Genomic DNA, 56758 nt, shown 5'->3' on the forward strand with positions numbered 1-56758 from the left:
ACCCTGACCGTCAACGGCGGGCGGCATATCAAGTAAGCCGTTTGTGAGGATGTTGTATGACTTTATCCCTGCCCCACCATTACCGTGAGATTCTCAAGGGCTTGGGTGAAGACCCGGAGCGCGAAGGTCTGCTCGATACCCCCAAACGCGCCGCCAAGGCCATGCAATACCTGTGTCATGGCTACGAGCAAAACCTGGAAACCATCGTCAACGGCGCACTGTTCGCTTCCGACAATGACGAGATGGTGATTCTCAAGGACATCGAGTTGTACTCGCTGTGCGAACACCACCTGCTGCCCTTTATCGGCAAAGCCCACGTGGCCTATATTCCGACCGGCAAGGTGCTGGGACTGTCGAAGCTGGCGCGCATCGTCGACATGTTCGCCCGACGTCTGCAGATCCAGGAAAACCTTACGCGGCAAATCGCCGATGCCATCCAGGAAGTGACCCAGGCCGCCGGTGTAGCGGTGGTGATCGAGGCCAGGCACATGTGCATGATGATGCGCGGTGTGGAAAAACAGAATTCAACCATGAACACCTCGGTGATGCTCGGCGCCTTCCGCGAGTCGAACACCACGCGCATGGAGTTCCTGCAACTGATTGGACGGAGCAAGTAGCAATGCCACAACTTCAACCAGGCATGGCGCGCATCCGGGTCAAGGACCTGTGCCTGCGCACCTATATCGGCATCAACGAGGACGAGATCCTCAACAAGCAGGATGTGCTGATCAACCTGACCATCCTGTATGCCGCCCAGGAAGCCGTGCGCGACAATGACATCGACCATGCCCTGAACTACCGCACCATCACCAAGGCAATCATCGCCCACGTGGAAGGCAACCGTTTTGCCTTGCTCGAACGGCTGACCCAGGAACTGCTGGACCTGGTGATGTGCAATGAATCGGTGCTGTACGCCGAAGTCGAAGTGGACAAGCCCCATGCGCTGCGTTTTGCCGAGTCGGTTTCGATAACGCTCGCGGCGAGCCGCTCAGCTTCAAGCGACAAGTCACAAGCTACAAGCTGACCCCATTCCAACTTGCAGCTTGAAGCTTACCGCTTGAAGCTGTCTCGAAGAGACCCCCTATGACCGACCAACAACGCCTCGAACTCGAAGCCGCCGCCTTCCGTCGCCTGGTGGCGCACCTGGACAGCCGCAAGGATGTACAGAACATCGACCTGATGAACCTCGCCGGTTTCTGCCGCAACTGTCTGTCCAAGTGGTACAAGGCCGAGGCCGATGAGCGCCAGATCGATGTCAGCCTCGATGACGCCCGTGAGGTGGTGTACGGCATGCCGTACGCCGAGTGGAAAGCCCAATACCAGAAAGAAGCCAGCGCCGACCAACAGGCCGCGTTTGCCAAAGGAAACACGCAGGGTTAGGCACTTGCCCAGTATCAGCAACAGGCTAGCGTTGCAAACAAGGCGTTATATTGCGTCAGAGCCTATGGCTTAAGCCCCTGACGCTAAGCCCTCACGACTTGGGACCAGCCCGCGGGAAAAACCAGGAAAGCAAAAGCATGCAGATTCAAACCTTTGATACTGCAGATGTGGATCAGCAACTGGCGATTTCCGGCTGGCAGGAGCACTACCAGCAAATGTCCCCAGGGTATTTTCGGGGCAAAGTTGTCTACATGCAGTTGAATGGCATCGAGGTGTATGAAGAGCAGATGAACACGCGGGTGGAGCAGCATTTCCATGCGCCCGCCGGTTCATTGGTCTTCAGTTTCGACACGGGTGACGGGTCGCTGTACCTGCTCAACGAAGACAGTCAGAACACCTGGATCACCCCGGAAAACTATAAAGAAGTCGCGGTGGTGATTGGCCCTCAGTACCTCGATCAACTTGATTGCCTGAATTTGAGCAGCCTGGATGGCATGTTCCTCACACCGCTGGTTTCCCGGCAGAGCCAGGTTTTTGGCCATTGGTTGAGCAGTACGCTTCAACGGTTAGCTTTGGGGCAATCCCCGGTGCCTGAAGAAGGGCTGGCACAACAACTGGTCGACGATTGCCTGTATATCCTCGATTGCCCGAGCCAGATGCCGGACCTGACAAGCCTGAAACACCGCGCCCATGATCGCCGTCTTATCCAACGGGTTTTCGATCTGGTCATGGCCAGCCCGCAAGAGCACTTCAATGTGTTGCAACTGGCCAACGGCGCTGGGGTGTCTGTTCGTCAGTTGCAGCAACGCTTTACTTCTTCTATCGGTGTATCACCCAGCCAATGGCAGCGGTTACGCCGATTGAACTTTGCCCGCCGCGACTTACTGCGCATGGTGCCCGCAGAGACTACCGTGGCGCAAATCGCCATGCGCTGGTCATTCTGGCACCTGGGCCGTTTCTCCCAGGCCTATCGCCACCTCTTTGGTGAACTTCCCAGCCGCACACTCTCGCGTCCCCGCTGAATAATCTCCCCACGCGTTGGCGCACCAAAATGAAGCTCGCAATCAGGCGCAAATTGGATAGAGGCCAGCCTTCTTGCGCCCGCATTATCTACTTCAAACAAAGAACCCTGCGTTCGCCGGCCACTGATGTGCTGCGTCGCTAAAACGTCAATAGAACAAAATCAATAAAAGGACCTTTGAATGAAGCGATTTACCCCCTGTGTTCTGGCCGCAATGTTAGCTATCCCCTCACTGCAGGCCATGGCAGCGGCCGATCTGATATTCACCAATGGCAAGGTTTTCACCGGTGTTCCAGGCCAAGCGCTGGCTCAAGCCGTGGCGGTGGAGAACGGAAAGATCCTCGAAGTCGGTAGCGACGCGCAGATCAATGCCCTCGCTGATGCCAACACTCAACGGTTCGACCTTGCCGGCAAGGTCTTGATGCCGGGCATGATTGACACTCACAGCCATCCGGTGTCTGCAGGCCTCGCGAGCCTTGGCGCCAACTTGCTGGATGAAGAAAAGCCATTGCCCGAGCTTGAGCAATGGATCATCGAGCAAGACAAAGCCGGCAGGGCGAGATCCGCAGACGTCATCGTAATTGCCGGTACCAGCTCGGCCTATTGGGATAAAAGCCGCGAACTGGGCAAGATCTTCAACCACGGCCGCTGGGCCGACCAACCGCTGGTGCTCAGTGGCATCGACGGCCATACCGGCTGGGCCAACAACGCCATGCTCAAGCGCGCGAAAATCGATGCGGCACTGGTAAAAGGCCTGCCGGCGAACGAGCGTGATTACGTTGGTCACGAAATCGACTTCACCCCTACCGGTTATTTTGCCGAGTCTCGCTGGGATCAGGTACGCAATAAAATTCCCGCACCGAGCAAAGAGATCATGCTCAAGGCCGCCCACGAAGCGGTGAAGGTCAACAATGGCTATGGCGTCACCGCTTGGATGGATGCGGCATCCAATGCCGGCAATGGCGACTCACTGTTCGACTTCACAGCAACCGAGCAGAGCTACGGCGTGCTCCCGTTCTACCGCGAATTGGCCGAGAAGGGCGAACTCAGTGCCCACGTCGCCGCCTTGATGCTGACCAACTCCAAAAGCAAGCCGGCCGACCTGGAAGTCGTGGCCAAGGTGATGAAAAAATTCGAGGGTGTGCCCAATCTGACATTCCCTGGCATCAAGATCTTTGCTGACGGCATCATGGAGTTTCCAGGGCAGACCGCAGCGGTCATCGCCCCCTACAAGAACAGTAATAAACGCGGTCAGTTGCTGATCGATCCGAAGCATTTCGGTGAGTTGGTGGTGGCTGCGGAAAAGCGCGGTTGGATCATGCACGTGCACGCGGACGGTGACCGCGCCGTACGTGAAGCCCTCAATGGCGTTGCTTATGCGCGCCGCCTTAACCCGACCCCTGTGGCCCATAGCCTCGCCCACTTGCAAGTGGTCGATCCAGAAGACTTCCCTCGCTTCAAGCAACTAGGGGTCATTGCCTCCATGCAATTGCTATGGGCCACCAGCGAGAGTTATACCGAAGAACTGGTCAAGCCTTACATCAGTACGCTTGCCTACGATCACTTGTACCCCGCCAAATCCTTGCACGACGCGGGCGCAACCATCGCTGGGGGCAGTGACTGGCCCGTATCTGGCCCCAACCCGTGGAATGCCATTGCTCAGGCCAGCACGCGTAAAGGCCCATTGGGGGTGCTGAACGCCAAGGAAAGCCTTGACCGCCAGACCATGTTCTACGCCTACACCATCAACGCCGCCAAAACCCTGCGCCTGGATCAGAAGATCGGCTCTCTGGAACCCGGCAAGCAGGCTGATCTGATCGTCCTGGATCGCGATGTGTTCAAGGTCAGCGACGACGAGCTATTCGAGACCAAGGTCCTGAACACCTTCTTCTCCGGTAAACAGGTTTACGCCCCAGGCGCCTGACTGGCTCGCTCAACATCACGCAAAACACTTGGCGCCGCTCCCAGAGCGCGCGGGGCACAGTCGCGCCTGGAATAACTCACACACTCATAACAATAAGAGACTTCTATGAACGCACTTTCCGTCTTCATGCTTGCAGTGCTCACATTGGGCCCACTGATCAACGCTCAAGCCGTCGAGCTCAACGACAGCTTCCAGCTCATCATCAACCCCGCCCTGGTCAGTGACTATCGCACCAGTGGTATCTCGCAAACCCTGGGTGACCCTGCCGCACAACTGGGGATAACCCTCAACCACGCCAGCGGTTTATATGCCGGCCTCTGGACCTCGAATGTCGACTTCGGTAATGGCACCAAAACGCGCCAGGAGATCGAATATTTCGCCGGCTATTTTTGGCAACTACATGACAACATCAGCCTGGACAGTTTCTACACGCAGTATGAATACCCGCGCGAAAGCGATTACAACCAGGGCGAAATCAAGACTGTCCTTGATGTTTACGGCGTTCTGCTCGGCGGGAAATACGTGCGCAATATGAAAGGTCCCGACTACGAGGATGAAAATGGCGAGCTTCATAAAGGTAAACAAGACGAAGACCTGTCGTCGTGGTTGATCGGTTACCACACCGTGCTGCCCGCTGAAATCGGCCTGGAAGCCCGCTATGAATACGTCGACTACAAAGACGATGTATTTTTCAGTAACAACGGCAACGGTCGTGCCGATTATCACAATTGGGAAATCAAGTTCAGCCGAGAGTTAGTCGGCGTTAACTGGTCGCTGAGCTATATCGACACCGACCTCTCGAAAGCCGAATGTACGGGCTTTACCGGCTTCGATAACCTGTGCAGCGCGACCATAGTAGCCGGCGCGAGCAAGACGTTTTAACCCCTGTAGGCTTGCATGTGGTTCGAAATAACCTCGAAAAAGTTACTATAGGTAATCTCACCTATATCCATTAAGAAAGAGCCAGATCCGATGATTGATTTGAATACCCTGCGCGCCAGCCTCAACAGCGGCGAACATGTCTTTGCCGATACCCTGGCCTTTATTGCGGTCGGTTACGATTACCAGCCGCAAGCCTTCACCAACGGCGGAGTGGAAAATGCCGCTGGGCAGAACGAAGGGTCGTGCAAAACCCTGGGTCTGGCGCTGCTGGAAGGGTTGAATGATCAGGAAGCGTTGCTGGCGTTTGGTGAGCATTACCGGTCGGTGGTGGCTACGCCTGAGGGCAGCGATCACGGCAATATTCGGGCGTTGATCGAGCATGGCCTGGCGGGTGTGAAGTTCAGCGCACAACCACTGACACGCAAACCCTAAGCCAGACGCGAATCAAAAAGTGGGAGGGGTTTGCCCCCTCCCACATTTTTTTTTGCGGCGTGGTTAGAACGAAGCGTCCTTCAACCCATCGAGGTACCGCTCGGCATCCAGGGCCGCCATGCAACCGGCGCCGGCCGAGGTGATGGCCTGGCGGTAGACGTGGTCGGCCACGTCGCCGGCAGCGAAGATACCTTCGATGTTGGTGGCAGTCGCATTGCCTTCACGGCCGCCTTGCACCACCAGGTACCCGTCTTTGGCTTCGAGCACACCTTCGAACAACGAGGTGTTCGGGGTGTGGCCGATGGCGATGAACACGCCGTCGACTTTCAGCTCGTCGAAGCTGCCGTCGTTGTTCTTCAGGCGAGCACCGGTCACGCCCATGTTGTCGCCCAGCACTTCGTCCAGAGTAGCGTTGAGCTTGAGGATGATCTTGCCTTCAGCGACACGCGCGTGCAGCTTGTCGATCAGGATCTTCTCGGCGCGGAACGTCTCGCGGCGGTGAACCAGGGTCACGGTGCTGGCGATGTTGGCCAGATACAGCGCCTCTTCCACGGCGGTGTTGCCGCCGCCGACAACAGCGACCGGCTTGTTGCGGTAGAAGAACCCGTCGCAGGTCGCGCAGGCCGAAACGCCCTTGCCCATGAACGCTTCTTCCGACGGCAGGCCCAGGTAGCGGGCGCTGGCACCGGTAGCGATGATCAGCGCATCGCAGGTGTAAACGCCGCTGTCACCGGTCAGGCTGTAAGGCTTCTTGGAGAAGTCGACTTTGTTGATGTGATCAAACACGATCTCGGTTTCAAAGCGCTCGGCGTGTTCTTTCATGCGTTCCATCAGCACCGGGCCGGTCAAGCCGTGGACGTCGCCCGGCCAGTTGTCGACTTCGGTGGTGGTGGTCAACTGACCGCCCGCCTGCATGCCGGTGATCAGCAGCGGCTTGAGGTTGGCCCGGGCAGCATAGACGGCAGCGCTGTAACCGGCAGGGCCGGAACCGAGAATAATCACTCGCGAATGACGGGTATCAGACATGACTCGCTCCTATCGACCGTCCGGACTACAAGACGGCTGGAATAAAAAAGGACCGCGAAGCACTTGGGGAAGGCTTGAACTCGCGAATCCTGAAAATAATGGGTGCAGCGTATAGAGGGGGGCAAGATTAAGGAAATACGGAATAACAATCCAGCTCATAGGTGGTCTCTATGCAGTCACCCCCGTTCAATCGATGGGTTTGTTACCGCTGATGTCGCCGCTTTCGCCTGGAATACAAAGCCGGTAAGGTCGGCGCGTTCGCCCCTTTGTTCGGAGTTCTCCATGCCCGCCCCCGCTCTTTCCGGCCCGCAATACCTGCGTGAAGGCCTCAAACTGGTATTGAGCCCTGGCTTGCGCCTGTTTGTACTGCTGCCACTGATGATCAATATCGTGCTGTTCGTCGGCTTGATTTATTTTGCCGGCCACCAATTCAGCCTGTGGGTCGACCATTTGATGCCGACCCTGCCCAGTTGGCTGAGTTTTCTGAATTACCTGCTTTGGCCTTTATTTGTGGTGCTGGTGGTGCTGATGGTGTTTTTCACCTTCACGATGCTCGCCAATATCATCGCGGCGCCGTTCAATGGATTTCTCTCGGAGAAGGTTGAAGTGGTGGTACGCGGCACCGATGACTTCCCGGCCTTCAGCTGGGGCGAGCTGATCGCCATGGTGCCGCGCACGCTGGCCCGTGAATTGCGCAAGCTGGGCTACTTCCTGCCGCGAGCCATTGGCCTGTTTATCCTGTCGTTCATTCCGGTGGTCAACCTGATCGCGGCGCCGTTGTGGCTGCTGTTCGGGGTGTGGATGATGGCAATCCAATACATCGACTACCCGGCCGACAACCACAAGCTCGGCTGGAACGAAATGCTCGCCTGGCTGCGCCAGAAGCGCTGGCAGAGCATGAGCTTCGGCGGCGTCGTCTACCTGGTGCTGCTGGTGCCGGTGGTCAACCTGCTGATGATGCCGGCGGCGGTGGCCGGGGCCACGTTGTTCTGGGTGCGCGAGCAAGGCGCCGAGGCGATGGCCGTGCCCAAAGTGACCCGGTCATAAATCCATCATCTGCATGACACAATGGCGACATGGCCCACAGCGACACTGTGGGTCATGACGACCGCTTTGCTTCACATCACCCTGATCACCGAAACCTTCCCGCCAGAGATCAACGGGGTGGCCAATACCCTTGGCCGCTTGTGCGAAGGATTACGTGCGCGTGGCCATCAAGTCGAACTGGTACGCCCACGCCAGGGCGCCGACCAGAGCCGCCCCAGCGACGACGAATTGCTGCTGTGCCGTGGCTGGCCATTGCCCGGTTACCCGGGCCTGCAATGGGGCCAGTCGTCGATGCACAAGCTGCTGCGGCGCTGGACGCGGCAGCGCCCGGACGTGCTGTATATCGCCACCGAGGGGCCGCTGGGGCTGTCGGCACTGCGCGCGGCGCGGCGCTTGGGGATCAGCGTAGTCAGCGGTTTTCACACCAATTTCCAGCAGTACTCCAACCAGTACGGTTTGAGCCTGTTAAGCCGCCTGGTCACGCATTACCTGCGCTGGTTTCATAACCGCTCCACCTTGACCTTGGTGCCCAGCGCCAGCCAGCGCCTGGAACTGGAGCGGCGGCATTTCGAACGTTTGGGGATGTTGTCGCGCGGGGTTGACAGCCAGCTGTTCCACCCGGCCAAGCGCGACAACACTCTGCGTGATAGCTGGGGCTTGGCAAACGATGATATTGGCGTGCTGCACGTTGGGCGCCTGGCCCAGGAGAAAAACCTCGCGCTACTCAAACGCTGCTTCGATGCCCTGCAGGCAACGTACCCACAACGCCGGATGAAGCTGATCATCGTCGGCGATGGCCCGCAACGCCCGCTGTTGGAGCACGACCTGCCCGACGCGGTGTTCTGCGGCGCTCAGCGCGGCGAGGAGCTGGCACGGCATTACGCCTCGGGGGATCTGTTCCTGTTTCCCAGCCTGACCGAAACCTTTGGCAATGTGGTGCTGGAAGCGATGGCTTCAGGATTGGGCGTAGTGGCTTATGACCAGGCGGCGGCCACCCAGCATATCCGCCATGGCTACAATGGCGTACTGGCGATGCCGGGGGATGAAAACGCGTTTTGCGATGCGGCCATTTGGCTGCTGGAAGAACGGGAGACGTTGCGCAGGGCGCGCCTGAATGCCCGCCAACATGCCAGCCGCCAGGGCTGGCCGGCGATTATCGAGCAGTTCGAACATCAACTCCGTGGAGCGTGTGGCGAGCAGCCTGCGATTGCAGGGGCGTCGCGCTTGATCTGAGGGCCTGATGGGCCGTCGGACCGAGCGCGGGTAGGCGCCGCTTAGACCAGGGTCGTCAACGCCTCACGACTGAACGGCAGAATGTCGCCCTCGCGACCTTCACGTACCTTCACCGCCCAATCCGGATCAACCAGCAGCGCGCGGCCCACGGCGACCAGATCGAACTCATCGTTGTTCAGGCGCTCCAGCAGCTTCTCCAGGCTGGCCGGCTGCGCGACTTTGTCGGTGTTGACCATGAACTGCAGGAATTCGCCATCCAGGCCGACACTGCCGACGGTGATGGTCGGTTTGCCGGTGAGCTGGCGTGTCCAGCCGGCCAGGTTGAGGTCGGAACCTTCGAATTCCGGCTCCCAGAAACGGCGAGTGGAGCAGTGGAAAATATCCACACCGGCGTCGGACAACGGCTTGAGGAACTCGCCCAGCGCTTGCGGGGTGTGTACCAGGCGTGCGGTGTAGTCCTGCTGTTTCCACTGGGAAAAACGCAGGATGATCGGGAAATCCGGGCCGACAGCCGCGCGCGTGGCCTGGATCAATTCAATGGCAAAACGCGAGCGGTTGGCCAGGCTGCCGCCGTACTCGTCGGTACGCTGATTGGTGCCTTCCCAGAAGAACTGGTCCACCAGATAGCCGTGGGCGCCGTGGATTTCCACGCCGTCCATGCCGATGCTCTGGGCATCCTTGGCGGCCTGGGCGAAGGCATGGATGACGTCCTGGATGTCTTGGGTGGTCATGCCGTGGACCACCACGTTGCCATCCTTGAGTTTTTCCATCGGGCCATAGGCCGGCACGCTGGCATCAGGCTCGGTGCCAATACGCCGCACGCTGCCCACATGCCACAGCTGCGGGACGATCTTGCCGCCTTCGGCGTGTACCGCATCAACCACTTTCTTCCAGCCGGCCAATGCTGCTTCACCGTAGAAATGCGGGACATTCGGGTAACCGTTGGACGCCTGGTGACCGACCACAGTGCCTTCGGTAATGATCAGGCCCACGCCGGCGGCAGCACGGCGACGGTAGTACTCGATCACTTTGGAATTGGGGATACCGCCCGGGGAAAACGAGCGGGTCATGGGCGCCATGACCACACGGGTCGGCAGTCGCAGTGCACCGAGCTGGAACGGTTTGAACAAGGCTTGGACAGGCATGGGGGCACTCCACGGAAGACAAGATTTATGACGTGGATAATATGGAGTGCACGGTGCGCTGGGTAGCACTATTGATCTGGGTGATTAAGGGGTATGAGGGCAGCTACAAGCTACAAGCTACAAGAGGGACAGCGGCGCTTCTTCTTGCGGCTTGTAACTTGTAGCTTGCAGCTGCACCAAAGCTGTTCAACTCAAGGCTTTTTCGATGGCCTGGATGACCGTCGGATCATCCGGCGCGGTGCGTGGCGAGAAACGCGCGAGCACGCGGCCGTCTTTACCGAGCAGGAATTTTTCGAAGTTCCAGGTGATATCTCCGGGGAATTCGGCACCCTCGCCCGCCAGCAAGCGGTACAGCTGGTGACGGTCAGGACCGTTGACCTCAAGTTTGCTGCCCAGGGGGAAGGTCACGCCGTAGTTCAGGCTGCAGAACTCCTGAATCTCTTGCTCGGTACCCGGCTCCTGGCCCGCAAATTGATTGCACGGCAGGCCAAGCACGGTAAACCCCTGGCCTTTGTATTGCTGATAGAGGTTTTCCAACGCCGCGTATTGCGGGGTCAAGCCACATTTGGACGCCACATTGACCACCAGCACGACTTGCCCCTTGAAGGGGGCCAGCGGCAGCTCTTGTCCGTCCAACGCTTTGAGTTTCAGGTCGTGGAAAGCACTCATGACGAACTCCAGATATTCCATGTTCTTTGCATTACGATGCTTGGAGATTACAACCCGCAAGCCTGCAATCATAGACGCCGATGACAAAACTCGCCTGCGGGTTACTGAGCGGTCGGCCACGGCAAAATCGGGATGGCGGTCACCGCGTTCTGCGGGCTGCCTTCGATCAGGCGGTCGCTGTAGACGAGGTACACCAGGGTATTGCGCTGCTTGTCGAGGAAACGCACCACCTGCATGGTCTTGAATACCAGTGAGGTGCGCTCCTTGAACACTTCGTCGCCGTCCTTGAGTTCGCCCTTGAAGCGAATCGGCCCGACCTGGCGGCAGGCAATCGATGCTTCAGCACGGTCTTCGGCCAGGCCCAGGCCGCCTTTGACGCCGCCGGTCTTGGCACGCGACAGGTAGCAGGTGACACCGTCGACCTTGGGGTCATCGAACGCTTCAACAACGATCCGGTCGTTGGGGCCGACAAACTTGAACACCGTCGACACCTGGCCGATTTCTTCGGCCGAGGCCAGCAGCGGCATGGCCAGCAGTAGGCCGAGCAATCCCTTCATCACGCGCATCGTGTACTTCCTATGGTTAAACCAGGATCAGGTTGTCGCGGTGAACCAGTTCCGGTTCGGCCATATAACCCAAGAGTCCGACAATCGCATCCGACGATTGTCCAATAATCTTCTGCGCTTCCAGGGCGCTGTAATTGGCCAGGCCACGGGCGATCTCGCGACCGTCGGGCGCGACACACACCACCATTTCGCCACGACGGAAGCTGCCCTGTACCAGCTTGACGCCCACCGGCAACAAACTCTTGTTGCCCTGGGACAGGGCCGACACGGCACCATCATCGAGTACCAGAGTGCCACGGGTCTGCAGGTGCCCGGCCAGCCACTGCTTGCGCGCTGCCAGCATGCCGCGCTCCGGCGACAGCAACGTGCCGATGCGCTCACCGGCCTTGAGACGATCCAGCACGCGCTCAATGCGCCCGCCAACGATGATGGTGTGGGCACCGGAGCGCGCGGCCAGGCGCGCAGCGCGCAGCTTGGTCTGCATGCCGCCACGGCCCAGCGCGCCGCCCACACTGCCGGCCACGGCGTCCAGCGCCGGATCATCGGCACGCGCCTCATAGATCAACTGGGCATCGGGGTTGTTGCGCGGGTCGGCGTCGAACATGCCGTCGCGGTCGGTGAGGATCACCAACAGGTCGGCTTCCACCAGGTTGGCCACCAGGGCGGCCAGGGTGTCGTTGTCGCCGAAGCGGATTTCGTCGGTGACCACTGTGTCGTTCTCGTTGATCACCGGGATCACCTTGAGCTCGACCAGGGCACGCAAAGTGCTGCGGGCGTTGAGGTAGCGCTTGCGGTCGGACAGGTCGTCGTGGGTGAGCAGGATCTGCGCGGTGTGGCGGCCGTGCTCGGCAAAGCTCGATTCCCAGGCTTGCACCAGGCCCATCTGGCCGATGGCGGCGGCGGCTTGCAGTTCGTGCATCGCGCTGGGTCGCGCGGTCCAGCCAAGGCGGCTCATCCCGGCGGCAACCGCCCCGGACGACACCAGCACCAACTCCACGCCCGCTTCATGCAGGGCCACCATCTGTTCGACCCAGACGCTCATGGCTGCGCGATCGAGCCCCTTGCCATCCGCCGTCAACAACGCACTGCCGATCTTTACGACCCAGCGCTGCGCACCTGTCACTTTGCTCCGCATCATCTTCAACCTTAGAGTGAGGGCCGCGCGACCCAGCGCCGCCCATAACGTTATACCCGGATACCAAAACGCGCTCCAGGGAGCGGCGTTCAAGTTTATCGCAACGGATCAGTCGCGCACGTAAATGATTTCCGGACCGTCTTCATCATCCACGTCTTCTTCGTCCCAATCGTCGTCGCCGATGTCGTGCACCGACTTCACGCCGCTGCGGCGCAGGGCACGCTGGTCGTCCAGGGCCTGCAACTGAGCACGGGCTTCGTCTTCGATCTGCTGGTCGAGTTCGGCGAGTTCGGCCTTGTACACCGGGTCGGCCGCCAGGCGGTCGGCGCGGTCTTCGAGGTAGCGCATGATGTCGCGGGTCAGGCGCTCGGTGCCTTCTTTAGCGATCGCCGAGATCACGTAGACCGGGCCGGTCCACTCCAGACGGTCGACGATTTCCTTGACGCGTTCCTCGTGCTCTTCTTCGAGGATCTGGTCGCATTTGTTCAGCACCAACCAACGATCACGCTCGGCCAGGGCCGGGCTGAATTTGGTCAGCTCGCTGACGATCACTTCGGCGGCATCCGCTGCGCTGGTTTCATCCAGCGGCGCCATGTCGACGAGGTGCAGCAACAAACGGGTACGCGACAAGTGCTTGAGGAAGCGAATCCCCAGGCCAGCGCCGTCGGAAGCACCTTCGATCAGGCCGGGAATGTCGGCGATGACAAAGCTTTTCCAGCGATCGACGCTGACCACGCCCAAATTGGGTACCAGGGTGGTGAACGGGTAGTCGGCGACTTTCGGCTTGGCGGCCGAGACCGAGCGAATAAAGGTACTTTTGCCGGCGTTCGGCAGGCCCAACAGGCCGACGTCCGCCAGTACTTTCATTTCCAGCTTGAGGTCACGCTGCTCGCCCGGCTTGCCCGGCGTGGTCTGGCGTGGCGCACGGTTGGTACTGGACTTGAATCGGGTGTTACCCAGACCGTGCCAGCCGCCCTGCACCACCATCAGCTTCTGGCCGGCTTGGTCAGGTCGCCGATCACTTCCTGGGTGGCGGAGTCGATGATCGTGGTGCCGACCGGTACACGCAGTACCAGGTCTTCGCCTTTTTTACCGGTGCAGTCGGTGCTGCCGCCGTTGGAGCCGCGCTCGGCATCGAAGTGCCGGGTGTAACGGTAGTCGACCAGGGTGTTGAGGTTTTCGTCGGCCATCATGTAGATGGAACCGCCGTCACCGCCGTCACCGCCGTTGGGGCCACCGTTTTCGATGAATTTTTCGCGACGGAAACTCATGCAACCGTTACCGCCGTCGCCTGCTTTTACTCGGATGGAAACTTCATCAACGAACTTCATAACAAAACGCCTCTCGCCGCATGGACGAGCTTAAAAAACCAAGACATAAGACTCTTGCAAAAATGAGCGCAGCGACCTCAAACAGCGACCGCCTATCCAGCGCCTGAGCTCATTACAAACAGCTTTGCAAGAGACTCACTCCACAAACGAAAAAGCCCCGTCGCAAGACAGGGCTTTTCCAGCGATCTCGCAATTAAGCTGCGACAACGCTCACGTAACGGCGGTTGAACGCGCCTTTTACTTCAAACTTGATCACGCCTTCGATTTTCGCGAAGAGGGTGTGATCTTTACCCATGCCAACACCGTAACCGGCGTGGAATTGGGTGCCGCGCTGACGCACGATGATGTTGCCCGGAATGATTTTCTGGCCGCCATACATCTTAACGCCAAGGCGTTTGGCTTCTGAGTCGCGACCGTTACGGGTACTACCACCAGCTTTTTTGTGTGCCATGAGTCAATTCTCCTAGTGAGGAATTAGGCTGAAATTAAGCCTGAATACCGGTGATTTTGATCTCGGTGTACCACTGGCGGTGGCCCATACGCTTCATGTGGTGCTTACGACGACGGAACTTGATGATGCGGACTTTATCGTGACGACCTTGGGAGATCACTTCAGCCACAACGGTAGCGCCAGCAACAACTGGAGCGCCGATGTTCACGTCATCGCCATTGGCGACCAACAGAACGCGATCAAAGGTAACGGATTCGCCGGTGGCGACTTCCAGTTTTTCGATCTTCAGGTATTCACCTGGGGCGACCTTGTATTGCTTGCCACCAGTAACAATTACTGCGTACGACATGGTATTTCTCCGATAATCCTGCTCACCCAGCGCTTTATAAGAAGAGGTATTGGCTGGCATGGCTGCATGGGATGGACGTCCCGAATGCAATTGCGTAAGGCAGGTGCTGCCCAGGAAGTTCAGGGTGCGCGATTGTACGCAAGCTGTGGAAGGCTTGCAAGGGGCCGTCTATCGCGCCTTGACACTGCGGGGTCAGGGTCCTAGCATGCCGCGCAACCCTTCTGGAGCGACTGTCGCTGATGCAACCCCAAGCTTTCTACCGCGCGGTCGCGGACGATTTTAGCGCCGTCGACGGCATCATCAAGCAGCAGCTGACGTCTAAAGTGCCGCTGGTCTCCAAAATTGGCGACTACATTACGTCGGCGGGCGGTAAGCGCCTGCGTCCTTTATTAGTGTTGCTGTGTGGCAAGGCCCTGGGCCGCGAAGGCGATGACCTGCGCCTGCTCGCCGCTACCATCGAGTTCCTGCACACCGCCACCCTGCTGCATGACGACGTGGTCGACATGTCCGGCATGCGCCGTGGCCGCGAGACCGCCAATGCCATGTGGGGCAACGCCCCGAGCGTGCTGGTGGGCGACTTCCTGTATTCGCGCTCATTCGAAATGATGGTCGAGCTGGGCTCAATGCCGGTGATGAAGATCCTTTCACAGGCCACCCGCATCATCGCCGAAGGCGAAGTGTTGCAACTGTCGAAGGTGCGTGACGCCAGCACCACCGAAGAAACCTATATGGAAGTGATTCGCGGCAAGACCGCGATGCTCTTCGAAGCCTCGACCCACAGCGCCGCCGCGTTGTGTGGCGCCAGCGCCGAACAGGCCGAAGCGCTGCGCACCTTTGGTGATCATCTGGGCGTGGCGTTCCAACTGGTGGACGACCTGCTGGACTACCGTGGCGACGCCGAAACCCTGGGCAAGAACGTGGGTGACGACCTGGCCGAGGGCAAACCGACCTTGCCGCTGATCTACACCATGCGCGAAGGTACGCCGGAACAGGCCGCCCTGGTGCGCAAGGCGATCCAGAAAGGCGGCATCGAGGACCTGGAAAGCATTCGCGCTGCCGTGGAAGCCTCGGGTTCACTGGACTACACCGCGCAACTGGCGCGTGACTACGTGGCCCGTGCAATCAAATGCCTGGAAGCCCTGCCGGCCAGCGAATACCGGGACGCCCTGGTTGAGCTGAGTGAGTTCGCGGTCGCGCGTACGCACTAAAATACTTGCATGTGGGAGGCGGCTTGCTCCCACATTTAGGTTGTATTGCCAATTCCAAAGCGCCCCCGAGCAAAAAACCTTATATAATGTGCGACTTTTAGCCATCCCTGACTCCCGAGGAGCTTTAGTGAGCACGTTGCCACCCTGCCCGAAATGCAATTCCGAATTCACCTACGAAGACGGCGCCCAACTGATCTGCCCGGAATGCGCCCATGAGTGGTCCGCCAGTGGCGAGGCCGAAGTGGCCGGCGATGAAACCGTGAAGAAAGACTCTGTGGGCAACGTCCTGCAGGACGGCGATACCATCACCGTGATCAAGGACCTCAAGGTCAAGGGCACTTCCCTGGTGGTAAAAGTCGGCACCAAGGTCAAGAACATCCGCCTGTGCGACGGTGACCACGATATCGATTGCAAAATCGACGGCATCGGCCCAATGAAGCTCAAGTCCGAATTCGTGCGCAAAGTCTGAACTTGCTGTTTCCATCCCGCGCCCGCCGCGGGATGGCGCTTTGCCCTCCCCGTTGACCTTTCTCAATACCCACACAGAAAAACCCGGAAACCGCCAATAGGCACTTGCTATTCCACGAATAAGAATTATTCTCATTGAAACCCATCAAGGAGAATGACCATGACTTATTTGATCGATGCCTGGCTGGACCGCCCACATCCTTACCTACGAATCCTGCATCGGGAAACCGGTGAAGTCTGTGCGGTGCTCGAAGAAGAAGCGCTGACTGAACTGCAGGACCAGGGCGACCTGGACGTCAATGGCCTGAGTTCAAGCGAACCCGGTGTGCTGAAGGAAGTGGTGCGTAATCTGTTCCTGTTCTGCTATGCGCGGGCGTTGCGCCCAGCGACGGAGCTCAATGGCAAGTTCCATCCATGAGTACACCGGCAAAACGCTGTAGGAACGAGCAAGCTCGTTCCTACAGGTAACAGCAGGTCTTACAGAACGTCGAGCAGTTCGACGTCGAATACCAGAACACTGTGCGGCGGGATGCTGCCAACGCCTTGAGCGCCGTAGGCCAATTCGCTAGGCACGTACAGGCGCCATTTGCTGCCGGCATTCATCAGTTGCAGGGCTTCGGTCCAGCCGGCGATCACGCCGCCCACCGGAAATTCTGCAGGCTGGCCACGCTCGTAGGAACTGTCGAACACAGTGCCGTCGATCAGGGTGCCGTGGTAGTGGGTGCGCACCTGGTCTTCACGGGTCGGCTTGGCGCCGTCACCGGCCGTCAGCACTTCAAACTGCAGGCCGGAAGCCAGGGTGGTGATGCCATCGCGCTTGGCGTTTTCAGCCAGGAACGCCAAGCCGGCGCCTGCAGCCGCTTCAGCCTTGGCAGCCGCTTCGGCTTGCATGATGTCGCGGATGACCTTGAAGCTGGCAGCCATTTGCTCTTGGTCAACACGGCTTGGCTTGCCTGCGAATGCGTCGGTCAGGCCAGCCAGGATCGCGTCCAGGCTCACACCTGGTGGCGGGTTGTCGCGCAGTTGGTCGCCCAACTGACGGCCGATACCGTAGCTGACGCGGGTTTCGTCGGTGGACAGATTAACTTCGGACATGAAGAGGCTCCGCTGCAGGACAACGCGATTTGCCGCGCCGTCCAAAACTAAAAGGGCCCGCAGACTAGCACACAAGGCCGGTCCATGATGAGCCCTTGCTGCGAGCTACCAGAGCGCCAGGTCGTAGGTCAGGTAGAGGCGATAGTTGTCGCGGTCACTGGCATAGGTCGAACGATAGGTCGCTTTACGCAGTTCCACCCCCAGGCCTTTGAGGGTGCTGTCCTGGATCACATAGCGCAGGTTGGTATCGGACTCCCACTCGCGCGCCTCACGGCCTCTGTAATCGCCATTTTGCCCCTTGTAGTAACGGGTCATGAAACTCAGGCCCGGCAGCACCGCAGCCAAATCATAGTCGTAACGCAGCATCCAGGTTTGCTCGCCGGCCTGGATGAACTTGCCGACACCGGCATTACTGAAGGAATACACCGTCGACACACTGGCATAGGGCAACGCCGTTTCGCCGGTGACCTTCTGGTAGCCAACGCCCAGCGCTTGCGGCCCCACGCGATAGGTAAACAGCCCGCTGAACATGTCAGCATCGACCGGACCATTGCGCGCCTCCCCCGCTTCGCCGCTGATGAAATAGCGCAAGTCGCTGGTCAGCGTGCCACTGCCCAGTGGCTGCTTGTGCACCAAACCAAAAAACTGCTGACGATAGAATTCGCGCATCTGCCCGTAGTACCAGGTACCGCTGAGTGTCGGAGTGAAGGCATAGGTGGCGCCGGCAAAATCGAAATCCGTGCCCTTTTTGCCGCTGTAGCCCTGTGGATAGATATCCACACTGTCGGTTGAGTTACGCAGCTTGAATTTATCCAAGTGCCCGGTGTGCAGGTAGAGGTTGCGAATGCCGGTGTATTCCAGCTGCGTGCCCTGGAAGGTCTGCGGCAGCAGACGCCCGTCGTTGTGCACCAGCAGCGGAATTTTCGGCAGCAATGTGCCGGTTTTTACCAAGGCATCGCCCCAGCGCATCTTCGCCGTGACACCGAGGCTTGAGAACTCACTGGCCGCGTGGCCGTCGTCATGCACCGGCAGCAAACCCGTGCCGGCATGGGTAGGGCTGGAATCGAGGCGCACACCCGCCAACCCCAAGGCATCCAGGCCAAACCCGACGGTGCCTTCGGTGTAACCCGATTGCAGGTTGAGCAGAAAGCCCTGGGCCCACTCCTTGCGGTCTTCGCCACCATCGCGATAACCGTCGTTGAAGTAGAAGTTGCGCAAGGTCAGCCGTCCATGGGAATCCTCCCAGAAACCTTCGGCCATCAATGCCGGAGACAGGCTCGCCAACAGGCCCGCCGAGACCCATTTCCCCCTTATGAAAAACTCACGCATACGTGTTTCCTCAATGCCGTATTGTCATTTTTTATGGGCAATTGCACCGCGCGACAGGCTGGACGGCACGTCGCATTGGGGCAGACACTAACGGCTCGTCGACAGCCCCACAACGTTATGCGAGAAGCGCATCAGGCTATGCGCAAAGCACTGCAGCCCTCGCATCCGACAGGAAAAACACGGTGAACCTCAAACAGCTCGAAGCCTTCAAGGCGATCATGTCCACCGGCTCGACCATCGGCGCGGCGACGCGCATGGGCCTGTCGCAATCAGCGGTCAGCCGCCTGTTGAGCCAACTGGAAGAGCATTTGGGTTTCACCTTGTTTCTGCGAAAAAAAGGTCGCTTGATGGCCACGCCAGAGGCCGAGGAGTTGCTCACCGAAGTCGCAGGACTGGTGGATGGCATGCAACGTATTCAGCGCCTGGCCGACGAGATGCGGGTAGGTCGGTCACGCAAAAGCCTGCTCAAGGTCGGGGTGCCCACCAGCATGACCCAGGAGTTGTTGCCACCGATCGTCGCAGAGTTCCTCAAGCGCCACGACGACATCGTCGTCGAGTTGCTGACCGGCGCCTACGACGTGATCGAGCGCGCGGTACTGGACCGCTCCGTCGACCTGGGTTTTGTGCGCCTGCCGACCGAAATTGCTGATTTCGACATCGAGCCCGTCCTGCAAACCGAAGGCGTGTGTGTGATGCCCGTCAACCATCCGCTGGCCCGCCATGCGTGCATCGACGTGCAGCACCTGCGCAACGTGCCACTGGTGATGCTTGGCCGGCAACGGGCGCTGCGTACAGAGCTGAACCAGATATTTCGCGCCGCCAACCTCACGCCCCAGGTGCGCGTCGAAGTGCACTCGGTGGGCGCCGCGTGCAGCTTTGTCGCCGAAGGCCTGGGTGTGTCGATCGTCAACGGGCTGCTGGCAAGCCATTTCCTGCATTTGCCGATTGTTATCCGTCCGTTTCGCCCGGCGTTGCCCTACGCCTTCGGCCTGGCTTTTCGTGCCGATGAGGCCCGATCGCCGATGGTCACCGCGTTTGCCGAACACCTCAAGCAGCGATTGAACCCACAAAACGCATAGCCCAACCCAGCGTACGCATAACGTTGTCGCCGCGAAAACTTTGCCCTAGTGTCCGCCCCACACGTGTCCCCCACACAACAATAACGGCGCACGCCGGGGCTACCAGCATGAGCGAATCGCAGAGCATCCCTACCCGAGCGGTGGCGGAAAAAACCACACAACGCAAACAAATCAACCCGGCCATCATGCTGCTGAGCATCGTCCTGCTCGCAGTGGCGTTCACCTATGCGGTGAACGCCGGCAAGTTCCAGCGCCAGAATGGCCTGGTGGTACCGGGCTCTTACCAGGTGCTGGAAAAACACAATTCCCTGAGCCAACTGTTTGCCCTGCAACCGCGCAAGGCCGGCGACAACGTGGCCCGTCCGGTATCGCTGGTGGAAGGCTTCATGGCCATTCCCCAGGGCATCGAGAAACGCGCGGCACTGATTTTCATAGTGTTGTTCATCGGCGGAATGTTCGGGGTACTGAACAAGGCCGGGGTGATTGATGCCGGGCTGGAACGTCTGCTGGGGCTGACCCGGGGCAACATCTATGTACTGATCCCCAGCCTGATGCTGGTGTTCTCCGCCGGCAGCACCTTCATGGGCCTGGCCAAGGAATTTATCCTGATCGTGCCGCTGATGGTGGCCATGGCCAATCGGTTGGGGTTGTCGAACCTGATCGGTCTGGCCATCGTGACCATCTCGGTGAAGATCGGTTACCTGGCGTCGATTTCCAACCCTGTGGCGTTGTCGGTCGCTCAACCGATGGTCGGGCTGCCGATCTTCAGCGGCTTGAGCATGCGCGTGCTGGCGTACTGCAGCTTTCTGCTGGTCGGCATTGCGTTTGTGCTCTGGAGCATTCGCAAACACGGTTTCGATGCCACCGCGCAGATCACCTTCGAAAGCACTCCGCTGCCCATGCGCCACCTGATCAACCTGGTCGTGTTGCTGGCAGGCATCGCTTTTCTGGTGTTCGCCTCCAACCGCTGGGGCTGGAAATACCATGAGCTGTCGGCGTTCTACCTGTTGCTGACGGTGGCCTTCAGCGTGATCGCCGGGCTTGGTGCGAGCGTGGCCGCCAGTGCCTTTGTCGACGGCATGAAGAAAGTGCTGATTGCCGGTGTGCTGATCGGCCTGGCCACCGCCGTGGAGATCATCCTCAGTACCGGCCAGGTGCTCGACACCATCGTCGACAGCCTGGCAACCTTGTGGGCGATCACGGCCCGATCGTGTCGGCCTATGGCATGTTCTTCGCGCAGTTGGGGCTGGATGTGCTGATCCCGTCCACCTCCGGACAGGCCGCCGTGACTATGCCGATTTTCGGCCCACTGGGGCAATTGTCCGGTGTCAGCCCGCAGACCACGGTGTTCGCATTTTTGCTGGGCAACGGCCTGACCAACATGATCACGCCAACGTCCAGCGGCTTGCTGGTATTGCTGGCCACCGCCAATGTCGGCTGGGGCCAGTGGGCGCGCTACATCCTGCCGTTGTTCCTGATCTATGCCGCACTGGCAATGGCACTGCTGGCCATTGCGGTGACGAGTGGGTACTGAGTCGATGAGTGTTTTTCCTATGCAAACCCTGCTCAACCAGATGATCCCGATGCGCGACGGCATCCACTTGGCCACCGACATCTACTTGCCGGCACACAGCGAAGGCGCTTTTGCGGTGGTGATCGAACGCACCCCTTATGACAAAAGCAAACCCTCGCGCTCGGAAAAACAACTCGACGGCCAGCACATCAGCCGGGAGCAAATGGCCGCCCGGTTCACTGAGCAGGGCTTTGTTGCGATCTTCCAGGACTGTCGCGGGCGCTATGCCTCCGAAGGGGTGTTCACCAAGTACACCGCCGAGGGCGAAGACGGTTTCGACACCCTGGCCTGGATCGTCCAACAGCCCTGGTGCAACGGCAAGGTCGGCAGCATGGGCCTGTCTTACGCCGCCCACACGCAATTGGCGATGGCGTGCCTGCATCCACCGGGCCTGAGCAGCATGGTGCTCGACAGCGGAGGCTTCGCCAGTGCCTACCAGTGCGGTATTCGCCAGGGCGGCGCGTTCGAACTCAAGCAGGCCACCTGGGCCTTTCGCCAGGCCAAGGAAAGCCCCGCCGCCCTGGCCGACCCGCAGGTACGCGACGCGCTGGAGCAGGAAGACATCCACCAGTGGTTCACGCGTATGCCATGGCAAGCCGGCCAGTCTCCCTTGCGGCATGTGCCGGAGTACGAAACCTACCTGCTGGAACAATGGGCCCAGGGCGCCTTCAGTGAGTATTGGCGCAAGACCGGGATCTATGCCGAAGGCCACTATGGGCAACTGCCTGATATACCGGTGCTGTTCATGTCCAGTTGGTATGACGCCTACGTCAGTTCGACATTGGCCAACTACAGCGCCTTCAAGCAAAACGGCACAAAACAGCAGCGCCTGATCATGGGCCCGTGGCTGCATGGCGACCGCAATATCAGCCACAGCGGCGACGTGGAGTTCGGCCCTGACGCGACGTTTGACGGTCAGGTCGACAGGGACTGGCTGACCTGCCGCCTGGCGTGGTTCGAGCAAACCCTCAAGCCTTCGCCGCCGACCTCGGCGGCACCTGTGCAGGTGTTTTTGATGGGCGGCGGCAGCGGCAAGCGCGATCACAACGGTCGCCTGCAACACGGCGGGCGCTGGCTGCAGTCCGAGCGCTGGCCGCTGCCGGGCAGCCATACCCTGACCCTTTACCTGAATGAGCAAAAACAGCTGACGCCAACCCTGCCCTCCACGCTCGACGGTGCCTTGAGTTACACCACCGACCCGGCCCACTCGGTCCCGACCATCGGTGGCGCGCTGACCTCCGGTGCGCCGATATTCGTGGGCGCGCTTTTGACCAGCGCGAGCGCGCCGACTTCTTCGGCACGCGAGGCGACAATCGCCCGCTGAGCGAACGGGATGACGTGCTCAGCTTCCAGACAGAACCGCTCGCCGCCGACCTGATCGTCGCCGGAGACGTGCAGATCGAACTGTGGATCGACAGCGACGCGCCCGACACCGACTTCACCGCCAAACTGGTGGACGTGTACCCGCCCAGCGCCGATTACCCGGACGGCTTTGCGATGAACATTACCGACGGCATACGCCGCTGTCGTTATCGCGATTCCTGGGAACAGCCCACCCTGCTCACGCCAGGCGAACGGGTGAAGGTGTTGATCGAACCGTTCGCCACCTGCAACCTGTTCAAGCGCGGCCATCGGTTACGCCTGGACATCGCCAGCAGCAATTTCCCGCGTTTTGACGTCAACCCCAACAGTGGTGAAGCCCCAGGTCAGGCCCGCCATCCAAGAATCGCGCGCAATAGCGTGCACATGAGCAGCGCAGCCGCTTCATGCCTGCGGCTCACGATAGCGCCCGCCCCGGCGACGCCGTAATCCACCTGGGTCGCCATCGCCGCACCACGAGGATGACCCTTCGTCGCAGCCCAAAATTAAGCCCTTCAGATTCACACCCAGCCGCCGATAACGGCCTACACCTTGGCTGGCTCAAAAAACAATACCGCCCAGCAAACAGACATCATTCTTGTGGAGCATTAGATGAACAGCTGGTTCGGTAACATCAGCGTCAACCTCAAACTGGGCCTGGGCTTTGGCCTGGTACTTGTCCTCACCTCGATCCTGGCCCTCACCGGCTGGACCAGCCTGGGCGGTCTGATCGACCGCAGCAACTGGATGAGCGACATCACCCAGCTCAACGCCTCGCTGACCAAACTGCGCATCGTGCGCCTGCAATACATGCTGGCCAATGGCGACGAAGCCGTAGCGCAGAACGTACAGACCAGCCTGGACGCCTTCGCGGCCCAACAACAGAAACTGCTCGACAGTTTCAAGAGTCCGGAAAACGTCAAGCTGCTCAATGAGCAGAAAGCGGTCATCACCGCTTACCAGCAATCGCTGAACAAAATGCGCGAGGCTTACCGTAACGGCAACGCCTCGCGCCAGGTGATGGGCGACAAGGCCGACATCGCCAACGCGCAGATCAACGCGCTGGATGCGACGGTGCAACAGATGCCCGAGAGCCCGGAGCGCTTCGCTCAGTTCCAGGCCGTGACCAATGCCAAGTTCGAGTTCCTGTCGGCCCGCTACGAAGTGCGCGGCTACACCGGTAACGTCAACCCGGATACCGAAGCCCGCGCCGCCGCGCAAATTGAAAAAACCATCAGTGGCTTGAAAGACCTCAGTGTCGCCTTCGGCGCCAGCCAGCAAAGCGCGTTGAGCGCGCTGGAAACCGCCCTGAACGCGTACCGCACCGCCGTGCAGAACTACAAGGTGGCCAACGCCAACATCGTCGCCGCCCGTGCGGAAATGACCACCCAGGGCGCGGATATCGTCACCATCAGCGACAAGCTCTACGAGATCCAGCTCAACCGCCGCGACGCCGAAAGCGCCCAGGCCCGTAGCCTGCAATTGATCAGCACCTTGCTGGCACTGCTGGTCGGCATCATCGCCGCGCTGGTGATCACTCGCCAGATCACCCGTCCATTGCAAGACACCCTGGCCGTGGTCGAGCGTATTGCCTCGGGCGACCTGAGCCACAACATCCAAATCACCCGCCGTGATGAACTGGGCGTGCTGCAACAAGGCATCCAGCGCATGGGCAGCACCTTGCGCGAACTGATCAGTGGGATTCGTGACGGCGTGACCCAGATCGCCAGCGCCGCCGAAGAACTGTCGGCCGTAACCGAGCAAACCAGCGCCGGGGTGAACAGCCAGAAGATCGAGACCGATCAAGTCGCCACCGCAATGCATGAAATGACCGCCACCGTACAAGAAGTGGCGCGCAACGCCGAACAGGCTTCGCTGGCGGCGGCGGATGCCGATGGCCAGGCCCGCGCAGGCGACAAAGTGGTGGCTGAAGCCATCGCGCAGATCGAACGCCTGGCCGCTGAAGTGGCGCGTTCCACCGACGCCATGAGCCATCTGCAACAAGAGAGCAACAAGATCGGCAGCGTGATGGACGTGATCAAGGCCGTGGCCGAACAGACCAACCTGCTGGCGCTCAACGCGGCGATTGAAGCGGCGCGTGCCGGTGAAGCCGGCCGCGGGTTTGCCGTGGTGGCCGACGAAGTGCGTGGCCTGGCCCAGCGCACGCAGAAATCCACCGAAGAAATCGAAGGCCTGGTCGCCGGCTTGCAGAACGGCACCCAGCAAGTGGCCAACGTGATGAACAACAGCCGCAGCCTCACCGACAGCAGCGTCGAGCTGACACGCAAGGCCGGCGTATCCCTGGAAAACATCACCCGTACGGTGTCGAACATCCAGTCGATGAACCAGCAGATCGCCGCCGCGGCCGAACAGCAAAGCGCGGTGGCTGAAGAGATCAGCCGCAGCATTGTGAATGTGCGTGACGTATCGGAACAGACCGCCACCGCCAGTGACGAGACGGCCAAATCGAGCGTGGAACTGGCGCGGTTGGGTAGCCAGTTGCAGCAGATGGTTAGTCATTTCCGCGTTTAAAAACCGGCAAAATTACCGTGGCGAGGGAGATTGCTCCCGTGGGGTCGCGAAGCGGCCCTGCGCTGGCGCTTGGGGGCTGCTACGCAGCCCAACGGGAGCAAGCTTCCTCACCACAGGTGCAAACTTAGACATACTCGGCCCTCCGTAAGTTGGGCCTTACCTCCAGCGCACTTACTGGAACATGTGAGCCTTTGGATGCGGGTCAGCGCTTCCAGTGAGGCGGCCGGGCTAATGGGCCTCCCGCATTAATCCGGCACGGATTACGAAAATCCAGCCCGCAAATCCCCACTGCGTTGCAGAAACCGCCCCGCCCGCTCGCCGTTTGCCTGCCCGTCGCTGTAGCTCAACACGCCATTGACCCACACCCCATCGATGCCTTCTGCCGCGCGCTGCGGCGTTTTGAAATCCGCCACGTCCCGCACCCGCAAAGGATCGAACAACACTAGGTCCGCCCAGTGCCCTTCACGAATTTCTCCGCGTTGCGACAGACCGAAACGCGCCGCCGACAAGCCGGTCATCTTGTGCACTGCCGTGTGCAGCGGGAACAACCCGACATCCCGGCTGAAATGCCCCAATACGCGTGGAAACGCGCCCCACAACCGTGGGTGCGGAAACGGATCTTCCGGTAAGCCATCGGAGCCCACCATCGACAATGGATGCGCCAGGATGCGTCGCACATCCGCCTCGTCCATGCCGTAATACACCGCGCCCGCCGGTTGCAGGCGACGCGCGGCGTCCATCAGCGAAACATCCCACTCGGCAGCGATAGCCTGCAGATCGCGCCCGCCCATGTCAGGGTGCGGTGTGGACCAGGTGATGGTGATGCGAAACGCATCGGTCACTTGCTTGAGGTCCAGAGTCGATGAGCTGGCCGCATAGGGATAACAATCGCAGCCCACAGGATGGGTTTTCGCGGCATTTTCCAACGCCGCCAGCAGTTGCGGACTACGTCCCCAGTTCCCCGCACCGGCACACTTGAGGTGGGAAATAATCACCGGCGCCCTGGCATGCCGGCCGATCAGAAACGCCTCGTCCATTGCCTCCAGCACCGGTTCGAATTCGCTGCGCAGATGGGTGGTGTACACCGCGCCGTATGCGGTCAGCGCCTCACTGAGTTGCAGCACTTCATCGGTCTCGGCATTAAACGCACTGGCATAAGCCAGGCCTGTGGATAAACCGAGCGCGCCGGCTTCAAGGCTCTCTTGCAACTGCACACGCATGGCCGCGATTTCATTCGGCGTGGCCGTACGATGCAGGTCGTCCATTTGGTTGCTGCGCAGCGCCGTGTGGCCGATCAGCGCCGCGACATTGACGGCCGGGTGGGCGTGTTCGACGGCGATGCGGTAATCGCTGAAACGCGGATACGTAAACGCCTCGCGCGTGCCCAGCAGGTTCATCGGGTCCGGCGGATCGTTGCGCAGGCTGATCGGCGACGCGCTGATGCCGCAATTGCCGACGATCACCGTAGTCACACCCTGGCTGAGCTTGGGCAGCATCTGCGGATAACGGATCACCACAGTATCATCGTGGGTGTGCACGTCGATAAAGCCCGGCGCCAACACGCGGCCCCGGGCATCGATGACCTGCTCGGCCACAGCTGTGGACAAGTCGCCAATCGCCTCGATACGCCCCTCGCGCAGTCCCACATCGGCGACGTACCCCGGCGTGTTGCTGCCATCAATCACCAGCGCCTGGCGAATCAGCGTGTCGTACTTCATATCAGTCTCCAAGCGGCAGGCTATCGGGGCCACCGCGATAATCGTCCAGGGCCAGCTTGATCCGGCGCAGGCGTTCCTGGTTGTCGTCCGGCAGGGCCAACGCCAGCTCGGTGGCGAGCAGGTCAATGGCCAGCAGCATGCCGTAGCGCGCCGCCGTGGGCTTGTAGATAAAACTGGTTTCGGCCGGTTGCAGCGGCAGCAGCACATCGGCCAATTGCGCCAGAGGCGAATCGGTCAGGGTGATGGCGATGATGCGCGTGTCGTAGTTGCGCGCCAGCTCCGTCACCGCCAGCAACTCCGGGGTGAGGCCACTGAGCGAGCATACGATCAACGCATGGTCCGGGCCCAAAGTGGCGGCGGTGACGCGCATCATCACCGGGTCATGGCAGGCGGCAATCGGGTAGCCCAGGCGCACCAGGCGCACCTGCAACTCATCGCTGCACAGGCTCGATGGGCCGCCCATGCCGAAGGCATGGATCATCCGCGCCTTGCCCAACAGGCTGACCGCATCGACAAAACTCGCCTGGCTGAACCCCGACAAATGCTGACGCAACGTCGCCTCGATATCACCGAGAATCTGCCGGTGAAAGGCCGACTGCTCGGGTAACCCGGCAGGGTCGAGGAAGCGGCTGCCGACACCACTGGCCTGGGCCAGTTGCAGGCGCAAATCACGCAGGTCGCGGCAACCGACGCTGCGGGCAAAGCGCGACAAGGTCGCCGTGCTGACTTCGGCCCGTTGGGACAATTCCTCCAGGCTGGCCGATGCGGCAAAGCCCACATCATCGAGCATAAGCTGGGCGATACGCCCTTCGCCGGCGCTGAAGGACGCCTGGCGGGCGCGGATCTGGTAGAGGATGTCCATGGGGGCTCCGGGTTACAGAAGGCAGGACAGACCGTAGGTCAGAGCGAAGGCCACCACCGAAATCAGGGTCTCCAATACGGTCCAGGTCTTGAAGGTCTGGATCACCGTCATATTGAAGTATTCCTTGATCAGCCAGAAGCCGCCGTCATTGACGTGGGAAAAAATCACCGAACCCGCGCCAGTAGCCAACACCAGCAATTCCGGATGTGGATAACCCAGGCCCAGGGCGACCGGGGCTACCACGCCCGAAGCCGTAGTCATGGCTACCGTGGCTGAGCCCGTCGCAATCCGCATCAACGCCGCGAACAGCCAGCCCATCACCAGCGGCGACAAGTGGAAGGCATGGGCTAGGCCGAGAATTTCATTGGTAACGCCAGCGTCCACCAATATCCGGTTCAAACCGCCACCCGCGCCCACCAGCAAGGTGATGCTCGCGGTCGGCGCCAGGCATTCATTGGTGAACCTGAGGATCGACTCGCGGTTGAAGCCCTGCGCCAGGCCCAGGGTCCAGAAACTCACCAGGGTCGCCACCAGCAGCGCGATCACCGAGTTGCCGATAAACAGCAGGAACTGGTTGAAGCCCGTACCCGGGGTGGAAATCACGTTGGCCCAACCGCCGATCATCATCAGCACCACCGGCAACAGGATGGTGCCCATGGTCAGTGCAAAGCTCGGCAAACGCTCACGGGGTTCGCGCTCGATGAACTGGCGTTCCAGCGGGTTTTCCGCCGGCAGGTGAATACGCGGCACAATGAATTTGGCGTACACCGGGCCGGCGATGATCGCCGTCGGGATACCGATGAGGATCGCATAGAGCACGGTCTGCCCCACTGACGCGTTATACGCCAGCACCGCCATCATCGCCGCCGGGTGCGGCGGCACCAGCGCATGCACCACCGACAGGCCGGCGACCATCGGCAAGCCGACCATCAGGATCGACACCCCTACCCGCCGTGCCACGGTAAAGGCGATCGGCACCAGCAACACAAATCCCACTTCGAAAAACAGCGGCAGCCCCACCAGGAATGCGATGCACACCATGGCCCAATGGGCATTGCGCTCGCCAAACCGGTTGATCAACGTGCGCGCCACCTGCTCGGCCCCGCCAGATTCGGCCATCATCTTGCCGAGCATGGTGCCCAGCGCCACCACCAGTGCGATATGCCCCAGGGTCTTGCCGACGCCGGCTTCATAGGACCCCATGATGGTGTCCGCCGGCATCCCGGCCATCAGCGCCAGGCCGATGGACACCAGGGTGATGACGATAAACGGGTTGAGCCGGTAACGTGCGATCAGCACGATCAAAGCAATGATGGCGATGGCAGCGTATGCCAATAGCCCGAAGCCCGGTGATGCGGCCATGCGGTACTCCTCGGAAAAGGGTCACGTCGAATGGGTTGTGAAACTCATAAATCATTACCAAGGAGCGTTTTCAATTTCTATGAAAGTTATTTTCGCCCACGGATAAGGGTTGTCGCGTCGGGATATGCCCAACACCTGTGTATGAAAATTCGAGGGGGGTTCTTACATGAAGATCAGAAAGGTCGGAAACTCAACGGACGCGCTTGAGTCTTAACATTCACATCCCTTGATTGCCCAGGAAAAACGGACATGATTCGTACGACATTCGCCGTCAGCGTCTTGCTGCTCGCCCTGTGCGGCACCGCTGCCGCCACCGAGAACCCGGCGTTGAAAAAGTGCATGGATGGCGCCGACACCACCGCCGACATGGTCACTTGCAACATCAAGGAAACCAAGGTGCAGGACACGCGCCTGAACAAGGCCTACCAGACGGCCCTCGCGGCTCAGGAAGGCAATCGCAAGCAGCAGCTGCAAGACGTGCAGCGCCTGTGGATAAAGTACCGCGATGCCAATTGCCAATTTATCGGCTCGGCCACCGGCGGCACCATCGACCAGGTCAATGGCACCGGCTGCGTACTTGATATGACCCAGGCACGAGCCCGGGAACTGGAAGACCTGGTCGGGCCTTGATCACTTACTCGTGATGCACACGAGCGCGCTTGAGCAGCTTCCTGCAGCGCTCCGACAAATGCAGCACGCGCAGGTGCTTGCCGGCCTTGGTGTAACGCTCGCGCAGGGTCATCAGCGCGGCAATGGCGGAGTAGTCGACGAAGCTCAGATGGCGGCAATCCAGTGTCACCTCGGCCGGGTCGTTGGCGGGGTCGAACTGGTTCAAAAACGGCGTGGTCGAGGCAAAGAACAAGGTGCCGTGCAGGCGATAGAGCTTGCTGCCGTCGGCCTCCAGGTGTTCATCGGCATACAACTCACGGGCCTGCTGCCAGGCAAAATTCAGCGCTGCGATCACGATCCCACACAGCACCGCGGTGGCCAGGTCAGTGAACACCGTGATCACCGTCACCGCGATAATCACCAGCACGTCATTGACCGGCACCTTGTTGATCACCCGCAATGAAGCCCAAGCAAAGGTCTGCTGGGACACCACGAACATCACCCCCACCAGCGCCGCCAGCGGAATGCGCTCGATCAGCGGCGATAGAAACAGGATGAACAGCAGGATCATCACCCCGGCAAACACCCCGGAGAAACGCCCGCGCCCGCCGGAACTGAGGTTGATCACGGTTTGCCCGATCATCGCGCAACCGCCCATGCCGCCGAACAGGCCGGAGACTATATTCGCCGCGCCCAGGGCCACGCTTTCGCGGTCGGGGTAGCCACGGGTCTCGGTGATTTCGTCGGTGAGGTTGAGGGTCAGCAGGGTTTCCAGCAGGCCGACCATCGCCATCAGGAACGCATAAGGCGCAATGATGCCCAGGGTTTCCAGGGTCCAAGGGATCTGCGGCAACGCGAAGCTAGGCAGGCCGCCGGCAATGTGCGCCATGTCGCCGAGGGTGCGGGTGGGCAAGCCTAGCAGGTACACCGCCAGGCCCACGCCGAGGATCGCCACCAGGGCCGGCGGCACCGCGCGGGTGATGCGCGGCAACAGGTAGACGATGGCCATGGTCGCCACGACCAACCCGCTCATTACATACAACGGCGTGCCGCTGAGCCACTGTTCAGCGTTCTTGAAATGCTCCAGCTGCGCCAACGCGATGATGATCGCCAGGCCGTTGACGAACCCCAGCATCACCGGGTGCGGCACCATGCGCACCAGCTTGCCAAGGCGCAACAGGCCGAACGTCATCATGATCAGCCCGCCCAACAACACCGTTGCCAGCAGGTACTCCACGCCGTGCTGCACCACCAGCGCGACGATCACCACCGCCATCGATCCCGCCGCCCCCGAGACCATGCCCGGACGACCACCGAACAACGCAGTGAGGGTGCAGATGATAAAGGCGCCATACAGGCCCATCAGCGGGTTGAGATGGGCGACCAAGGCAAAGGCGATGCACTCGGGCAGCAGCGCGAAAGACGTAGTAAGGCCGGCCAGGGCATCGGCGCGCAGACGGGAGAGGTTCATGAGGTACCAGGGCATTGCGGGGGATTAGGCGGGGAATGGTACGAAATTGCGCTCGGTGGGGCCAGTAATGTGTCACGAGAGTTAAATTGGATAGCACTCTTCGGGAGCCCCATTCAGCACGCATATCGCGCCAGCTTGGCCTGGATAAAATCCAGGAAACACTGGATGCGCAACGCCAACTGCGAATTGCGGTAGAACACCGCGTGGATCGGCTGGCGATAACCACTGTTGAACGTTTCCAGCACCGGCACCAGGCGCCCGGCGTCGATATCGGCGCTGGTCATGAAGTTCGACAGACAACAAATACCCTGCCCTTGCAGTGCCAACTGGCGCAGGGTTTCGCCGCTGGACGCGGCAATACCCGGCTCGATCAGCCAACGATCGCCTTCCACATGGCGCAGCGGCCAGTGGTTGAGGGTTTCGGTCTGGGTGAAGCCAAGCAAGGTGTGCTTCGCCAGGTCGGCGACGGTCTGCGGCGCACCGTACTGCTTGAGGTAATCGGGGCTGGCGAGGATATGCAGCGGGGTGCAGCCGAGTGAACGCGCGTGCAGGGTGGAATCCGCCAGGGCACCGATACGGATCGCGATGTCGGTGCTCTGCTCCAGCAAGTCGATGATCAGGTCATCGCTATTGAGCTCCAACTGGATATCCGGATAGAGGCTGCGAAACTCCGCGATGTACGGCACGATCCCATGCAGCATGAACGGCACCGCAGCGTTGATGCGCAACCGCCCGGCGGGGTTCCTCTGGCGCGATGACAAGCGCTCTTCCAGCTCATCCATCTGCGCCAGGATCAGCTTGGCCTGCTCGAAGAAGTACTTGCCCTCCTCGGTCAGGTCCATGCGCCGCGTGGTGCGGTTGATCAGCGTGGTGTCGAGCTTGGCCTCCAGGCGCGACAAGGTGCGGCTGACCGCCGACGGCGTCTGCCCGACCTGCTCCGCCGCCGCCGAAATCGAGCCGCACTCGATGACGCTGACGAAGATCTGTAACTCATCGGATCGGGCTTTCACAGGCGGTCCTCGCAATCGGTTCCGCGCAGCTTACACCGAGAGGTTGAAGACCTGCGCCAGATGCTGCTCGTAACGCGCCACGTCAGCCTCGATCGCCGGGCTTTTCATCACGTCCACACAGAGGAAGGTCGCAGGCCGGTCATGCCGAGGAACTGATTGGCCTTGTGGAACGGAAAGTACACCGCGTCCACCCCCTTGGCCTCGAAGAAATCGCTCGGGTCGTCGAAGGCTTGCCGTGGCGCGTTCCAGGTCAGCGACAGCATGTACTGCTTGCCCTGGATCAGGCCGCCGCTGCCGTATTTCTGCGAGGCATCGGAGCGAGTGCGACCGTCACTGGCGTACAGGCTGCCATGACCTTCGGTGAAGACTTCGTCGATGTACTTCTTGACGATCCACGGCGCGCCCATCCACCAGCCGGGCATCTGGTAGATGATCACGTCGGCCCAGAGGAATTTGGCGACCTCTTCGGCCACGTCGTAGCCCTGGTCGATATGCGTGACCTTGACGTCGATGCCGCCACGGTCCAGCACGGCCAAAGCGGTGTCATGCAGGGTGTTGTTGTAGCGGCCATCGGAGTGGGCGAATTTTTTACCGCCGTTGAGCAGGAGTACTTTTTTCATAAGAGGGCATCCAGAAGGTTGAAATGTCTGGATGCAGACTATCGACCTCAGCCCCTCGGAATAAGCATCCACGCAGCAAAATACCTTTGATCAAAAGGCACGAATACCGAGCACATTGTTAACCACTGATCAGCAGATGCGCGCCCAACAGCGCCATGCCGATGAAAAATATCCGCTTGAACAGCACGGCACTGATGCGCTGGCGCAGCGCCTGGCCGAGCCACATACCCAGCAACGCCGGCACCAGCGCCAGCAATGAAGCACTGACTTCACCACCGCCCAACGTACCCCGCCAGGCCAATCCGGCGGCCAAGGCGAGCGTCGACACCGTGAACGACAACCCCAGCGCCTGTACCAGTTGATCGCGATTCAAACCCAGCGCTTGCAGGTACGGCACCGCGGGAATCACGAACACGCCAGTGGCTGAGGTGATCAGGCCGGTGATCAGCCCACACACCGGTCCAAGCCAGCGTTCAGTCGAGGCTTTTACCTTGAAGGTGGGCATGAACAATCCACTCAACGCGTACACCAGCAACGCCCCGCCCAAGGCGCACACCACCCAACGCCCGCCATCCATGCCCAGCCACACCGTGCCAAGCCCGGTGCCGAGGAAAATCAGCAACAACATCGGCCGCAGGCGCTTAAGCAAGGCACTCAGGTGGCCGCCGAACGCCAGTTGCCACAGGTTGGTGACCGTTGAAGGAATGATCAGCAACGCCGCAGCCTGCGCCGGCAACATAGCCAGGCCGAGCAGGCCCATCGCGACAGTAGGCAAGCCCAGGCCGATGACACCCTTGACGGTGCCGGCCAAGAGGAAGGTGGCGATCACCAGCAGGGTCAGGGTCGGGCCGAGGTTCTGGTAGAAGGTTAGGAGGGTATTCATGGGGGGATTGTGAGGCCTTGAAGTGAAGCTGCAAATTCGCCATATACTGAGGCAGCCTCTTGTTTTGTGTGAGGCTGAGGGCCCCATCGGGAGCCAGTGAAGCCACTCGAGAACTCCAGCCATGCACTTTGACCTGATCGACCTGCGCCTCTACCTGCACACCCTCGACACCGGCAACATCACCGCCGGCGCCGGCCGCAGCCATTTATCCCTGGCCGCCGCGAGTGCGCGCATTCGTGCCATGGAAGCCTCGCTGGGCATCGAGCTGCTTGAGCGCGGCGTCGTGGCGTCACCCCAACCCCCGCCGGTAAGGCACTGGCCCGCCACGCACGCCTGCTGCTGCAACAGGCCGACCATCTGCAACAGGACTTGGCCGAGTACGCCAAGGGCATCAAAGGCCAGGTGCGCCTGCTGTGCAACAGCACAGCGTTGAGTGAATACCTGCCGGAACCACTGGCGGATTTTCTGCGCGAACAGCCCAACCTTGAGATCGACCTGCAGGAGTGGCCCAGTCTGCGCATCACCCAGGCGTTGCGCCAGGGCACGGCGGATCTCGGGATTATTTCCGACGCCGTCGACACCCACGGCTTGCAGACCCTGCCCTTTCGCGACGACCCGCTGGTGCTGATCCTGCCGCTGGAGCACCCGCTGGCGAATGAAACGGTAAGTTTTATCGACAGCCTGCAACACGATTACGTCGGCCTGGCGGCTCATAGCGCGCTGGCGGTGTACCTCGAGGAGCAGGCATTACACGCAGGCTTTCGCTTGCAGACGCGCATCCGCGCCGACAACTTTGATGGTGTGATTCGCATGGTCGCCCGAGGGGCCGGCCTGGGCATCGTGCCCCAGGCGGCGCTGGAGCGCTGGGCGTTGCCGCGCGACTTCAAGGCCCAGCCTCTGCGAGAAGACTGGGCCTGCCGCCAATTGTTGCTGTGCGCGCGCTCGTTCGAGCAGTTGCCGGGTTACGCCAAAGCCTTGTTCGAGGCCTTGGCCCTGCCCTTGCGGAAAAACCCGTAGTACACCGAGCTCAGAAACAGCAGGAACGGCACGCCGAAGACCAATGTCATCTTGAACGCCTCGGTGAAGTAGGTGGTGATCATCACCGCGCCCATCAGCACCAGGCCCAGCAGCGTGCTGTAGGGAAACAAGCGCAGTTGGAACGACAATTTCGGCCCGCCATGGCGCTTGCGATAACGGCGGAAAAACAAGTGCGTCAGAAAGATCATGAACCAAGTGAAGATCGCGCCGAACATCGAGATCGCCATCATCAGCGTGAACGAACTTTCCGGGTACACCACGTTGAGCAAGGTCGCCAGCGCGATGCCCGAGCTGGACAACAGTAACGCGTTCAGCGGGATGCCGCTCTTGCTCAGGGCGCCCATGGACTTGGGCGCAAAGCCCGCACGGGACAGGCTGAACATCATGCGCGTGGTGATGTAGAGCTGGCTGTTCATCGCCGACAACGCGGCGATCAGGATCACGAAGTTCATCACCCCGGTAGCGCCCGGAATGCCGATGGTCTGCATCACCGTGACGAACGGGCTCTGGGTCTGCCCGGCCTGGTTCCACGGCACGATGGCCAGCATCAGCGCCAGGGTCAGCAGGTAAAACACCACCAGGCGCACGATGGTCGCGCGAAAGGCTTTTTTCACCGCCTGCTCCGGGTCGGCGGCCTCACCGGCGGCCACGGCGATCATTTCCACGCTCAGGTAGCTGAAGATCGACACGATCACCGCGATCCACATGCCGCTCAACCCGTGCGGGAAAAAGCGTCGTGGGCCGTGTAGTTATGCACGCCGTAATCCGGGTTGCCGGAACCGAACACCACATACACCGCCAGGATGATGAAACCGACGATGGCACTGATCTTGATCGTGGAAAACCAGTATTCGAAGTTGCCGAAGGTCTTCACGCTGATGGCGTTGAGCACAACCAGCACACTGGAAAACGACACGATCCACACCCACTCCGGCACGTTGGCGAACCAGTACTTCATGTACATCGCCACCGCCGTGACCTCGGCGCCCACCGCCAGCACAATCGCCGCCCAATACGCATAACGCACCAGAAACCCGGCCAGCGGGCTGATGTAGAACTCGGCGTAGGCGCCAAACGACCCCGAGGTGGAATGCGCCACCGTCATCTCCGCCAGGCAGCCCATCAACAGCAAGGTGATCAACGCACCAATGGCATAGCTCACCAACACGCTGGGCCCGGCATAACCGATGGCATAGGCGCTGCCCATGAACAGCCCGGTGCCAATGGCGCCACCGATGGCGATCATGCTCATCTGGCCGGAGGTGAGCTGGCGCCGCAGGCCCAGTTCGCGGTGGGTGATGTCTGCAAAGCCTTGGTCTGGCGTAGTCACGTTGGTGTGCCCCTTATTATTGTGATTGCACTGTTTTTGCTGTTGTCGCACCGCCCCTCCCACATTTTGATCGGTGTTTTATTCAGGTGACGCTGTGGCGGACCTTGAACTGCGGCTGGTCCCAGGTGTTCTCATCGAGGATTTCACCGAGGATTTCCACCGCGTCCCACACTTCGGTGAAGCTCGTGTACAACGGCGTAAAACCGAACCGCATGATGCGCGGCTCACGGTAATCGCCGATCACGCCTCGGGCGATCAACGCCTGGATCACCGCGTAACCTTCAGGATGTTCAAAGCTCACATGACTTCCGCGCCGGGCGTGTTCACGCGGGGTGATCAGCTTCAAGCCGTGGCTGGCGCAGCGGGCTTCGACCCGCTCGATGAACATATCCGTCAGCGCCAGAGATTTGCTGCGCAGGCTGCCCATGTCGGTCTGTTCAAAAATTTCCAGGCCGCTTTCCACCATGGCCAGCGAGGTGATCGGTTGGGTGCCGCACAGGTAGCGGGCGATGCCGGCGCTCGGTGCATAGTTGGACTCCATGGCGAACTGCCGGGTGTGCCCGAACCAGCCCGACAGCGGCTGGCGGACCAGGTCCACCAGCGCCGGGTTAACCCACACGAACGCCTGGGAACCGGGCCCGCCGTTGAGGTATTTGTAGGTGCAGCCAATCGCGTAATCGGCCCCGGCGGCGTGCAGGTCGATGGGCACCGCGCCGGCCGAGTGCGCCAGGTCCCAGATGCTCAGCGCGCCGCACTCGTGGCTCAGGGCGGTGAGTGCCTGCATGTCGTACATATAGCCGGACTTGTAGTTGACGTGGGTGAGCATCACCACCGCCACGTCGTCGTCGATGGCCTGGGGCAGTTCGTCCGGACTGTTCACCAGGCGCAGGGAATAGCCCTGCTGCAGCAAGTCGGCCAGGCCTTCGGCGATGTACAGGTCGGTAGGAAAGTTGCTCGCTTCGCTGACGATTACCTTGCGCGCGGGTTCGCGTTGGCGCTGCACGGTCAATGCGGCACTGAGCACTTTGAACAGGTTGATCGAGGTGGTATCGGTGATCGCCACTTCGCCTTCGCCTGCGCCGATCAGCGGTGCCAGGCGATCGCCCAGGCGCAGCGACAAATTCGCCCAGCCGGCGCTGTTCCAACTGCGGATCAAACCATTGCCCCATTCCTCGGCAATCACCTGTTGCGCCCGCGCCAACGATGCCACGGGTCGCGCGCCGAGGGAGTTGCCGTCGAGGTAGATCACGCCCACAGGCAGCGCGAACTGATCGCGCAGAGGCGCCAGCGGGTCCTGGGCGTCGAGGGTTTGGCAATGGCTTCGGGTGATCATGGCAGGTCCTGGTGTTTATCAGTGAAGATGGACCAAATAATGAACGAAGATTTACAGAATTTTCGTGCAAAGTGGTGGGTAACAGGCTAATTAAGCTGTAGGAAATTCGAATTTACCTCCAGAACACGCGGATTTATTCTAATCATGATTCTCGACGCCACCGACCTGCGCCTCCTGCATTTCCTGCAACAGGATGGCCGTATCAGCAACCAGGAACTGGCGGAAAAAGTCGCACTGTCCCCGTCCGCCTGCCTGCGCCGTTTGCGCCTGCTGGAGAGCGAGGGAATCATCAGCGGCTACCGCGCGGTATTGAACGCCGAGCAACTGGGCATCGAGCTGGAGGCCATCGTGCACCTGTCGTTGCGCCAGGATGTCGAGGATTGGCATGAGACGTTCATCAAGAAGGTCCAGGGCTGGCCGGAGGTGGCCAGCGCCTACGTGATCACCGGCGCGAGCAACTATGTGCTGCGGGTGCAGGCGAGGAACCTCAAGCACTTTTCGGACTTTATCGTGAACCACCTGAACCGCACGGCGGGGGTGATGGATATACGGTCGGAGATTGTGTTGCAGAAGATCAAGGATCGGGATGAGGTGCTGGATCTGGTCGTACGCAAATAGCGACGACAACAAAGATCAAATGTGGGAGCCAGCCCCCTCCCACATTTTTGACAGCATTTAGTCTTCGAGGGCTCGGACGCGCTGCATGCGTTTCTGTTCCAGCGGTGCATCAGCCACCTGCAATTCAAAGTCAAAATCTATCTGCGCAAAGCGCCCTTGCACCCCAAATTCCCGCGCCAGCTGTTGATCGTCACTGAAGCGGATTTCGGCGATCAGTTCATCGCGTGTCGCGTACGCAAAATCGTCATGCAGGTACGGGTCGTCGGACAGGTTGATCTGGGTGGTCAGGTGACGATACCCGGGTGCCGAGATGAAGAAGTGGATATGCGCCGGCCGTTGCCCATGGCGCCCCAGTTGATCGAGCAACTGTTGGGTCGGACCGGTCGGCGGGCAGCCATAGCCCGACGGCACGATGCTGCGAAACCGGTAGTTGCCCTGGGCGTCGGTCTCGATACGGCGGCGCAGGTTGAACTCCGATTGGCTGCCGTCAAACCAGGAATACGTACCGCCGGTGTTGGCCTGCCACACATCCACAATCGCCCCGGCCAGCGGTTTACCATCGGTGTCGCGCACCTGGCCGCGCATGAACAGCGGCACCGCTGCATCCGTCCCGTCATCCAGGCGCGCTTCGTAGTGGGACAGCGGTGCACCGGCCACATACAACGGGCCTTCGATGGTGCGCGGAGTACCGCCGGATTTACCGGCTTCTTCGTCGGCGGCATCCATCAACATGTCCAGGTAGTGCTCCAGACCCAGCCCGGCGGCCAGCAGCCCGGCCTCCTGGTTCTTGCCCAGTTCATTGAGGTAGTTGACCGCCTTCCAGAACTCTTCCGGGGTCACGTCCAAGTCTTCGATGATGTTCACGGTGTCGCGCAGAATGCGGTAGACCAGCGCTTTGGTGCGCGGGTTACCGCCGTCATTCAGGTTGCCGCTGGCTTCTTCGAGAAACTGTTGGGCGTGGGCAGTCTGGGACAGTCGGATGGACATGGTGCACTCCTCATCTTGTAATTATCAGGTGTAGGACAGGCTTAACGGTCGTCCTCATGGATCGACGAAGGGTGCCGGCACAGGGCGTTCACTTCGATGGCCATGTAGGGGTAGAGCGGCAGTTGCATCAGCAGGTCGTGCAGTTCTTGCACGCTGTCGACATCGAACACGCTGTAATTGGCGTAGAGCCCGGCGATACGCCACAAGTGGCGCCATTTGCCCGTTTGTTGCAACTGCTGCGCAAGGGCTTTTTCGTCGGCCTTGAGGCGGGCGGCGCGCTCGGGGTTCATGTCGACGGGCAGGTTCACGGTCATTTTTACGTGGAACAACATGGCGGGCGCCTCTTAGTGTTTATCACGACGGAAGAACGCCAGGCGCTCTTCATCGATGGCCAGGCCCAGGCCCGGCGCGGTGGAGACATGCAGCTGGAAGTCGCGATACACCAGCGGCTCGCTGAGGATGTCTTCGGTGAGCAGCAGCGGGCCGAACAGCTCGGTGTCCCAGGCCAGTTTGTTCAGGGTCAGGAAGGCGTGGGCCGAGGCCAGCGTGCCGATACCGCCTTCGAGCATGGTGCCCCCGTACAGACCGATGCCGGCCGCCTCGGCAATCGCCGCTGTGCGCAACACCGCACGCGGGCCACCGTTCTTGGCGATCTTGAGCGCAAACACCGACGCCGCACCTTCACGGGCCAGGTTGAAGGCATCTTCGACACACTCGATGGATTCATCGGCCATGATCGGCACCGGGCTCGACAGGTTCAGCCGCGCCATGCCGCCACGGTTGTTACGCGAGATAGGCTGCTCGATCAGGTCGATACCGTTATCGCCCAAGACCTTGCAGGCCCGCAGCGCCACGGCTTCGTCCCAGGCCTGGTTGACGTCGACGCGCACACTGGCACGCTCACCCAGGGCCTTTTTGATCGCAATCACGTGGGCCAGGTCGCGGCTCACTTCACCGGCACCGATCTTCAACTTGAAGATGCGATGGCGGCGCAGGTCGAGCATCTTCTCGGCTTCGGCGATGTCTTGCTCGGTGTTGCCGCTGGCCAGGGTCCTGGCCACCGGCAAGGCGTCACGCACACGACCGCCGAGCAGTTCGCTCACGGGAAGATTCAAGCGTTTGCCCAACGCATCGAGCAAGGCGCTTTCCACGCCGGACTTGGCAAAGGTATTACCGCGGATACTGCGCTCCAGGCGCAGCATGGCGGCGTTGATATTGCTGGCGTCCTGGCCGATCAACAGCGGCGCGAAGTGGCGGTCTATGTTGATCTTGATGCTGTCGGGGCTTTCGTTGCCGTAGCTCAGACCGCCAATGGTGGTGGACTCGCCGATGCCTTCGATACCGTCGGCGCAGCGCACGCGGATGATCACCAGGGTCTGGTTTTGCAGGGTATGCATCGCCAGCTTGTGCGGGCGGATGGTGGGGAGGTCGACGATAATCGTCTCGATCGACTCGATGGCGCAAATCGGCATGGCAATACCCGCTGGGTTCTTTATAGGTCTTGGCTGATTCTGTGCTGCATCTTTGCGGGCTTCCAATATAGAATTAGTCTTGATCAATACCCTCAAGGTATAGAAGGAGTCGTCATGGAACTGCGTCACCTGCGCTACTTCCAAGTGCTGGGCGAAACCCTCAACTTCACCCGCGCCGCCGAACGCCTGCACATCGCCCAGCCGCCACTGAGCCGGCAGATCCAGCAATTGGAAGAGGAACTGGGGGTGATCCTGCTGGAGCGCGGCAGGCCGTTGCGGCTGACCGAGGCCGGACGGTTTTTCTACGAACACGCCACTGTGTTGCTCGAACAGTTGAACAAGGTGTGCGACAGCACGCGACGCATCGGCCAGGGTGAAAAAACCTGGCTGGGCATCGGTTTTGCGCCGTCGACCCTGTATGGCGTGTTGCCGGAGCTGATTCGACGGCTGCGTACCCATGAGGCGCTGGAGCTGGAATTGGGGCTGTCGGAGATGACTACCCTGCAACAGGTCGAAGCGCTCAAGGCCGGGCGTATCGATGTGGGTTTCGGACGGATTCGCATCGACGACCCGGCCATCGTCCAGCGCGTGCTGGTGGAGGACCGTCTGGTGGCGGTGTTGCCCGCCGGTCATCCGTTGCTCGCCGCGCCCGCCACCCTCGCCCAATTGGCCGCCGAGCCGTTTGTGCTGTACCCCGGCAACCCGCGCCCCAGCTATGCAGACCATGTGATTGCACTGTTCGATGCCCACGGTTTGAGCCTCAAGGTCGCGCAATGGACCAACGAACTGCAGACCGCCATCGGCCTGGTCGGTGCAGGCATGGGCGTGACGCTGGTGCCGGCGTCGGTGCAGGTGCTGCATCGGGCGGATATCGGTTACACGCCGGTGGTGGAGGCCACGGCGACTTCGCCGATTATTTTGAGTCGGCGGGTGAATGATCAGTCGCCGGGGTTGAGGCATTGTTTGCAGTTGGTTGAAGAGCTGATCTAAGGTCGTCCAAACACCACAAATACCCTGTGGGGGGGCTTGATCCCTCCCACATTTTGATCTTCATTGCTTTCAAAGACTGCGCAGGCGCTTGCGCTGCAAAGTCTGGCTGGGGGATTCATCGAACAGCTTTCTGTACTCCGCCGAAAACCGCCCCAAGTGGGTAAACCCCCACCCCAAGGCAATCTCGGAGATGGTACTCGTGGAACCTTGCTCAAGAATGTCCTGGCGCACACCCCCCAGCCGGTATTTTTTCAAATAGGCCATGGGCGACAGCGCGAAGTACTTGCGAAACGCATCGAACAACTTGAAACGCGACACGCCCGCCGCCGCTTCCAGGTCTTCCAGGTGCACCGCCTCACGTGCATTGTCGTGAATGTACTGGCGCGCACGAATCAAATAGTGCGGCAGTTTCACCCCGAGTACATCGCGCAGTTCTTCGGAATAATTGTTCGGCTGGGCCAGGATCAGCCCTTTGATCAGCGAGCTTTCCAGGTCGCGGGTGAACGCAGCCTGCTCATATAATTCGCTGCTGCGTTCCAACTCGGCGATAAAGTAGCGCGCCATACGCCACCACGAGGCCGGCGCGCCGTCCACCGCATCCATCACCGGTTCAAAGCGCAGCGGCGCATCGATTGGCCGTTGCAGCAGACCTTCCAGGGACTCACTCATCGCCGCCCGCGTGATCACCACTTGCAGCTTGCGGCAGTCCCCGGAGATCGCCAGTACCTGGTGTTCATGGGGCGAAATGATCACACCCTGATCACGGTTGGAACTCAGGTGCTTTCCGTTCTTGCACAGCTCCTGCTCGCCCACCAGCGGCAGGCTCAGGCTGTAGCTGCTGAAGTGCTCGGCGTCTTCGATGTCGATGGTCACGTCGGTGCCGTATTCGATCACCCCCAACGTGGTGGCGCGGGATTTGAACACGTTGGCGCTGTGATGAAAGCGCAGGCGTTCCGGCGTGCTCGTCGCCAGGCGATGCGGCCCGCAGATGCCGGACATCCAGCTGCGGGCGCCTTCAAGGTCGAAGCGTTGAATACGGATATCGCGTGTCTGGCTACTCATCAGGGTGCACCCACGGCGGTTAGGCGTTTGCGCGCTCTGGCGGCGCGTCTATCGGTGTTGGACAGCAAGTTCCACGCCACGCCGGCGGTGTTGCAACCGGGTGGATAGCAACGGCCGACTATGTGGATAAAACCCAGTCGTTTCCCACAACCATCCCGCAGGACGGTAGCGCATGACGTCACCGCGCTGCACCGTTGTGAGTATTTGCTGCCCAACTTTGCGGCCCATCTTCCCCCATTAAGCGGATAGCCCGCGCCCTGCCCGGCTGCCTTTAATGAACCACCGATCAGCCCCTATCAAAAAAAGGTGCCTCCCATGAGTGGTGCAAGAAGCGTCGAGCAGTGGAAAAGCTTTATCGAAAGCTGCCTGGATTTTCGCCCGGCCGATGAAGTGTTTCGCATCGCCCGCGACATGTTCACCGAGCCGCAACTGTTCGACCTGGAGATGGAACTGATCTTCGAGAAGAACTGGATCTACGCCTGCCACGAAAGTGAGCTGGCCAATAACCACGACTTCGTGACGATGCGCGCAGGCCGCCAGCCGATGATCATCACCCGCGACGGCGAAGGTCGTCTTAACGCGTTGATCAACGCCTGCCAGCATCGCGGCACCACCCTCACCCGCGTCGGCAAGGGCAACCAGTCCACGTTCACGTGCCCCTTCCACGCCTGGTGCTACAAAAGCGATGGCCGGCTGGTGAAGGTCAAGGCGCCGGGGGAATACCCGGAAGGCTTCGACAAAGCCACGCGCGGCCTGAAAAAGGCGCGCATCGAAAGCTACAAGGGGTTTGTGTTTATCAGCCTGGACGTGAACGGCACCGACAGCCTGGAAGACTTCCTCGGCGACGCCAAAGTGTTCTTCGACATGATGGTTGCACAATCCGCCACCGGTGAGCTGGAAGTGCTGCCGGGTAAATCCGCCTACACCTACGACGGCAACTGGAAGCTGCAGAACGAAAACGGCCTGGACGGTTATCACGTCAGCACCGTGCACTACAACTACGTGGCCACGGTGCAGCATCGCCAACAGGTGAATACCGAAAACGGCACGGGCTCAAGCGCCACGTTGGACTACAGCAAACTCGGCGCGGGTGATGCGAATACCGACGACGGCTGGTTTGCGTTCAACAACGGCCACAGCCTGCTGTTCAGCGACATGCCCAACCCCAGCGTGCGCTCCGGCTACGCCACCATCATGCCGCGCCTGGTGGAAGAGCACGGCCAGCCAAAAGCCGAATGGATGATGCACCGCCTGCGCAACCTGAACATCTACCCGAGCCTGTTCTTCCTCGACCAGATCAGCTCGCAGCTGCGCATCATCCGCCCGGTGGCGTGGAACAAGACCGAGATCATCAGCCAGTGCCTGGGGGTGAAGAATGAGTCCGACGCCGACCGCGAAAACCGCATTCGCCAGTTCGAAGATTTCTTTAACGTGTCGGGCATGGGCACGCCGGATGACCTGGTGGAGTTCCGGGAAGCCCAACGCGGTTTCCAGGGCCGCCTGGAGCGCTGGAGCGATATTTCGCGGGGCAGCCATCGTTGGAAAACCGGCCCGACGCCCAACAGCGAAGCCATCGACATTCAACCGGCCATGACCGGCACCGAATTCACCCACGAAGGGTTGTATGTGAACCAGCACCGCAACTGGCAGCAGTTCCTGCTCAAGGGGCTGGACCGACAAGCACTGACACTGCGGGAGGTGGAATGATGAATGCCGAGTTGCAGTACCGGATCGAGCAGTTTTTTTACCGTAAATCCGAGCTGTGCGACGCCCAGGACTGGGACGCGTATGTGCAGTTGTTCGACCCGCTGAGCGAATTCCACCTGCCGCAATGGGACTCGGAACACGTGTACACCCGCGACCCCAAGCGCGAAATGTCGTTGATCTATTACGCCAACCGTTCCGGCCTGGAAGACCGCGTGTTTCGCTTGCGCACCGGCAAGGCCGCGTCGGCCACGCCGATGCCGCGCACGCTGCACCTGATCAATAACGTGCGCATTGCCGAGCAGGCGGATGGCACGCTGGAAGTGAAGCTGAACTGGCACACGTTGTTCTATCGGTTGGCGACTTCGGAGCAGTTTTATGGGCCCGCGACTTACACCCTGAAGCCCGACGGCGGCAGCTGGCTGATCACGCGCAAGCACGCCTTGCTGCTCAACGACACCATCAACTCGGTGCTGGATTTCTATCACCTTTAGCCCATCACCACAGTGATACGGAGTCGTGTAGATGAATCACAAAGTGGCCTTCAGTTTTGCCGACGGCAAGACCCTGTTTTTTCCGGTGGGTGCCAATGAAATCCTGCTGGATGCCGCCCTGCGCAACGGCATCAAGATCCCCTTGGACTGCCGCGAAGGTGTGTGCGGCACCTGTCAGGGCCGCTGCGAGTCGGGCGATTACAGCCAGGATTATGTGGACGACGAAGCACTCTCAAGCCTCGACCTGCAACAGCGCAAGATGCTCAGCTGCCAGACACGCGTGAAGTCCGACGCCACGTTCTACTTCGACTTCGATTCGAGCCTGTGCAATGCGCCAGGGCCGGTGCAAGTGTGCGGCACGGTCAGCGCAGTGCAGGTGGTGTCGGCCAGTACCGCGATCCTGCAGGTGCGTTTGGACGCACCGCTGGATTTTCTGCCGGGCCAATATGCGCGGCTGGCGGTGCCGGGCACCTCAAGATGGCGCTCATACTCCTTCGCCAATCAGCCGGGCAATCAATTGCAATTCCTGATCCGCCTGCTGCCGGACGGGGTGATGAGCAACTATATGCGTGAACGCTGCCAGGTCGGCGATGCGCTGCTGATGGAGGCGCCGCTGGGCGCGTTCTACCTGCGCCATGTCGCTCGGCCGGTGGTGCTGGTGGCGGGCGCACCGGCCTGTCGGCATTGCTGGCCATGCTCGACGAACTGGTCGCCACGGGCTGCGAACAACCCGTGCACCTGTATTACGGCGTGCGCGGTGCCGAGGACTTATGCGAGGCGGCGCGCATCGCTGCCTATGCCGCACACATTCCGGGGTTTCGCTACACCGAGGTGCTCAGCGACGCCTCACCGGAGTGGACCGGCAAGCGCGGTTACCTCACCGAACATTTCGACCTGGCCGAATTGCGGGACAGATCGGCGGATATGTACGTGTGCGGCCCGCCGCCGATGGTCGAGTCGATACAACAATGGCTGGCGGATCAGGCACTTGATGGCGTTCAGCTGTATTACGAAAAGTTTACCCAGAGTAATATCTGACCCCTCAGCACTTCTGAGGGGCTGGTGCGGCGTGCAATCAACCCCAAGAAAAACAAGTAAAAGGGAACCTTAATGGCGGATGACATGGTTAACCCGGTGGGCCTCAAGCGTGGCCTGAAGAACCGGCATATTCAGCTGATCGCCTTGGGAGGGGCGATCGGTACGGGGTTGTTCCTCGGCTCGGCCGGGGTACTCAAGTCGGCGGGGCCGTCGATGATTCTCGGCTACGCGATTGCCGGTTTCATTGCGTTCCTGATCATGCGCCAGCTTGGCGAGATGATCGTCGAAGAGCCGGTGGCCGGGTCCTTCAGCCACTTCGCGCATAAATACTGGGGCGGTTACGCAGGCTTTCTGGCCGGTTGGAACTACTGGGTCCTGTACGTGCTGGTGGGCATGGCCGAACTGACGGCCGTGGGCAAGTACATCCAGTTCTGGTGGCCCGAGATCCCGACCTGGGTCAGCGCACTGGTGTTCTTCGTCGCGGTGAACCTGATCAACACGCTGAACGTGAAGTTCTTCGGTGAAACCGAGTTCTGGTTCGCGATCATCAAGGTGGTCGCGATTGTCGGCATGATCGTGCTCGGTTGCTACCTGCTGTTCAGCGGTACCGGCGGCCCGCAGGCGTCCATCAGCAACCTGTGGAGCCATGGCGGGTTCTTCCCGAATGGCGGCATGGGCCTGTTGATGTCCATGGCGTTCATCATGTTCTCGTTCGGTGGCCTGGAGCTGGTGGGCATCACCGCCGCCGAAGCCAGCGAGCCGCGCAAGGTGATTCCCAAGGCGATCAACCAGGTGGTCTACCGCATCCTGATCTTCTACGTCGGCGCCCTGACCGTGCTGCTGTCGCTGTACCCCTGGGACCAACTGCTGCAAACCCTCGGCGCCTCGGGCGATGCCTACAGCGGCAGCCCGTTTGTGCAGATCTTCTCGCTGATCGGTAACGACACCGCTGCCCACATCCTCAACTTCGTGGTGCTGACCGCGGCGCTGTCGGTGTACAACAGCGGCGTGTACTGCAACAGCCGCATGCTGTTCGGCCTGGCCGAGCAGGGCGACGCGCCCAAGGCGCTGATGAAACTCAACAAGCAAGGCGTACCGCTGCGGGCGCTGGCGATCTCGGCGTTGGTGACGATGCTGTGCGTGGTGGTCAACTACGTCGCGCCGCAAAGCGCCCTGGAGTTGTTGTTTGCGCTGGTGGTTGCCTCGCTGATGATCAACTGGGCGCTGATCAGCATCACCCACCTCAAGTTCCGCAAGGCCATGGGCGAGCAAGGCGTGACGCCGTCGTTCAAGACCTTCTGGTTCCCGTTCAGCAACTACCTGTGCCTGGCGTTCATGCTGATGATCATCAGCGTGATGCTGGCGATTCCGGGGATTCGCGAGTCGGTGTATGCGATGCCGATTTGGGTGGGGGTTATCTATGTGGCCTACCGGTTGCGGAGCCGAAACGCGAAAGTTGCCGTCGCGTAATAACCCACATGTAATTGCAGTGCAAATCAAAAGCCCCGGTGATCCGGGGCTTTTTGTTTACAGGGTAGAGCGCACTCGCCACAGCTCGGGGAACAACACCGTGTCGAGCATCTTGCGCAGGTAGCCCACGCCTTCGGTGCCGCCAGTACCCGGCTGGAACCCGATAATCCGCTCCACGGTGGTCACATGCCGAAAGCGCCACTGACGGAACGAGTCCTCCAGGTCGATAAACTTCTCGGCCAACTGATACAAATCCCAATACCGGTTCGGATCGCGATACACCTCGCGCCATGCCGCTTCCACCGACTCATCATGCACCGTGGCCGCCGTCGGGTCGCGTTCGGCACGCTGCGGATCAATCGCCAGGCCCGCCTTGATCATCAGGTTGATCGCCTCGTCATACAGCGACGGCGTGGCAATCGCCACTTTCAACTCGTTCAACAGCTCCGGCCGATGGGCATGCGGGCGCAGCAGCGCCGCGCTTTTATTGCCGAGGATAAATTCGATCTCGCGGTACTGGAACGACTGGAACCCCGACGACTGCCCCAGGAACGGACGGATCGCCTTGTATTCCGACGGCGTCATGGTCGCCAGCACTGCCCAGGCGTGCACCAGTTGATCGAAGATCCGCGAGACCCGCGCCAGCATCTTGAACGCCGGCGGCAACTCGCCCAGGCGCACGTGTTCGCGGGCGGCCTTGAGTTCGTGGAGCATCAGTTTCATCCACAGCTCGGAGGTCTGGTGCTGGATGATGAAGAGCATTTCGTTGTGGTCCGGCGACAGCGGGTGCTGGGCGCTGAGCACTTTACCCAGGTCCAGGTAGTCGCCGTAGCTCATGGACTCGGAAAAATTCAGTTCGGCGTTATGCCATTCTTCCGGGGGTTGGTAATCGGCAGAGAAGGGACATTGGCTCATCGCGTGGGCTCCTTGAGCGGACGCAGGATTGCGCGGACCGGGCTGGCATCGAGGTTGGCAAAACGCAGCGGCAGGGCGATCAGTTCGTAGTCACCTTCCGGTACGTCATCGAGCACGATGCCTTCGAGAATCGCCATGCCATGGCGGGCCACGGCGTTGTGAGAATCCATGGTCTTGGACTGCTGCGGGTCCAGGGAAGGGGTATCGATGCCGATCAAGCGCACGCCCAGGCTGGCGAGCAGCTCGATGGTTTGCGGCGCGATGGCGGTGAAATTAGAGTCCCATTCGGTCAGCGGCGCTTGTGGATAAGTGCGCAGCAGCACACGCGCCGGCAAGTTATCCACACGCCCTTGCAACTGATGCGGCTGCACCAGCGCGCCGCTGTCCAGGCAATGCAGCACGCGGCAGGGGCCCATGTACACATCCAGCGACACCTCACCGATCGGCGCACCGTCGGCGCTGTAATGCAGCGGCGCATCCACATGGGCGCCGGTATGCGGCGACAGGGTAATGCGCCCGACATTCACCGGGCACTCGGGACCGAACTGCCACACACGCTCCTCTTGGAACGGCGTATCGCCCGGCCAGGTCGGGGTCGCCGTGCTCAAGGGCGGGCTGATATCCCACCACGTTTTTATTGGGTTCATTGCAAGGCTCTCACTCGTTACTCGGGTGAATGATACGAGGGCCAGACGTGAATTTTCTTGCGAATTCCTGCGGCGAGAGTGATTTCTTTCGCACTTACTGCGAGGAAATAGCTGATTCACGCTCAAAAGTTTCGGCTCTCGAAGATCAATGTGCCAGTAGAACCGTATCGCCAGCGCTTCTGGGCATCCCGATGTCGAGTTCAGACCACTGGCCCGGCGCCCAAGGCCTTAGGGTGCAGCTTTGCATTCACTGCCTCGGAGTCATCATGTCCACACCCATCACCGTACTGCGCGACACCCATCCCCTGCCGGTCCTGGATGCCTGCAAATGGGAAAAGCTCGAAGGTGACCCGCACACCGTCAACCTCAACGCCTACACCAGCGAAGACGGCAGCAAGATCATGGGCACGTGGATCTGTACCCCGGGCAAGTGGTACGTGGACTACGTGAAGTGGGAATACTGCCACTTCCAGGAAGGCTACTGCATCATCACCCCTGAAGGCATGGCGCCGATCCACCTGCGGGCTGGGGATATCTTTGTGGTGGAACCGGGGATGAAGGGGACGTGGGAAGTGGTCGAGACGGTACGTAAGTATTTTGTATTTGCCTGAAACTGTTTTGTAGTGGGCGGGCTTGCCACGGCAAGCCCGCCCACCCCGACGGGTTATTTGGGCTTGCGATAGCTGTTGATGATCGCCGAGAAGTCCTTGCCCCCTTCCCCACGCTGGCTCATCGATTGATACAACTGCTGGGCCACCGCGCCAAGAATCACCGGTTGCCTGGCCTGGCGCGCCGCTTCGGTGGCCAGCCCCAGGTCTTTGAGCATCAGGTCCGCACCGAACCCGCCGGTGTAGCCGCGCGATGACGGCGCGGTTTCGATCACGCCCGGCCATGGGTTGTAGGTGTCGGAACTCCAGCAGCGTCCGGTAGAGCTGTTGATGATGCCGGCCAGCACTTGGGTGTCGATGCCCAGCGCGTCGCCCAGCGCCATGGCTTCGCTGACGCCGACCATGCTGATGCCCAGCAGCAGGTTGTTGCAGATCTTGGCGATCTGCCCCGTGCCGACCTCACCGCAGTGCACGATGTTACGGCCCATCTGCGCCAGCACCGGTTGCAGGGTGGCAAACAGTGCCGGGGTGGCGCCGACCATGAAGGTCAGGGTGCCGGCCTGTGCACCGCCGGTGCCGCCGGAGACCGGTGCGTCGGCCATCACCACGCCGTATTTGGCGGCAGCCGCCGCCACATCGCGAGCGGTTTGCGGGTCGATGGTACTGCAATCCACCGCCGGCACGCCTTTGCCGATACCGGCAAGCACGCCGTCCTCATTCAGCCAGACGCTGCGCACATGGGCGGCGGCCGGCAGCATGGTAATCACCAGCTCGGCACCTTGGGCCGCATCACGCGGAGAATCGCTGATACTGCCACCCAGTTCGGCGAGTTCCTGAAGCACGGTCTGGTTGAGGTCGAACAGGTTCAGCGCATGGCCGGCCTTGATCAGGTTGCGGGCCATGGGCGCGCCCATGTTACCCAGGCCGATAAATGCAATTTTCATGGTCGTCTCCCGGGTTCAGCGCAGGTTGATGGTGGTGTTGACGCCATCGTTGACCGTGTCGTCATCGAACCAGCGGCTGGTGACGGTTTTGGTCTGGGTATAGAACTGCACCACTTGCTTGCCGTAAGGCCCCAGATCCCCCAGCTTGGAGCCACGCGAACCAGTGAAGCTGAAGAACGGCACCGGTACCGGGATCGGGATATTGATGCCGACCTGGCCCACATCGATTTCGCTCTGGAACTTACGCGCTGCCGCCCCGCTCTGGGTGAACAGGCCGGTGCCGTTGCCGAACGGGTTGGCGTTGACCAGCGCGATGGCCTCGTCAAGGGTGTCGACTTCCAGCACCACAAGCACCGGGCCGAAGATTTCCTGGGTATAGATCTGCATGTCCGTGGTCACGCCCGAAAACAGGGTCGGGCCGACGAAGTTGCCCTGCTCGAAGCCCGGAACTTGAATGTCGCGACCGTCCAGCTCCAGCTTGGCGCCTTCTTTCACGCCGCTTTCGATCAGCTCCAGGATGCGTGCCTTGGCGCGCTTGGAAATCACCGGCCCCACGTCGGTACCGGCTTCGCTGCCCGCATTGACCTTGAGCTTTTGCGCCAGCGCCTTGAGGTCCGGCAACCATTGCTTGGACGCGCCCACCAGCACCACCACCGAGGTGGCCATGCAACGCTGGCCCGCCGCGCCGAAACCGGCACCTACCAGGGCGTTGAGCGTGTGTTCGCGATTGGCATCCGGCAGCACCACGGCATGGTTTTTGGCGCCCATCATCGATTGCACGCGCTTGCCATGTTTGCCGGCCAGGTCATAGACGTGGGTGCCGACCGCCGTCGAGCCGACAAAGGACACGGCCTTGATGTCTTTATGAGTACAGAGCGCATCCACCACGTCCTTGCCACCATGCACCACGTTGAGCACACCCGCCGGAACACCGGCCTCCAGTGCCAGCTCCACCAGCAGCAGAGTCGACAGCGGGTCCTGCTCGGATGGCTTGAGGACGAAGGTGTTACCGCAGGCGATGGCCATCGGGAACATCCACAGCGGAATCATCGCCGGGAAGTTGAACGGCGTGATGCCGGCGCACACGCCGATGGGCTGGCGCAGGGTGTAAGTGTCGACACCACCGGCGACGTTCTCGGCGAACTCGCCCATTTGCAGGGTGCCGATGGAACAGGCGTGTTCCACCACTTCCAGGCCACGGAAAATATCGCCCTCGGCGTCGGCAATGGTCTTGCCCTGTTCGGCGCTGAGGACCACGGCGATACGTTTGGAATGTTCGCGGATCAAGGCTTGCAGCTTGAGCATGATGCGCATGCGCGCGCCGATCGGCGTGAGCTTCCAGGTCTGGAAGGCGCGGTGGGCGGCGTCGATGGCGGCGTTGACTTCATCAGCGGTGGCGAACGGGACTTTGGCCAGTACTTGCTGGGTGGCCGGGTTGACGATGTCTTGCCACTGGGTGGTCTTGGACTCGACCCACTCGCCGTTGATCAGCAATTTGACCTGTTGTACGGAAATGTCGGCAGATGCGTTCATGGGGTCTCCAGAATCTTGTTGTTATACAGAGAGTGAATCGCCTTGAAGAATGAGGCGTTCGGTCGGTTTTTGGAGTATAGATGTGCAAATCTCTAATAAGAACGCACATAAAAGCCGGTCCAACATGCAAAAAAACATCACATCGCTGGGTTCCCTGAACTGGGATGACCTGAAGTTTTTCCTTGAAGTGGCCCGCACCCGCAAGGCCAGCGTCGCCGCCAAGCGCCTGGCGGTGGACTACACCACCGTGTCGCGACGCATCAGCTCACTGGAAGTGTCGCTCGGCACGCTGCTGTTCGAAAAATCCCGGACCAACGGCTTTGTGCTCACCGCCGAAGGCCAGCGTTTGCTGGGCTATGCCGAGTCCATCGAAAGCACCCTGCACATGGCCTGCGAGCAAGTCTCCGGCTCCGGCGTGGCGCTGTCCGGGCATGTGCGCATGGGCTGCACCGAAGGCTTCGGCAGCTTCTTCGTCACGCCGCAGTTGAGCCACTTCGTCGACACTTACCCGGCGATCTCGGTAGACATCCTGCCCCTGCCCCACTTCATCAGCCTGTCCAAGCGCGAAGCCGACATCGTCATCGCCCTGGAACGCCCGGAACACGGGCCCTACGTGTGCTGCAAACTGTGCGACTACAAACTGCAGCTGTATGCGACCCAGGACTACCTCGACCAGCACCCGCCGATCCAACGCCCGGCGGATTTGGCCGAGCATCCGTTTATCAGCTATGTGGATGACCTGGCGTTCAGCTCAGAGTTGCTCTACCTGGCCAACGTCGTGCCCGGCGCCAGTGCGAGCCTGCGCAGTACCAGCGTGATCGCACAGTACGTGGCGGCGCAGCAGGGTCGGTCGATGGCAATATTGCCGTGCTTTCTGGCGGCGCAGGACCCACGGTTGTTGCCGGTGCTGGGTGAGCAGATTGCGATCACCCGGCAGTTCTGGATGTACTGCCGGGAGGACTTGCGCAAGCTCAAACGGATCACCCTGTTGTGGGATTACATAAGAGAGGTCACTGAGCTTAATGGCCCGCTATTGCTGGGCGAAACGCGAGTCCAACGGTTCGTAGACTGAGAGCCTACAAGGCGTAAGGGAGACCTATCCTAACGGCGTCCTCAGGCCCTTGGCAACCGTTTGTGACAGCGGTTGGTACACGGTTTGTGACAGCGGAGTCATGACTTACAGTGGCGTACAGGCACACGATAGAGACCCCCACGCGCCCAGGCGATCCGTTACGCGCGCAGGGGCCTACGGGGGTAGGCGCGCAGGTTAGCTATGACAGGTGGTCTCACAGAAATTTCTTTCAGATCCTTAAAGAGCTCCCGACACGTCCGATATGACCTCTCCGACCAGTCCAGCGATTAGCTCGCCATGAGCGCAGCCATAAAGAACCGCTACGGTCCCGACCAGCTTCCATGTGGCTTTCGACATAGCGATAGCCTTGAGGACGGCCAACCATTGTTTCTTGGCGGCCATAGCGGTCTCCTACGTGAAGTCTGATAAAGAATGTGGGGCATTGCCCTGCACATTTTGCATAGCAACGCATTTCACATGGGCTGATCTGAAGGTCCATCAGTTTAGATAGGCGCTCAGGTCAGCCCACGAGGCCCATTACGGGCCCCATGGATACAGCGGGTGTTACGGCTTGGCGACCACGCGGGTGATCAGCGGGAAGTCTACGGTCTCGACCTGAAGTTTCTCGGTAGGGTCCGCCGGGTTTGCCAACTTGATCCTGACCTTGGCCTGAGCCATTACGTCAGCCACACCGCTCACCTCAAAGTCCCAGCCCTGTACGCCAGCGTTACGGCTCGCCAGGATCTTCCATACGTCGCCTTCTTGATCATGGCGGAACGACAGCGAGGCAAAGCCCTTAGGCAGCATGAAGACGCCACGATCAGACCCAGAATAGAACTGGGTGCGGCAACCCAACAGGTCCTCAATGGATTCGACACCGGCGCGCTGGGCAGCACGTTCAAGCATTGCCTGCTCGGTCATGTGCATCAGCAACACGAAGTCGCTCAGAGAGTTACCTACCGACTGGTTAATGCTCATGGTCAAAGCGTCGATCCAGTCCTCAGCACGATCACGCGGAGTGGTGCCCGCAATGGTGACCTCCTTGGCTTCGGTGCTTGGGGACTTAATGAGGATGTCCACAACGGTAGAACCACAGGCCTTCTCGAAGTCGGCCAGCATCTTGTCCATCATCTGCTCCATGCCGTTGCCAGTGAAGCCAGCAACAACGTGGGCATCCAGAAGGGTGAACCGGTGCGAGAAGAATGCAGCGGTATTGGTCGGCTCAGTGAAGATGAAGTCGCCCGCTACGGCCTCCCCTTTAGTGATCTTGGAGTGATCGTAGATCGACTGGCGCGGGTCAAACTCGACGTTGCGATTGACCATGTTGACCAGTTGAACGGGGGTCGGCTCGGTGCCCTTAGGGCGGAACTCACAGGGGATCGCATCGGCGGCGTTGTCGTGCCACTCGCCACCATTGAAGAATTCGTCCATGGCTTGGGTGATGACCTGAGCCAGGACACTTGAGTCAGTCGCCTGGGCGCCCATAGAGGCCTGGGTGGTGAACTGAAGGTTACCGCCATTGCCCCATACGGCGGTCTCATAGGAGGTCGGCGTGGTGTAGCGGTCGCGTTGGTCGCGGTGATCGGTAGATTTGGACATGAGATACGTCTCCTGAATAAGTTGAGAAAGGACAGGCTTAGTTGTTGTCGAGCCAGTTGCCAGACGAGAAGTCGCTACGACCATTGGCACTGCGGATAGCGCGGCCCATGTCTTGATACTTGCGCTCACGGTCTTCACGCTTGGCACGGCGACGCGCTTCGTCCAAAGGGGTGGACTCGTAGGACTTGAAGCGCTCTGCATGCTCACGAGCGTCTTTGAGGCGCTCTGCATGTTCACGCTCAGCGGTCAACTTGCGGGTCTCGATGGACCTCACGATGGCCGGGAAGGTAGCAGCGCTCAGACCAGCGTCCAGGTATTGGCTTACGATTGCCTCTTGGGCTGGCTTGCTGCTCCCAGCGGTGGCAATCAGGGTCGCCAGCATGACGCCCTCGGCATACGCACGAGCTACGACCTGACCTTGTACTTCAACGGTTTCAGGGGTTACGTTTTGGATATTCAGTTGCATGGTGTTGGGTCTCCTACATCGAGACATTGATTCATGGCCTTGCCGCATAGAGGCAACGTGACCAGATGGCAAGGAGTAGCCGCACGGGCCTCTCAAGGTCATGATCAATATCTTCTGGGTTTTGGTTGGTTGGTGCGATCACGGGGCTGTAGCTTGGCGGGTGTGATCCGGTGCCGATGGCGGACGGCGGTACGTTAAAGCGGGGAAGTGATCGGTTGGCCGGTCAGTGGGATTCGCATAGGGGCGCGCATTACTGCATCGAGGTTCATGCTGGTTGTTGTAGTGATGGACTCAACGAATGAGACCATGACCGGATTGGTCGCCTTCAGGTGTCCTATAAGTTTCTGGTAGTCCACTCCATATTCATCGTTAGTGATGACCTGTTCGCGGACATGCCAATCACGCCAGATTGTGCGCAGGGTGATCAGCTTTGTTCGACTTGAAGGGGACGTGAAGAATGCGTTGAGCTGGTCGGCAAAGGTCATGGAAGTTGCTCCCGCTGGTGATACGGGTAGCGCTGACGCTTACGGGCCTCCCGGTAGTAGTGAAGCCTCCGCTCAACGATGGCGCGACGTTCATCTTCAGGAGTCCCGGCGAGCATTAGTTTCAGAGTCAGGCAAAGTAGGTGGCGTTGGCGGTTACTCACTCGACCACCTTCTTCATCTTCTTGGCACGAGCATCAGAAGCCTTTTTACGGGCTCGATCAGCGATAGCGGTGTTGATTTCCATAGCTTTCCCCTGGAGCCAGGAGAGGCCTTTGGCGGTGACCCGGAAACCGTCATCGTTCCCGTGTTGAGTCGCGCAGTATTTGAACCAACCGCCCTCGAACCCACTCGCCTTTGGCTTAAGGATTTGACGGTACTCGGTGGGATGCTCCAGGCAAACAAACGCCTTGGTTTGGACCAGATAACGCTTAGCCAGTTGAGGCTTGGTCACCCCGGCCATACGGCAAGCTTCATTCCACGGAACTCCAATGCCAAGCAGGCGGCGGTCAACAAGGTCAACTTTGGGTGCCGCCGTAGCCAGCCGTGACTCTGCATCAGCGGCTGCAAGAAGAGCCATGCGGGCACTGAGGATAGAATCGTTACGCATAGCCACGAAAGCATGGATGACCATCAGATAGAAGTCAGTCGAGACCCACATGGCGTAAGCTATAGTCGCAGCCTCGGTTGCCATGGTCCCGCCGTTGTCGCCATGGACGATGTTGAAATTTCCACATCGGTGCAGCTCAGCCTGTACGGCGTTGTTCCATTGCCCCGGACGTTTGTTATCCGGCAGTGTCAGTGTTTTATGGATCCCGGTGAGACTCCACATTCCATCTTCATTCGGCTTGAAGGTTTGCCCCTCAATCACAATGGGCATCAGGTCGGCTTGGTTGGTGGTTAGCATAGTTGTCGTGTCCTTTTTGGTAGTGCCCTCCAGGTCGCACCCACCACCGAGCATCCAGACCCCGACAAAGGGACCCGGCGTGGCATGGAAGGCACTATCAGAAAGACTGGATGGATATAAGCCCAGCGACGGGCGTGTGTGACCAGGGAATGGCTGCTGATATTTATTTCAAAATAAACCGAGCTGTCCCTGTTATTGTGAGGGTTTTTAAATCCACTTGACGAACCGCTTATATTCCTTTAGGGAATCATGAAGTCCGTACCGGATGGGGAGACCCGTT

At 60.2% G+C, this 56758-nt stretch carries 49 protein-coding genes and 9 pseudogenes; 27 read left to right on the forward strand and 31 right to left on the reverse strand.

Translation table 11 applies throughout. From position 1 onward, the window contains the following. Window positions 1–56 precede the first annotated feature (56 nt). From folE to JWR98_RS11590, 7 genes are all read left to right on the forward strand, one after another. On the forward strand, window positions 57–617 hold the full coding sequence (gene folE, locus JWR98_RS11560) for a GTP cyclohydrolase I FolE (protein WP_078734616.1): 561 nt from the start codon (window positions 57–59) through the stop codon (window positions 615–617). A gap of 2 nt (window positions 618–619) precedes the next feature. Continuing rightward, window positions 620–1024 carry a dihydroneopterin triphosphate 2'-epimerase gene (gene folX / locus JWR98_RS11565; protein ID WP_078734617.1) on the forward strand — a complete coding sequence of 135 codons (405 nt, stop codon included), beginning with the start codon at window positions 620–622 and terminating at the stop codon, window positions 1022–1024. Window positions 1025–1083: 59 nt separating this feature from the next. Continuing rightward, window positions 1084–1380: a DUF1244 domain-containing protein gene (locus JWR98_RS11570; protein ID WP_078734618.1), complete on the forward strand. Its 297-nt coding sequence runs from the start codon at window positions 1084–1086 to the stop codon at window positions 1378–1380. Window positions 1381–1517: 137 nt separating this feature from the next. Then, complete coding sequence (locus tag JWR98_RS11575; RefSeq protein WP_078734619.1) at window positions 1518–2402, forward strand: helix-turn-helix domain-containing protein; 885 nt, start codon at window positions 1518–1520, stop codon at window positions 2400–2402. A gap of 180 nt (window positions 2403–2582) precedes the next feature. After that, the gene (locus tag JWR98_RS11580; protein ID WP_078734620.1) at window positions 2583–4325 is read left to right on the forward strand and encodes an amidohydrolase; all 1743 of its coding nucleotides are present in this window, start codon (window positions 2583–2585) and stop codon (window positions 4323–4325) included. 105 nt (window positions 4326–4430) lie between these two features. Then, the gene (locus JWR98_RS11585; RefSeq protein WP_078734621.1) at window positions 4431–5207 is read left to right on the forward strand and encodes a TorF family putative porin; all 777 of its coding nucleotides are present in this window, start codon (window positions 4431–4433) and stop codon (window positions 5205–5207) included. Between the two features lie 90 nt (window positions 5208–5297). Then, window positions 5298–5639 (forward strand): HopJ type III effector protein, encoded by a 342-nt coding sequence (locus JWR98_RS11590; RefSeq protein ID WP_078734622.1) that lies wholly within the window; start codon window positions 5298–5300, stop codon window positions 5637–5639. 63 nt (window positions 5640–5702) lie between these two features. On the opposite strand, the gene trxB is transcribed toward JWR98_RS11590, so the two are convergent. After that, window positions 5703–6665 carry a thioredoxin-disulfide reductase gene (gene trxB / locus JWR98_RS11595; protein WP_003194076.1) on the reverse strand — a complete coding sequence of 321 codons (963 nt, stop codon included), beginning with the start codon at window positions 6663–6665 and terminating at the stop codon, window positions 5703–5705. 282 nt (window positions 6666–6947) lie between these two features. On the opposite strand from trxB, the gene cysZ reads away from it, so the two are divergent. Both cysZ and JWR98_RS11605 read left to right on the forward strand, forming a co-directional pair. Further along, on the forward strand, window positions 6948–7712 hold the full coding sequence (gene cysZ / locus JWR98_RS11600; protein ID WP_078734623.1) for a sulfate transporter CysZ: 765 nt from the start codon (window positions 6948–6950) through the stop codon (window positions 7710–7712). A 54-nt stretch (window positions 7713–7766) separates the two neighbouring features. After that, window positions 7767–8945 (forward strand): glycosyltransferase family 4 protein, encoded by a 1179-nt coding sequence (locus JWR98_RS11605; RefSeq protein ID WP_078734624.1) that lies wholly within the window; start codon window positions 7767–7769, stop codon window positions 8943–8945. Window positions 8946–8986: 41 nt separating this feature from the next. On the opposite strand, the gene JWR98_RS11610 is transcribed toward JWR98_RS11605, so the two are convergent. The 7 genes and pseudogenes from JWR98_RS11610 to rplU all read right to left on the reverse strand — a co-directional run bounded on the left by JWR98_RS11610 (window position 8987) and on the right by rplU (window position 14591). After that, window positions 8987–10090: an NADH:flavin oxidoreductase gene (locus tag JWR98_RS11610; protein ID WP_078734625.1), complete on the reverse strand. Its 1104-nt coding sequence runs from the start codon at window positions 10088–10090 to the stop codon at window positions 8987–8989. A gap of 186 nt (window positions 10091–10276) precedes the next feature. Continuing rightward, window positions 10277–10759 (reverse strand): glutathione peroxidase, encoded by a 483-nt coding sequence (locus tag JWR98_RS11615; RefSeq protein WP_205490094.1) that lies wholly within the window; start codon window positions 10757–10759, stop codon window positions 10277–10279. Window positions 10760–10860: 101 nt separating this feature from the next. Next, the gene (locus JWR98_RS11620; RefSeq protein WP_003176046.1) at window positions 10861–11325 is read right to left on the reverse strand and encodes a CreA family protein; all 465 of its coding nucleotides are present in this window, start codon (window positions 11323–11325) and stop codon (window positions 10861–10863) included. Between the two features lie 16 nt (window positions 11326–11341). Further along, complete coding sequence (gene proB, locus JWR98_RS11625; RefSeq protein WP_003176047.1) at window positions 11342–12460, reverse strand: glutamate 5-kinase; 1119 nt, start codon at window positions 12458–12460, stop codon at window positions 11342–11344. 108 nt (window positions 12461–12568) lie between these two features. Continuing rightward, a pseudogene (cgtA, locus tag JWR98_RS11630) lies at window positions 12569–13791 on the reverse strand (Obg family GTPase CgtA). Window positions 13792–13984: 193 nt separating this feature from the next. Then, window positions 13985–14242: a 50S ribosomal protein L27 gene (gene rpmA / locus JWR98_RS11635; protein ID WP_003176049.1), complete on the reverse strand. Its 258-nt coding sequence runs from the start codon at window positions 14240–14242 to the stop codon at window positions 13985–13987. A 34-nt stretch (window positions 14243–14276) separates the two neighbouring features. Further along, a complete protein-coding gene (gene rplU / locus JWR98_RS11640) occupies window positions 14277–14591 on the reverse strand; it encodes a 50S ribosomal protein L21 (RefSeq protein ID WP_007950961.1) in 315 nt (104 codons plus the stop codon). 239 nt (window positions 14592–14830) lie between these two features. Between rplU and JWR98_RS11645 the strand changes: the two genes are divergently transcribed. The 3 genes from JWR98_RS11645 (at window position 14831) to JWR98_RS11655 (ending at window position 16685) form a co-directional block, all read left to right on the forward strand. Then, entirely contained in the window at window positions 14831–15799 is a 969-nt protein-coding gene (locus tag JWR98_RS11645) for a polyprenyl synthetase family protein (RefSeq protein ID WP_003176052.1), read from the forward strand. A gap of 127 nt (window positions 15800–15926) precedes the next feature. After that, on the forward strand, window positions 15927–16268 hold the full coding sequence (locus JWR98_RS11650; protein ID WP_042945274.1) for a zinc ribbon domain-containing protein YjdM: 342 nt from the start codon (window positions 15927–15929) through the stop codon (window positions 16266–16268). A 159-nt stretch (window positions 16269–16427) separates the two neighbouring features. Then, entirely contained in the window at window positions 16428–16685 is a 258-nt protein-coding gene (locus JWR98_RS11655; protein WP_003176054.1) for a PA4570 family protein, read from the forward strand. Between the two features lie 59 nt (window positions 16686–16744). On the opposite strand, the gene bamJ is transcribed toward JWR98_RS11655, so the two are convergent. Beyond that, window positions 16745–17362, reverse strand: a complete 618-nt coding sequence (bamJ, locus tag JWR98_RS11660; protein WP_078734626.1) for a BamJ family beta-barrel-assembly machinery protein — start codon at window positions 17360–17362, stop codon at window positions 16745–16747. Window positions 17363–17467: 105 nt separating this feature from the next. Then, window positions 17468–18691, reverse strand: a complete 1224-nt coding sequence (locus JWR98_RS11665; RefSeq protein ID WP_078734627.1) for an OprD family porin — start codon at window positions 18689–18691, stop codon at window positions 17468–17470. A 182-nt stretch (window positions 18692–18873) separates the two neighbouring features. Between JWR98_RS11665 and JWR98_RS11670 the strand changes: the two genes are divergently transcribed. The 5 genes and pseudogenes from JWR98_RS11670 to JWR98_RS30185 form a co-directional block, all read left to right on the forward strand. After that, window positions 18874–19770: a LysR family transcriptional regulator gene (locus JWR98_RS11670; RefSeq protein ID WP_078734628.1), complete on the forward strand. Its 897-nt coding sequence runs from the start codon at window positions 18874–18876 to the stop codon at window positions 19768–19770. Window positions 19771–19877: 107 nt separating this feature from the next. Next, a pseudogene (locus JWR98_RS11675) lies at window positions 19878–21304 on the forward strand (YfcC family protein). Window positions 21305–21323: 19 nt separating this feature from the next. Beyond that, window positions 21324–23152, forward strand: a pseudogene (locus JWR98_RS11680) (CocE/NonD family hydrolase). Window positions 23153–23314: 162 nt separating this feature from the next. Further along, a pseudogene (locus JWR98_RS30180) lies at window positions 23315–24379 on the forward strand (methyl-accepting chemotaxis protein); the annotation flags it as partial. A 261-nt stretch (window positions 24380–24640) separates the two neighbouring features. After that, window positions 24641–25234, forward strand: a pseudogene (locus tag JWR98_RS30185) (methyl-accepting chemotaxis protein); the annotation flags it as partial. Between the two features lie 260 nt (window positions 25235–25494). On the opposite strand, the gene JWR98_RS11690 reads toward JWR98_RS30185, so the two are convergent. The 3 genes from JWR98_RS11690 to JWR98_RS11700 are packed head-to-tail and all read right to left on the reverse strand — an operon-like array spanning window position 25495 to window position 29176. Beyond that, window positions 25495–26952: an N-acyl-D-amino-acid deacylase family protein gene (locus JWR98_RS11690; protein ID WP_205490095.1), complete on the reverse strand. Its 1458-nt coding sequence runs from the start codon at window positions 26950–26952 to the stop codon at window positions 25495–25497. 1 nt (window position 26953) lies between these two features. After that, a complete protein-coding gene (locus JWR98_RS11695; RefSeq protein WP_205490096.1) occupies window positions 26954–27814 on the reverse strand; it encodes a MurR/RpiR family transcriptional regulator in 861 nt (286 codons plus the stop codon). Between the two features lie 12 nt (window positions 27815–27826). Then, window positions 27827–29176 (reverse strand): GntT/GntP/DsdX family permease, encoded by a 1350-nt coding sequence (locus tag JWR98_RS11700; RefSeq protein ID WP_078734633.1) that lies wholly within the window; start codon window positions 29174–29176, stop codon window positions 27827–27829. 249 nt (window positions 29177–29425) lie between these two features. Between JWR98_RS11700 and JWR98_RS11705 the strand changes: the two genes are divergently transcribed. Then, the gene (locus tag JWR98_RS11705) at window positions 29426–29806 is read left to right on the forward strand and encodes a lysozyme inhibitor LprI family protein (RefSeq protein WP_205490097.1); all 381 of its coding nucleotides are present in this window, start codon (window positions 29426–29428) and stop codon (window positions 29804–29806) included. Window positions 29807–29810: 4 nt separating this feature from the next. On the opposite strand, the gene JWR98_RS11710 is transcribed toward JWR98_RS11705, so the two are convergent. The 4 genes and pseudogenes from JWR98_RS11710 to JWR98_RS11725 form a co-directional block, all read right to left on the reverse strand. Then, on the reverse strand, window positions 29811–31256 hold the full coding sequence (locus JWR98_RS11710; protein WP_078734635.1) for a SulP family inorganic anion transporter: 1446 nt from the start codon (window positions 31254–31256) through the stop codon (window positions 29811–29813). A 113-nt stretch (window positions 31257–31369) separates the two neighbouring features. After that, a complete protein-coding gene (locus JWR98_RS11715) occupies window positions 31370–32266 on the reverse strand; it encodes a LysR family transcriptional regulator (protein WP_078734636.1) in 897 nt (298 codons plus the stop codon). Between the two features lie 30 nt (window positions 32267–32296). Then, window positions 32297–32886, reverse strand: a pseudogene (gene mdaB / locus JWR98_RS11720) (NADPH:quinone oxidoreductase MdaB). Window positions 32887–33004: 118 nt separating this feature from the next. Beyond that, window positions 33005–33769: a sulfite exporter TauE/SafE family protein gene (locus tag JWR98_RS11725; RefSeq protein WP_078734637.1), complete on the reverse strand. Its 765-nt coding sequence runs from the start codon at window positions 33767–33769 to the stop codon at window positions 33005–33007. A 121-nt stretch (window positions 33770–33890) separates the two neighbouring features. Here JWR98_RS11725 and JWR98_RS11730 point away from each other — a divergent pair. Continuing rightward, window positions 33891–34786: pseudogene (locus tag JWR98_RS11730) on the forward strand (LysR family transcriptional regulator). On the opposite strand, the pseudogene JWR98_RS11735 reads toward JWR98_RS11730, so the two are convergent. Together JWR98_RS11735 and kynU are read right to left on the reverse strand one after the other, a co-directional pair. Then, window positions 34732–36137, reverse strand: a pseudogene (locus tag JWR98_RS11735) (amino acid permease). The pseudogenes JWR98_RS11730 and JWR98_RS11735 overlap by 55 nt on opposite strands. Window positions 36138–36219: 82 nt before the next feature. Continuing rightward, window positions 36220–37470, reverse strand: coding sequence for a kynureninase (gene kynU / locus JWR98_RS11740; protein ID WP_205490098.1), 1251 nt, complete (start codon window positions 37468–37470; stop codon window positions 36220–36222). A gap of 144 nt (window positions 37471–37614) precedes the next feature. Here kynU and JWR98_RS11745 point away from each other — a divergent pair, with 144 nt between their 5' ends. Next, on the forward strand, window positions 37615–38088 hold the full coding sequence (locus tag JWR98_RS11745; RefSeq protein WP_003176072.1) for an Lrp/AsnC family transcriptional regulator: 474 nt from the start codon (window positions 37615–37617) through the stop codon (window positions 38086–38088). A gap of 57 nt (window positions 38089–38145) precedes the next feature. On the opposite strand, the gene catA is transcribed toward JWR98_RS11745, so the two are convergent. Genes catA through JWR98_RS11760 form a run of 3 tightly spaced genes read right to left on the reverse strand, consistent with a single transcriptional unit; the run spans window position 38146 to window position 40547 of the window. Next, window positions 38146–39075 carry a catechol 1,2-dioxygenase gene (gene catA, locus JWR98_RS11750; RefSeq protein WP_078734640.1) on the reverse strand — a complete coding sequence of 310 codons (930 nt, stop codon included), beginning with the start codon at window positions 39073–39075 and terminating at the stop codon, window positions 38146–38148. A gap of 41 nt (window positions 39076–39116) precedes the next feature. Next, a complete protein-coding gene (catC, locus tag JWR98_RS11755) occupies window positions 39117–39407 on the reverse strand; it encodes a muconolactone Delta-isomerase (RefSeq protein ID WP_205490099.1) in 291 nt (96 codons plus the stop codon). A gap of 12 nt (window positions 39408–39419) precedes the next feature. Continuing rightward, window positions 39420–40547, reverse strand: a complete 1128-nt coding sequence (locus JWR98_RS11760; protein WP_205490101.1) for a muconate cycloisomerase family protein — start codon at window positions 40545–40547, stop codon at window positions 39420–39422. A gap of 114 nt (window positions 40548–40661) precedes the next feature. Between JWR98_RS11760 and JWR98_RS11765 the strand changes: the two genes are divergently transcribed. Beyond that, the gene (locus tag JWR98_RS11765; RefSeq protein ID WP_078734642.1) at window positions 40662–41537 is read left to right on the forward strand and encodes a LysR family transcriptional regulator; all 876 of its coding nucleotides are present in this window, start codon (window positions 40662–40664) and stop codon (window positions 41535–41537) included. Window positions 41538–41606: 69 nt separating this feature from the next. Here JWR98_RS11765 and JWR98_RS11770 read toward each other — a convergent pair whose 3' ends face one another. Then, the gene (locus JWR98_RS11770; RefSeq protein ID WP_205490103.1) at window positions 41607–42599 is read right to left on the reverse strand and encodes an AraC family transcriptional regulator; all 993 of its coding nucleotides are present in this window, start codon (window positions 42597–42599) and stop codon (window positions 41607–41609) included. A gap of 315 nt (window positions 42600–42914) precedes the next feature. Here JWR98_RS11770 and antA point away from each other — a divergent pair, with 315 nt between their 5' ends. The 4 genes and pseudogenes from antA to JWR98_RS11790 all read left to right on the forward strand — a co-directional run bounded on the left by antA (window position 42915) and on the right by JWR98_RS11790 (window position 47305). Then, window positions 42915–44306: an anthranilate 1,2-dioxygenase large subunit gene (gene antA, locus JWR98_RS11775; protein ID WP_205490105.1), complete on the forward strand. Its 1392-nt coding sequence runs from the start codon at window positions 42915–42917 to the stop codon at window positions 44304–44306. Beyond that, a complete protein-coding gene (antB, locus tag JWR98_RS11780; RefSeq protein ID WP_078734645.1) occupies window positions 44306–44797 on the forward strand; it encodes an anthranilate 1,2-dioxygenase small subunit in 492 nt (163 codons plus the stop codon). Before antA ends, antB begins: the two co-directional genes overlap by 1 nt. Before the next feature lie 31 nt (window positions 44798–44828). Next, window positions 44829–45835 (forward strand): annotated as a pseudogene (gene antC / locus JWR98_RS11785) (anthranilate 1,2-dioxygenase electron transfer component AntC). Between the two features lie 72 nt (window positions 45836–45907). After that, a complete protein-coding gene (locus tag JWR98_RS11790) occupies window positions 45908–47305 on the forward strand; it encodes an amino acid permease (protein WP_205490106.1) in 1398 nt (465 codons plus the stop codon). A 57-nt stretch (window positions 47306–47362) separates the two neighbouring features. On the opposite strand, the gene kynA is transcribed toward JWR98_RS11790, so the two are convergent. Together kynA and kynB are read right to left on the reverse strand one after the other, a co-directional pair. Then, window positions 47363–48220 (reverse strand): tryptophan 2,3-dioxygenase, encoded by an 858-nt coding sequence (kynA, locus tag JWR98_RS11795; RefSeq protein ID WP_003176082.1) that lies wholly within the window; start codon window positions 48218–48220, stop codon window positions 47363–47365. Further along, entirely contained in the window at window positions 48217–48867 is a 651-nt protein-coding gene (kynB, locus tag JWR98_RS11800; RefSeq protein ID WP_078826036.1) for an arylformamidase, read from the reverse strand. The genes kynA and kynB overlap by 4 nt, the downstream gene beginning before the upstream one ends. 266 nt (window positions 48868–49133) lie before the next feature. Here kynB and JWR98_RS11805 point away from each other — a divergent pair, with 266 nt between their 5' ends. Beyond that, on the forward strand, window positions 49134–49478 hold the full coding sequence (locus JWR98_RS11805; RefSeq protein WP_003176084.1) for a cupin domain-containing protein: 345 nt from the start codon (window positions 49134–49136) through the stop codon (window positions 49476–49478). A 53-nt stretch (window positions 49479–49531) separates the two neighbouring features. Here the strand turns inward: JWR98_RS11805 and mmsB are convergent, their stop codons facing one another. Both mmsB and JWR98_RS11815 read right to left on the reverse strand, forming a co-directional pair. Beyond that, a complete protein-coding gene (mmsB, locus tag JWR98_RS11810) occupies window positions 49532–50419 on the reverse strand; it encodes a 3-hydroxyisobutyrate dehydrogenase (protein ID WP_078734650.1) in 888 nt (295 codons plus the stop codon). 15 nt (window positions 50420–50434) lie between these two features. Next, window positions 50435–51952, reverse strand: a complete 1518-nt coding sequence (locus tag JWR98_RS11815) for a CoA-acylating methylmalonate-semialdehyde dehydrogenase (RefSeq protein ID WP_205490107.1) — start codon at window positions 51950–51952, stop codon at window positions 50435–50437. A gap of 124 nt (window positions 51953–52076) precedes the next feature. Here JWR98_RS11815 and JWR98_RS11820 point away from each other — a divergent pair, with 124 nt between their 5' ends. Continuing rightward, window positions 52077–53024 carry a LysR family transcriptional regulator gene (locus JWR98_RS11820; protein ID WP_205490108.1) on the forward strand — a complete coding sequence of 316 codons (948 nt, stop codon included), beginning with the start codon at window positions 52077–52079 and terminating at the stop codon, window positions 53022–53024. 564 nt (window positions 53025–53588) lie between these two features. On the opposite strand, the gene JWR98_RS11825 is transcribed toward JWR98_RS11820, so the two are convergent. The 4 genes from JWR98_RS11825 to JWR98_RS11840 all read right to left on the reverse strand — a co-directional run bounded on the left by JWR98_RS11825 (window position 53589) and on the right by JWR98_RS11840 (window position 56478). After that, window positions 53589–54623 (reverse strand): hypothetical protein, encoded by a 1035-nt coding sequence (locus tag JWR98_RS11825; RefSeq protein WP_205490109.1) that lies wholly within the window; start codon window positions 54621–54623, stop codon window positions 53589–53591. 37 nt (window positions 54624–54660) lie between these two features. Next, a complete protein-coding gene (locus tag JWR98_RS11830) occupies window positions 54661–55089 on the reverse strand; it encodes a hypothetical protein (RefSeq protein WP_225908676.1) in 429 nt (142 codons plus the stop codon). A gap of 194 nt (window positions 55090–55283) precedes the next feature. Beyond that, a complete protein-coding gene (locus tag JWR98_RS11835; RefSeq protein WP_205490111.1) occupies window positions 55284–55574 on the reverse strand; it encodes a hypothetical protein in 291 nt (96 codons plus the stop codon). A gap of 157 nt (window positions 55575–55731) precedes the next feature. Next, window positions 55732–56478 (reverse strand): KilA-N domain-containing protein, encoded by a 747-nt coding sequence (locus tag JWR98_RS11840; protein WP_205490112.1) that lies wholly within the window; start codon window positions 56476–56478, stop codon window positions 55732–55734. Between the last annotated feature and the right edge of the window lie 280 nt (window positions 56479–56758).

The organism is Pseudomonas lactucae (assembly GCF_016937615.1).
In the GTDB taxonomy this organism is placed as follows: domain Bacteria; phylum Pseudomonadota; class Gammaproteobacteria; order Pseudomonadales; family Pseudomonadaceae; genus Aquipseudomonas; species Aquipseudomonas lactucae.

Bases quoted from the DNA above. Each gene is read 5' to 3' on its own strand.
- rpmA (WP_003176049.1), bottom strand. From the start codon at position 14,242: ATGGCACACAAAAAAGCTGGTGGTAGTACCCGTAACGGTCGCGACTCA.
- JWR98_RS11620 (WP_003176046.1), bottom strand. From the start codon at position 11,325: ATGCGCGTGATGAAGGGATTGCTCGGCCTACTGCTGGCCATGCCGCTG.
- folE (WP_078734616.1), top strand. From the start codon at position 57: ATGACTTTATCCCTGCCCCACCATTACCGTGAGATTCTCAAGGGCTTG.
- JWR98_RS11725 (WP_078734637.1), bottom strand. From the start codon at position 33,769: ATGAATACCCTCCTAACCTTCTACCAGAACCTCGGCCCGACCCTGACC.
- JWR98_RS11615 (WP_205490094.1), bottom strand. From the start codon at position 10,759: ATGAGTGCTTTCCACGACCTGAAACTCAAAGCGTTGGACGGACAAGAG.
- JWR98_RS11610 (WP_078734625.1), bottom strand. From the start codon at position 10,090: ATGCCTGTCCAAGCCTTGTTCAAACCGTTCCAGCTCGGTGCACTGCGA.
- JWR98_RS11700 (WP_078734633.1), bottom strand. From the start codon at position 29,176: ATGGCCGCATCACCGGGCTTCGGGCTATTGGCATACGCTGCCATCGCC.
- JWR98_RS11570 (WP_078734618.1), top strand. From the start codon at position 1,084: ATGACCGACCAACAACGCCTCGAACTCGAAGCCGCCGCCTTCCGTCGC.
- JWR98_RS11815 (WP_205490107.1), bottom strand. From the start codon at position 51,952: ATGAACGCATCTGCCGACATTTCCGTACAACAGGTCAAATTGCTGATC.
- JWR98_RS11835 (WP_205490111.1), bottom strand. From the start codon at position 55,574: ATGACCTTTGCCGACCAGCTCAACGCATTCTTCACGTCCCCTTCAAGT.
- JWR98_RS11645 (WP_003176052.1), top strand. From the start codon at position 14,831: ATGCAACCCCAAGCTTTCTACCGCGCGGTCGCGGACGATTTTAGCGCC.
- catC (WP_205490099.1), bottom strand. From the start codon at position 39,407: ATGTTGTTCCACGTAAAAATGACCGTGAACCTGCCCGTCGACATGAAC.
- JWR98_RS11820 (WP_205490108.1), top strand. From the start codon at position 52,077: ATGCAAAAAAACATCACATCGCTGGGTTCCCTGAACTGGGATGACCTG.
- JWR98_RS11760 (WP_205490101.1), bottom strand. From the start codon at position 40,547: ATGCCGATTTGCGCCATCGAGTCGATCGAGACGATTATCGTCGACCTC.
- proB (WP_003176047.1), bottom strand. From the start codon at position 12,460: ATGCGGAGCAAAGTGACAGGTGCGCAGCGCTGGGTCGTAAAGATCGGC.
- rplU (WP_007950961.1), bottom strand. From the start codon at position 14,591: ATGTCGTACGCAGTAATTGTTACTGGTGGCAAGCAATACAAGGTCGCC.
- antB (WP_078734645.1), top strand. From the start codon at position 44,306: ATGAATGCCGAGTTGCAGTACCGGATCGAGCAGTTTTTTTACCGTAAA.
- JWR98_RS11710 (WP_078734635.1), bottom strand. From the start codon at position 31,256: ATGAACCTCTCCCGTCTGCGCGCCGATGCCCTGGCCGGCCTTACTACG.
- kynU (WP_205490098.1), bottom strand. From the start codon at position 37,470: ATGATCACCCGAAGCCATTGCCAAACCCTCGACGCCCAGGACCCGCTG.
- cysZ (WP_078734623.1), top strand. From the start codon at position 6,948: ATGCCCGCCCCCGCTCTTTCCGGCCCGCAATACCTGCGTGAAGGCCTC.
- JWR98_RS11840 (WP_205490112.1), bottom strand. From the start codon at position 56,478: ATGCTAACCACCAACCAAGCCGACCTGATGCCCATTGTGATTGAGGGG.
- JWR98_RS11585 (WP_078734621.1), top strand. From the start codon at position 4,431: ATGAACGCACTTTCCGTCTTCATGCTTGCAGTGCTCACATTGGGCCCA.
- JWR98_RS11665 (WP_078734627.1), bottom strand. From the start codon at position 18,691: ATGCGTGAGTTTTTCATAAGGGGGAAATGGGTCTCGGCGGGCCTGTTG.
- kynB (WP_078826036.1), bottom strand. From the start codon at position 48,867: ATGAACCCAATAAAAACGTGGTGGGATATCAGCCCGCCCTTGAGCACG.
- JWR98_RS11575 (WP_078734619.1), top strand. From the start codon at position 1,518: ATGCAGATTCAAACCTTTGATACTGCAGATGTGGATCAGCAACTGGCG.
- JWR98_RS11655 (WP_003176054.1), top strand. From the start codon at position 16,428: ATGACTTATTTGATCGATGCCTGGCTGGACCGCCCACATCCTTACCTA.
- catA (WP_078734640.1), bottom strand. From the start codon at position 39,075: ATGTCCATCCGACTGTCCCAGACTGCCCACGCCCAACAGTTTCTCGAA.
- kynA (WP_003176082.1), bottom strand. From the start codon at position 48,220: ATGAGCCAATGTCCCTTCTCTGCCGATTACCAACCCCCGGAAGAATGG.
- JWR98_RS11770 (WP_205490103.1), bottom strand. From the start codon at position 42,599: ATGAGTAGCCAGACACGCGATATCCGTATTCAACGCTTCGACCTTGAA.
- JWR98_RS11580 (WP_078734620.1), top strand. From the start codon at position 2,583: ATGAAGCGATTTACCCCCTGTGTTCTGGCCGCAATGTTAGCTATCCCC.
- JWR98_RS11705 (WP_205490097.1), top strand. From the start codon at position 29,426: ATGATTCGTACGACATTCGCCGTCAGCGTCTTGCTGCTCGCCCTGTGC.
- JWR98_RS11805 (WP_003176084.1), top strand. From the start codon at position 49,134: ATGTCCACACCCATCACCGTACTGCGCGACACCCATCCCCTGCCGGTC.
- JWR98_RS11830 (WP_225908676.1), bottom strand. From the start codon at position 55,089: ATGCAACTGAATATCCAAAACGTAACCCCTGAAACCGTTGAAGTACAA.
- JWR98_RS11605 (WP_078734624.1), top strand. From the start codon at position 7,767: ATGACGACCGCTTTGCTTCACATCACCCTGATCACCGAAACCTTCCCG.
- JWR98_RS11590 (WP_078734622.1), top strand. From the start codon at position 5,298: ATGATTGATTTGAATACCCTGCGCGCCAGCCTCAACAGCGGCGAACAT.
- mmsB (WP_078734650.1), bottom strand. From the start codon at position 50,419: ATGAAAATTGCATTTATCGGCCTGGGTAACATGGGCGCGCCCATGGCC.
- JWR98_RS11745 (WP_003176072.1), top strand. From the start codon at position 37,615: ATGATTCTCGACGCCACCGACCTGCGCCTCCTGCATTTCCTGCAACAG.
- JWR98_RS11825 (WP_205490109.1), bottom strand. From the start codon at position 54,623: ATGTCCAAATCTACCGATCACCGCGACCAACGCGACCGCTACACCACG.
- folX (WP_078734617.1), top strand. From the start codon at position 620: ATGCCACAACTTCAACCAGGCATGGCGCGCATCCGGGTCAAGGACCTG.
- bamJ (WP_078734626.1), bottom strand. From the start codon at position 17,362: ATGTCCGAAGTTAATCTGTCCACCGACGAAACCCGCGTCAGCTACGGT.
- JWR98_RS11765 (WP_078734642.1), top strand. From the start codon at position 40,662: ATGGAACTGCGTCACCTGCGCTACTTCCAAGTGCTGGGCGAAACCCTC.
- JWR98_RS11695 (WP_205490096.1), bottom strand. From the start codon at position 27,814: ATGGACATCCTCTACCAGATCCGCGCCCGCCAGGCGTCCTTCAGCGCC.
- JWR98_RS11690 (WP_205490095.1), bottom strand. From the start codon at position 26,952: ATGAAGTACGACACGCTGATTCGCCAGGCGCTGGTGATTGATGGCAGC.
- trxB (WP_003194076.1), bottom strand. From the start codon at position 6,665: ATGTCTGATACCCGTCATTCGCGAGTGATTATTCTCGGTTCCGGCCCT.
- antA (WP_205490105.1), top strand. From the start codon at position 42,915: ATGAGTGGTGCAAGAAGCGTCGAGCAGTGGAAAAGCTTTATCGAAAGC.
- JWR98_RS11790 (WP_205490106.1), top strand. From the start codon at position 45,908: ATGGCGGATGACATGGTTAACCCGGTGGGCCTCAAGCGTGGCCTGAAG.